This window comes from Deltaproteobacteria bacterium (genome assembly GCA_016931625.1).
In the GTDB taxonomy this organism is placed as follows: domain Bacteria; phylum Myxococcota; class XYA12-FULL-58-9; order XYA12-FULL-58-9; family JAFGEK01; genus JAFGEK01.
This window is the reverse complement of the sequence record JAFGEK010000051.1, coordinates 1-49,100: the sequence shown is the minus strand read 5'-3', so window position 1 is coordinate 49,100 and position 49,100 is coordinate 1. Positions and strand designations below refer to the sequence as shown.

39 protein-coding genes are annotated in these 49,100 nt (G+C 40.5%); 19 read left to right on the top strand and 20 right to left on the bottom strand.

What is annotated here, in order from left to right:
• Positions 1-44: 44 nt before the first annotated feature.
• Positions 45-3,302, bottom strand: coding sequence for a hypothetical protein (locus JW841_04350; protein MBN1960154.1), 3,258 nt, complete (start codon positions 3,300-3,302; stop codon positions 45-47).
• A gap of 327 nt (positions 3,303-3,629) precedes the next feature.
• Between JW841_04350 and JW841_04345 the strand changes: the two genes are divergently transcribed.
• Positions 3,630-4,565 carry a hypothetical protein gene (locus tag JW841_04345; protein MBN1960153.1) on the top strand — a complete coding sequence of 312 codons (936 nt, stop codon included), beginning with the start codon at positions 3,630-3,632 and terminating at the stop codon, positions 4,563-4,565.
• Between the two features lie 6 nt (positions 4,566-4,571).
• The gene (locus JW841_04340) at positions 4,572-5,540 is read left to right on the top strand and encodes a glycosyltransferase family 2 protein (GenBank protein ID MBN1960152.1); all 969 of its coding nucleotides are present in this window, start codon (positions 4,572-4,574) and stop codon (positions 5,538-5,540) included.
• A gap of 23 nt (positions 5,541-5,563) precedes the next feature.
• On the opposite strand, the gene JW841_04335 is transcribed toward JW841_04340, so the two are convergent.
• Both JW841_04335 and JW841_04330 read right to left on the bottom strand, forming a co-directional pair.
• Positions 5,564-7,255 carry a glycoside hydrolase family 43 protein gene (locus tag JW841_04335; protein ID MBN1960151.1) on the bottom strand — a complete coding sequence of 564 codons (1,692 nt, stop codon included), beginning with the start codon at positions 7,253-7,255 and terminating at the stop codon, positions 5,564-5,566.
• A gap of 163 nt (positions 7,256-7,418) precedes the next feature.
• On the bottom strand, positions 7,419-9,815 hold the full coding sequence (locus JW841_04330) for a glycosyl transferase family 36 (GenBank protein MBN1960150.1): 2,397 nt from the start codon (positions 9,813-9,815) through the stop codon (positions 7,419-7,421).
• 231 nt (positions 9,816-10,046) lie between these two features.
• On the opposite strand from JW841_04330, the gene JW841_04325 reads away from it, so the two are divergent.
• Positions 10,047-10,655, top strand: a complete 609-nt coding sequence (locus tag JW841_04325) for a hypothetical protein (protein ID MBN1960149.1) — start codon at positions 10,047-10,049, stop codon at positions 10,653-10,655.
• Positions 10,652-11,233, top strand: coding sequence for a DUF2378 family protein (locus tag JW841_04320; GenBank protein MBN1960148.1), 582 nt, complete (start codon positions 10,652-10,654; stop codon positions 11,231-11,233). Before JW841_04325 ends, JW841_04320 begins: the two co-directional genes overlap by 4 nt.
• A gap of 220 nt (positions 11,234-11,453) precedes the next feature.
• Here JW841_04320 and JW841_04315 read toward each other — a convergent pair whose 3' ends face one another.
• Together JW841_04315 and JW841_04310 are read right to left on the bottom strand one after the other, a co-directional pair.
• Positions 11,454-11,927, bottom strand: a complete 474-nt coding sequence (locus JW841_04315; protein ID MBN1960147.1) for a hypothetical protein — start codon at positions 11,925-11,927, stop codon at positions 11,454-11,456.
• A gap of 51 nt (positions 11,928-11,978) precedes the next feature.
• Positions 11,979-13,094: a UTP--glucose-1-phosphate uridylyltransferase gene (locus JW841_04310; GenBank protein MBN1960146.1), complete on the bottom strand. Its 1,116-nt coding sequence runs from the start codon at positions 13,092-13,094 to the stop codon at positions 11,979-11,981.
• A gap of 208 nt (positions 13,095-13,302) precedes the next feature.
• Here JW841_04310 and JW841_04305 point away from each other — a divergent pair, with 208 nt between their 5' ends.
• The 8 genes from JW841_04305 (at position 13,303) to JW841_04270 (ending at position 24,451) form a co-directional block, all read left to right on the top strand.
• Entirely contained in the window at positions 13,303-15,591 is a 2,289-nt protein-coding gene (locus JW841_04305) for an FHA domain-containing protein (protein ID MBN1960145.1), read from the top strand.
• 25 nt (positions 15,592-15,616) lie between these two features.
• Positions 15,617-16,975, top strand: coding sequence for an exodeoxyribonuclease VII large subunit (gene xseA / locus JW841_04300; protein ID MBN1960144.1), 1,359 nt, complete (start codon positions 15,617-15,619; stop codon positions 16,973-16,975).
• Positions 16,976-17,023: 48 nt separating this feature from the next.
• The gene (gene xseB / locus JW841_04295; protein ID MBN1960143.1) at positions 17,024-17,275 is read left to right on the top strand and encodes an exodeoxyribonuclease VII small subunit; all 252 of its coding nucleotides are present in this window, start codon (positions 17,024-17,026) and stop codon (positions 17,273-17,275) included.
• Entirely contained in the window at positions 17,256-17,993 is a 738-nt protein-coding gene (locus tag JW841_04290; protein MBN1960142.1) for a TlyA family RNA methyltransferase, read from the top strand. The genes xseB and JW841_04290 overlap by 20 nt, the downstream gene beginning before the upstream one ends.
• Positions 17,994-18,092: 99 nt before the next feature.
• Positions 18,093-20,009 (top strand): zinc-ribbon domain-containing protein, encoded by a 1,917-nt coding sequence (locus JW841_04285; GenBank protein MBN1960141.1) that lies wholly within the window; start codon positions 18,093-18,095, stop codon positions 20,007-20,009.
• A 54-nt stretch (positions 20,010-20,063) separates the two neighbouring features.
• Entirely contained in the window at positions 20,064-21,887 is a 1,824-nt protein-coding gene (locus JW841_04280; GenBank protein ID MBN1960140.1) for a tetratricopeptide repeat protein, read from the top strand.
• A 12-nt stretch (positions 21,888-21,899) separates the two neighbouring features.
• Positions 21,900-22,679, top strand: coding sequence for a DUF4292 domain-containing protein (locus JW841_04275; protein ID MBN1960139.1), 780 nt, complete (start codon positions 21,900-21,902; stop codon positions 22,677-22,679).
• An 86-nt stretch (positions 22,680-22,765) separates the two neighbouring features.
• Positions 22,766-24,451 (top strand): hypothetical protein, encoded by a 1,686-nt coding sequence (locus JW841_04270; GenBank protein ID MBN1960138.1) that lies wholly within the window; start codon positions 22,766-22,768, stop codon positions 24,449-24,451.
• A gap of 172 nt (positions 24,452-24,623) precedes the next feature.
• Here JW841_04270 and JW841_04265 read toward each other — a convergent pair whose 3' ends face one another.
• The 10 genes from JW841_04265 to JW841_04220 form a co-directional block, all read right to left on the bottom strand.
• Positions 24,624-25,742, bottom strand: coding sequence for a response regulator (locus tag JW841_04265; GenBank protein MBN1960137.1), 1,119 nt, complete (start codon positions 25,740-25,742; stop codon positions 24,624-24,626).
• A 21-nt stretch (positions 25,743-25,763) separates the two neighbouring features.
• Complete coding sequence (locus JW841_04260) at positions 25,764-26,165, bottom strand: response regulator (protein MBN1960136.1); 402 nt, start codon at positions 26,163-26,165, stop codon at positions 25,764-25,766.
• 7 nt (positions 26,166-26,172) lie between these two features.
• Positions 26,173-28,239 carry a 4Fe-4S binding protein gene (locus JW841_04255; protein MBN1960135.1) on the bottom strand — a complete coding sequence of 689 codons (2,067 nt, stop codon included), beginning with the start codon at positions 28,237-28,239 and terminating at the stop codon, positions 26,173-26,175.
• Entirely contained in the window at positions 28,240-29,961 is a 1,722-nt protein-coding gene (locus JW841_04250; GenBank protein ID MBN1960134.1) for an iron hydrogenase small subunit, read from the bottom strand.
• 15 nt (positions 29,962-29,976) lie between these two features.
• Positions 29,977-32,001, bottom strand: a complete 2,025-nt coding sequence (locus tag JW841_04245) for a 4Fe-4S binding protein (protein ID MBN1960133.1) — start codon at positions 31,999-32,001, stop codon at positions 29,977-29,979.
• Between the two features lie 3 nt (positions 32,002-32,004).
• Positions 32,005-32,517 carry an NADH-quinone oxidoreductase subunit NuoE gene (nuoE, locus tag JW841_04240; protein MBN1960132.1) on the bottom strand — a complete coding sequence of 171 codons (513 nt, stop codon included), beginning with the start codon at positions 32,515-32,517 and terminating at the stop codon, positions 32,005-32,007.
• Positions 32,518-32,557: 40 nt separating this feature from the next.
• Entirely contained in the window at positions 32,558-33,220 is a 663-nt protein-coding gene (locus tag JW841_04235; GenBank protein MBN1960131.1) for a redox-sensing transcriptional repressor Rex, read from the bottom strand.
• Between the two features lie 108 nt (positions 33,221-33,328).
• On the bottom strand, positions 33,329-34,126 hold the full coding sequence (locus tag JW841_04230) for a response regulator (GenBank protein MBN1960130.1): 798 nt from the start codon (positions 34,124-34,126) through the stop codon (positions 33,329-33,331).
• Positions 34,127-34,196: 70 nt separating this feature from the next.
• Positions 34,197-35,321, bottom strand: a complete 1,125-nt coding sequence (locus JW841_04225) for a hypothetical protein (GenBank protein ID MBN1960129.1) — start codon at positions 35,319-35,321, stop codon at positions 34,197-34,199.
• A 47-nt stretch (positions 35,322-35,368) separates the two neighbouring features.
• Positions 35,369-35,995 (bottom strand): tetratricopeptide repeat protein, encoded by a 627-nt coding sequence (locus JW841_04220; protein ID MBN1960128.1) that lies wholly within the window; start codon positions 35,993-35,995, stop codon positions 35,369-35,371.
• A gap of 685 nt (positions 35,996-36,680) precedes the next feature.
• Here JW841_04220 and JW841_04215 point away from each other — a divergent pair.
• Both JW841_04215 and JW841_04210 read left to right on the top strand, forming a co-directional pair.
• Positions 36,681-37,247: a PilZ domain-containing protein gene (locus JW841_04215; GenBank protein ID MBN1960127.1), complete on the top strand. Its 567-nt coding sequence runs from the start codon at positions 36,681-36,683 to the stop codon at positions 37,245-37,247.
• A gap of 34 nt (positions 37,248-37,281) precedes the next feature.
• Positions 37,282-39,516, top strand: coding sequence for a cyclic nucleotide-binding domain-containing protein (locus JW841_04210; protein MBN1960126.1), 2,235 nt, complete (start codon positions 37,282-37,284; stop codon positions 39,514-39,516).
• A gap of 11 nt (positions 39,517-39,527) precedes the next feature.
• Here the strand turns inward: JW841_04210 and JW841_04205 are convergent, their stop codons facing one another.
• Positions 39,528-41,801 (bottom strand): transglycosylase SLT domain-containing protein, encoded by a 2,274-nt coding sequence (locus JW841_04205; protein ID MBN1960125.1) that lies wholly within the window; start codon positions 41,799-41,801, stop codon positions 39,528-39,530.
• A 144-nt stretch (positions 41,802-41,945) separates the two neighbouring features.
• On the opposite strand from JW841_04205, the gene JW841_04200 reads away from it, so the two are divergent.
• Genes JW841_04200 through JW841_04185 form a run of 4 tightly spaced genes read left to right on the top strand, consistent with a single transcriptional unit; the run spans position 41,946 to position 45,243 of the window.
• On the top strand, positions 41,946-43,334 hold the full coding sequence (locus JW841_04200; protein ID MBN1960124.1) for a sulfatase: 1,389 nt from the start codon (positions 41,946-41,948) through the stop codon (positions 43,332-43,334).
• 20 nt (positions 43,335-43,354) lie between these two features.
• Positions 43,355-44,437 (top strand): thioredoxin domain-containing protein, encoded by a 1,083-nt coding sequence (locus JW841_04195; protein ID MBN1960123.1) that lies wholly within the window; start codon positions 43,355-43,357, stop codon positions 44,435-44,437.
• 30 nt (positions 44,438-44,467) lie between these two features.
• On the top strand, positions 44,468-44,656 hold the full coding sequence (locus tag JW841_04190) for a hypothetical protein (protein ID MBN1960122.1): 189 nt from the start codon (positions 44,468-44,470) through the stop codon (positions 44,654-44,656).
• A gap of 20 nt (positions 44,657-44,676) precedes the next feature.
• A complete protein-coding gene (locus tag JW841_04185) occupies positions 44,677-45,243 on the top strand; it encodes a hypothetical protein (GenBank protein MBN1960121.1) in 567 nt (188 codons plus the stop codon).
• 26 nt (positions 45,244-45,269) lie between these two features.
• On the opposite strand, the gene cas2 is transcribed toward JW841_04185, so the two are convergent.
• From cas2 to JW841_04170, 3 genes are read right to left on the bottom strand one after another with little or no spacing between them, the layout of a single operon-like run.
• Positions 45,270-45,575, bottom strand: a complete 306-nt coding sequence (gene cas2, locus JW841_04180) for a CRISPR-associated endonuclease Cas2 (protein MBN1960120.1) — start codon at positions 45,573-45,575, stop codon at positions 45,270-45,272.
• Between the two features lie 29 nt (positions 45,576-45,604).
• A complete protein-coding gene (gene cas1 / locus JW841_04175) occupies positions 45,605-46,522 on the bottom strand; it encodes a type II CRISPR-associated endonuclease Cas1 (protein MBN1960119.1) in 918 nt (305 codons plus the stop codon).
• Between the two features lie 37 nt (positions 46,523-46,559).
• Positions 46,560-47,897: a hypothetical protein gene (locus JW841_04170; GenBank protein MBN1960118.1), complete on the bottom strand. Its 1,338-nt coding sequence runs from the start codon at positions 47,895-47,897 to the stop codon at positions 46,560-46,562.
• A gap of 34 nt (positions 47,898-47,931) precedes the next feature.
• Between JW841_04170 and JW841_04165 the strand changes: the two genes are divergently transcribed.
• Entirely contained in the window at positions 47,932-48,321 is a 390-nt protein-coding gene (locus tag JW841_04165) for an iron hydrogenase small subunit (protein MBN1960117.1), read from the top strand.
• Between the two features lie 32 nt (positions 48,322-48,353).
• Here JW841_04165 and JW841_04160 read toward each other — a convergent pair whose 3' ends face one another.
• Positions 48,354-48,896 carry a hypothetical protein gene (locus JW841_04160; GenBank protein ID MBN1960116.1) on the bottom strand — a complete coding sequence of 181 codons (543 nt, stop codon included), beginning with the start codon at positions 48,894-48,896 and terminating at the stop codon, positions 48,354-48,356.
• Positions 48,897-49,100 lie beyond the last annotated feature (204 nt).

The window sequence follows — 49,100 nt, the reverse complement described above, 5'->3', positions numbered from 1 at the left end:
TTTTATTATTATATAAATAATACATCGGGAAGGTAACTTAAGAGCTAATGTGGATTATCAGTCGTGCTATTAATTTGGTAAGAAAAACTAGCCATCAGCAATTTTGAAAGTAAAGCGTCGATTGCATCAAGAAGATTGATAAAATCATCTTTGGTTAAGGTTTCGGCGTTTCCAGTGAGACGTGGGTCAGTCAATAATTGCTTGAGGTCTTTTAATGCTTTAGCAAAAAGGCTTTTATCAGCAAGCAAATCGCTTGTTTCTTTTAGCTTGATTTGAGCCTTTTCTATGTCGATTAAATAATTCGAAATCGTTTTAATAAATTGTTTGGTAGCATCTAAATAGTTACGCTCAGCTATATAGGTATTATCGTAACTTACTTTTACTTTATAACGGAAGTGATCGAATTTATTGCGGCGTTTATTGATATCTTTATATTTTTTGGCGAAAATAAAATCGCGATCTTTAACTGCCGTTTCTAATGATTGCCCGGCTTCTAATTTACCGCTTGCATTTTTTACTTTGGTAAATAGTTTAGCAATGGTAGCCAAAATTTGATTTTCGCTTAAAGAAATTTTCTTAAAGGTATGCCGGCCGTGAGCCGTAGATAAAATTACGTTTTGTAATTCTTCGGCTTGTTTGAAATAATTAGTAATCGAAGTGCGAACATCGATTAAGCCATCGTAAATTGCTTGTAGATTTTGCACAGATTGATATCCAGGATTTCGAGAAGTTATCTTAGCGAGTTCTTCTTTGCGCAGACTATTTACCAGCGACCCACCATAGCATGCTGAAACAACTATCGCTAAGCGTACGCCACGACTTTCAGCAAGCTGATATAATTTTTTTAAGTGCTCGATTGATAATGATTTCTCATCGCATGTAGAAAGTTGATTGGGACGAGCATGGGTAGAGATTGCTAATACTACCGCTTCACCAGCGGCAGTATTATTGATGATACGATAGCTATTTGCATAGGCTTTGGTTAAGGTTAAATCGTTAAAACGAATAACTTTATTATCAACGCCATGTTCTTTTTGTGCCACTTCGATGCAGGTTAGAGTTTTATCGAGCTCACCTGATGGAATTGGAATATTGGCACAAATATAAAAATTAGTATTCATTATACCTATTATAGTAGTTTTATCGATACCAACCTCATCCAAAAGCGAAGTACTACCAGAATAGGTCACCGGTGCAAAAGCGTTCTTATTTTTTTCAATCGAAGCGCGCTCGCCGGTTTCACGTATAGCCGCACCTAGTTGTTTATGCTTAGCAAAAGCCTCATTTAGGTAATAAAAAATACCACCATCACCGCTAGCTAATTCTGTCGGAATGCTAGTTGCTAGACATATGCGATTTTGCAGGGCCGAGTTTACAGTATGCGCATTTGATAGAGTCGATGGATTAGTATTAATAGCTATAAGGACTTCATCGACATTTAGTAGTTCTTTAGCGCTGGTGAAATCGTTGTTTTGCAAAGCTGCCTTGATTGCCAAAGAAGGCTGTATTTTGCTGATAGTATCCGCAAAGTGATTGGTTTTTGCTAATACCGCGATTTCGTCAAAAATGCATCGCCTTTCATCCGAGGAAAACAACAGAAAATAATCGCTGGTGATGAAATTTAAAAATAAAAATCGATCTGACTCAGCAAGTGAATCGGCTAAGTTTACATAGTTAAAAAGTTCATCTCTAGATGCGAATACTAGCTGAGGGTATTCTAGCAATTCTATCAGTATGGATAGCTTTTCTGGTTTGTCGGCAAAAGTGTGCAGATAGCTTAAAGCGGCAGCTTTGAGTTCAGTTGGTAGTGCGCAGAACTCATTATTATGAAATAGTCGCTCGAGCCCAAGATTCGTCATAAAATTTGCTGTTAAGTCACTATTTCGGAGTGTGCAGGAAAATTGAGTAGCATCCTCAACAACATCGTTTATAGCTTGCCAATATTGCGGGCTGGTGCATTTATCTTTTGCGGTTTCGAGAGCTTGGAAAATCCATTTGAGAGCTAATTTATAACCGACAGGTATTTGGTTGTTGGTGGACATGAAATATTTGCTCTCAGTTTGCCGTGCACTGAGGAGCGAAATAATATTTTGCTTCGAGATATTAGGTATATATTGATATAACGGATGTAAAAGTATATCTTTCAGATCACAAGCGCAGGGGCCATCAGGAAATGTTAAATGCCGCCAATAGAGCAACTGCTCTTCTTGGGTTAGCTTAGTTATCGCTTTGGCTGACTTAGGCGCAATCATTTGCTTATTTCGATCTATTGTTTTTACTATATTGATTATTTCACTACGGTTATTTGGTCGGGCAGTAACCATAAATTTTGCTGTTAGCTCAAGTATCGAGGGGTTGTCATGAATATATGGCTTTAACTCAATGATCGTTCGCTGCTCGTCAACCGTCAACGTATTGAATCCATCGATGTTTTTAAGTATCTTTAAATAGCCAACCATCCCATTGTTGGCGCTAACCATGAGCTTGATTGGTTCTTGTAGTTTTTTAGGGAAAGTCTTTATCAATTGATTTGTAGATATACTAGTGGCATTGACTTTATCTTTTATACCTTTCCAAATAATTGCTGCAGCATTTTTCCAACCTGGGTATTCAGGAAAAAGCGCGCAAATGGCGGTAAAAACTTGTTTGCTTTCTTTTTCAGAAGCAAAAAGCAAAGCGTATCCCGAAGGGTTATTTTCGGCAATTACCTGCGTTGCCCATCCAGAAAACAATTTTATATCTTGTGATTCAAGTTGGATATTTGAGTTTTTAAGAGTTGCCATCCTGGTAGAGTATTGAGCAAGCATAGAAGCTAGCTCAACATGCAGATTTGTCCATAAGGGAGAAAACCATCGGGGAATATCTCGCCTGGCGGTTTTATCAACTAGAAGCGCAGCATAGGGAGACTTATTAACAAAATCGTTGAGCTTTGATTCAGATTTTTTATAATTATCATCACACCCATCATTGATATTGGTTATTTGCTGTAAATCGAGGTTATCGAGAGAAATTGATTTATTATAATTATCAATATTAGCAATATCATCTAAAAGTTGTAATGTATCATTAATATCAAATCCATATTTTTTTATTGTTGCTAAAAAGCTTTTCGCATCAACTTTACCTTTTTTGATATATTCATATTTATAATTCGTATATTTTGCGGAAATTTCGATATTATATTTTTCTAATTTATTTATAATTTCTTGGGCAACTTTTTCAATATTATCGCCATCGGTTTTTAATGATTTATAGCCAGGTTGAAACCAAATAACGGTGTTATCGACGAGATATTTTTTCATAAGTTACTTCTTTTTTCTCTTTATTATTGCAGCTTTCAATTATTTGATGCTAGGGGTATGCATCTGCTGACATTAATCTCCTGTCATTATTTATTACCATTATTTTTTTCGTGTTGTTAGGACGGAAAGTTGCTCGATTTTTGTGATTTTTTTGCTTAGCGGTGCGTGACGAATTTATGCTGTTACGAAAAAACAGATAGTTAGCACAATTGGTGATCGGTTTTTTTTTAAAATTTGACGCATCATCGACTTGACGAATACCACCCTAGCGCAGGAAATAGGGCTTTGGCGCTGTAGGAATAATGGATCAGTAGCGCCGAGGACGAGATGAAGCCCTTTAATGCATTTACCACAGAAGCATTTGCTACCTACAGCCCCGAAAAGTGGTCGAGCAATGTCTATAATCTGCCTCGCATGCGCGTTAAAGACAATATGCTGGGCTTATGTGAACGCCTGCAGCAGCAGCTAGCAAATGAACTTGCTAATCTTGAGCATGGCGCATCAGACGACATGCCAAATTTGTCAAACCAGAAAAAAGTCGATGCCCAGTGGATTTTTTGGTTTCGTGATGCGGCATCGCGAGGAGCATTAGCTAGTTTTGTTGAGCGAGTGAAGTTAGATCAAACGGCCTTACTTAACATTGCCCCCCAAGATAAACATGCATCAATTGCTGTAGTTTTAAGACAAAACGAGCTTTGGATTGGTTTGCATGTAGCTGCTGGTGCTAAAGTAGATCGGCGCAATATTGCTGCTAAACTACAAAAAGGTTGGGAGCGCGAGCGTTTGCTTGATTTATTTAAAGACCTGCCAGAAGGCGCGAGCGTGGGATTGGGGGATGAAAAGCAGATGGTAACAGATGCCAACCTCGGTCATCTTGAAGAACAAGCTGCTGACCTCGCGCAAAATTCGGCGGCATGGCAATTAGGCTATTCGATTGCTGCTGAAGAAGTAATAGCGGCAGAATTAGCAATAGTTGATCAAGTTGCCGAAGCAATCAAAGCACTATTGCCAGTTTATCGCTTTGTCACATGGACACGTGATAACGACCACATTGAAGCTCAAAAACAACTGCAAGAAGAAAAACAACAAAAGCGTCGTCAGGCTACTTCTTTTAGTGCCGGTGATAAAGTGCGTATTATGTCAGGATTATTTACTGGTAAAATCGGTATTGTACAGGATGCCGATACCAAAGCGCAGGTTAAAGTAAGAGTGGGTAAGATGTCGGTAGTAGTAGCTGGTAGTGAATTGACTTTAGCACGTTAAGTACCAATGGATATCTCGATCGTAGTTCCAACTTATAACGAAGCTAATAATATCTCTGCGTTATATGAGCGCATAAATAATGTCCTAAGCAGTGAGTCGTATACTTGGGAAATTATTTTTGTAGATGATGGGAGTACTGACAATACCTATAAAGTAATTTGTGATTTACATCAGCGTTTTAGTGAGGTGCAGGGTTTACGTCTATCACGTAATTTTGGTCATCAGCTTGCACTTATTGCTGGTATGCAATTTGCGAGTGGAGATGCAGTTATTACCATAGATGCAGATCTTGAATATCCACCTGAGCTTATTCCTGAGCTTATTGCACAATGGCGTAAAGGTTATGCTATTGTGCATACTATCCGTATTGATAAGCAAAATATACATTCATTGTTTAAACGGTTAACCTCTCGGCTTTTTTATAAATTATTTAAAAAACTCTCTGGTATTGAATTAATGCCAGGCATGGCTGATTATCGATTATTTGATAAACGTGCGGTTCAAGTGCTTGCTTCTAGTAAAGAGCATCGACCATTTTTACGTGGTTTAAGCACCTGGATGGGGTTTACTCAAACATCAGTGTCTTTTCAACCAGGTAAGCGCGCGTACGGAAAATCTCGTTATACTTTAAGAAAAATGCTACGCTTAGCTATTAGTGGCATTGCTGGTTTTAGCGATGTGCCTCTTTATTTGTCGTTAGCGCTTGGCGCCATATGTATGTTTTTTTCATTAGGCTTTGGTGTATATTCGTTAATTGTATATTTTGTATTAGAGTCGACTATTCAAGGTTTTCCGAGTACGGTTTTATTATTGACTACTTTAATGGGAGTCCAATTTATTATACTGGGTATACTAGGTATATATATCGGTGAAATTTTACATGCAGTACGTGGACGACCGAATTTACTTGTTGAACAGTCAACTATGAAGCGGCAAGTTTGTGAAAATTGTGGCGTGTTTAATAATATAAAATGATATTATTACTTGCTAAGAGGGCATTACTTTTTTTTAGTTTTTAACTTTTTTTTTAACGCAATCGTTGTTGGAAAAGAGCGATAACTAAAATAATCAAAATCAGCATGCATACCCCCACCAGTAAAATCCTGGCATGCTAAGCCGATATAAGTCCCTGTAAATCCGAATGAAAACGCCTTAGTATTACTAGTAAAATTTGTTGCGTTTTCATCAGAGATGAATGCCATGGAGTATTCTTGACCAATTTGATGCCAAGCATCTTTTGTTAGTGCGTAGAAAAATCGAAAGACGGTTTGATCAAATACTACTTTTAGCCATACCCGTTTAGCTTTGTCTAAACTTACAGGTTTTTTAATTTCACTATAAACGTTGCGGTCGGTTTTGCTGATAGTGAGTATACGCCCCAATTCTTTGTCATGGGTTATGTATAAATATGCATGATTATGTGAGTTATAATAAACAACGAGTCCTGCCATCTGTTGAAAAGATTTTGGTGAAAATTCAATTGCGGTACTAGCTTCTGCTTTAAATGAATCTAAACGTCGTGCAATTAAACTTTGATTGTGAACAGAGCTAAACGATTCATGGCCATATAATCTCAAAAAACCTTTGCGAGCTTTAAGTGAAAGCCAATTTGAATTTACGGGTCTTCGTAAACTGTTAAAATGAGGCGAAAGTTTCAGGCTATCAAAGTCATCAATTTCAGACTCAGATTTTGGTGTAGCATATACCCGTTTTAATTTGGGTGCTGCGACAGTCCATTCTGGAGTGTTAGTACCATGGCTTAACCGCAACCAATCATCATCGGTCCATTGTACAGCTTGAATTGCGGTTTCACGACCAAGCGGACAATGTAGCGTATCATAACCACCAGCTTTATTACGGTCTTCACCTCGCCATTCAAGCGGTCGGCCACATAAGTGTGCTAGATACCATTGGCCATTTTGGGTTTCAACTAAGCTTGCGTGACCCGCACGTTGTAATAAATGTCGCGGTTTTTTATATGAAGTTAATAATGGATGATAGGGGCTAATTTGATATGGTCCAGTAATTTTACGTGAGCGTGTTAGTGTTGCTGCGTGGGAATAAAAAGTACCACCTTCGGCAACTAGTAAATAATACCAGCCATTGCGTTTATAAATATGCGGCCCTTCAGTGACCATTAGTTTAGAGCCTTTAAATATCAGTTTTGATTTGCCGATTAGGCGTTTTTCGCTGTGTGAATATTCTTGTAAAAAGATACCAGGAAAAGGGTTATGCTTTTGGCGATGGTCCCATTTCATACTTACATACCAAGTGCGCCCATCATCATCGTGGAAAAATGATGGATCAAAACCAATGCTGGTTAGATAGGTAGGTTCGGACCAGGGCCCAGTAATTTTTTTAGCGGTGACAAAATAATTATGCGTATCTTTATAAGCACCTAAACAAGTACGTACATTGGTATAGACTACATAAAATAGACCATCACGATAGGATAAACAAGGCGCCCAAATACCCGCAGAGTCAGGATTTCCTATCATATCAAGTTGGCTTGTACGTGTAAGAGCGTAAGCAGCATGATGCCAGTTAACCAAATCTTTTGAGTGATGAATACGGACACCTGGCCACCATTCAAAGGTTGATGTGGCGATATAGTAATCAGAGCCTATGCGTAAAATTGAAGGATCGGGATGAAAACCGGGAAGGATTGGATTCAAAATGGTATCAGACACAGTTAACCTCTAGTTTTGTAAGAGGTAACCATTATTTTTAACGGTATTCAACTGTGAAAAAGATAAAAAGTACTGTAGCAATGGGAAAATTATCGCTGCAGTACTTTTGTGATTATTTTTAATAGGCATACACTATATAAAAATCACCAGCGCACTATCGAGATTATGAAAGTTTGGCGATTACTTCAACAGTACCGCCTTTTTGGGCGGGCAGAGGTGCGATATTACCTTTGACTGGTTGTCCATCAACAATCAATGAAACATTGTGGCCTGGTCCTTCTCTTTGTACTTTGATGTTGTAAGTGGTGCCACGAAACACGCGTTTAGCTGTAAAGCCTGGCCAGTTAGTGGGTATCGCTGGAGCAATCTGTAAGCCGTCGTAGGTTGGACGTAAGCCTAGTACATATTGTGTTCCTGCAACAAATGTCCAAGCTGCTGTACCTGTAAGCCAAGCGTTACGTCCCATACCAAATTTAGGGTGTTCTGGGCCGCAAATATTTTGACAATAAACATAAGGCTCAACTAAAAAGTGATCACAGTCTTTACGAGCAAGCGGTAATACTTGACGGTAGTAATTATAAGCACGGTCGTTTTGACCAAGCAGTGCAGCCGCAACAATTACCCAAGAGTTAGCGTGACAGAAGATACCACCGTTTTCTTTAGCCCCTGGTACGTAAGTAGTAGTACCACGAACACGTTTGCTGCCACCATTATAAGCTGGCCACATAAGGCTCACACCAAATTTTGTATTAAGCCGTTCATGTAAGCTGCTCATCGCTTTCTCTGCTCGTTCTATAGGAGCAACTTCTCCAATAACAGACCATGCTTGGGGGATGAGGTTAATTTTGTGATGGGTTTCACTGGCCACGCCGATTGGTTGACCCTCGTTATCATAAGCACGGGCATACCATTCACCATCCCAAGCTACTTTATTAATAACTTCTGCCATTTCAGCTTTAAAATTACGAAAACGTATAGCGTCTTCTTGTTTTCCGATATGATCACTGAGTTCAGCTAAATCAAGTAATGCTCGGCAGAATTGCATGCCTACCCACACGCTTTCGGCTTTACCGCTACCAAAATCGATATTGAGGGTATCATCCCAATCAGAAAAGCCAATGCGAGGAAGTCCTGAAGGCCCGCGGTGCTCTAGGGTAAACTTAATACCACGTAACATGTGTTCCCAAATAGTTTCTTCTTCACCGTCCCAATAGGAAACACGTTGTTGAAGGTAATCAAAGTCTCCGGTTTCACGTAAATATGCGCATACAGAAATAATCAACCATAAATGGTCATCACTAAACCATTGTGGAAAATCAGGATACTCAGCAGCTAACCCTGGACCACCTTCACCCGTGAGAGGATAAAATTGATGCCAAGTATGGCCATCTTGAAACTGCAAGCGCCAGATACGGGTTAACATATCGCGTGCATGCTCTGGTACTGTGTGCATAGTTCCAAGAGTGTCTTGACCAGTATCACGAGTACCCATGCCACGGCCAAGGCCGGTTTCGTACGCTGAAATAAAACGTGACCAATACAAAGTGGTACGACATTGCACCTGATTCCAAAAGTTAAGCATTGCATTAGTTTCAGGATCAGGTGTGTCAACCGAAAATTTGCTTAAATATTCTGCCCAGTCAGCCTTAAGAGTTTCAAAGGCTTTTTTTACAGCAGCAGAATTTTTATACTTTGCTACAACTTCAGGAACATGTTCGGCTTCTTTAGTAATACCAAGCATGAAGATAATTTCAGTTTCAGCGCCGGGCTCAAGTACTAATTCATGGCAGAAAGAGCCGATATTATTACCTCGGGGAGCAACGGTGTTTAGAGGTTCACCACTTTCGACGACAACTGGGTTTGCTAAATCACGATAACGTCCAATGAACTCTTCACGATCTGAATCATGCCCAATAGATGTAACATTACATGCCATAAATGAGGTGGTTGGATTAAATTTAGTGCCAACGTATTGAATACTATCTTGATAGCGACTGAATTGAATATGAGCAGCCCAGTCAAGATTGTTCATATCTGACATAGCATCGCGGAAGCTGAATTCGGCATAGCTAAAGCTGCGCAATATGCGTTTTTTATCACTATTATTTTTGACTTTTAGCACCCATAATTCACATGGGCAGGTTTCATCTTTTGAGGTTAGTGGCACGAAATAAAGAACGCTTGCATTAATGCCCTTATATTGACTTTGAATACGAGTATATGTTGTACCATGACGACACTCGTAGTCTTCAAGCTGACGTTGTGGAATTGGTTGCCAAGTTGGGCTCCAAAACTCACCAGTTTCTTGATCGCGTAAATAAATGTAGCGACCAGGTTGGTCTACTGGGATGCCATTATATCTATAACGAGTAACACGACGGTTACGAGGATCACGATCAAAAGAATACCCCCCAGCAGTGTTTGAAATGATACCGCCATATTGCCCTTCACCAAGATAATTAATCCAAGGTGTTGGGGTATCTGGACGGGTGATTACAAACTCCCGGTTGGGTGCATCATAGTAACCATAAGCATTTTCAATGCGCGAAGATCCATTCATAGTAATTAACTCACTACCTGTGTTAAGAATTTTTGATAAAAAGGGAGCTGCAACCTACAGCAATGATACTGTTACCGCCAAGTCCCTAAATAACCGAATTCGCACTCGCAATACATATATTTTCTAAAAATAATCAACTGTGAAATAATATTTGATCATCAAATTGACCTCGCTATCATTACAAAAATAAATTAAATTCCTCGTATGATATAAAAACTAGCTTGGTCAAACATGACTACAAAAACCAGTAAATCATGGGCACAGCGTTTTCGTCGAGCAACCTTTCGTTTCTTTATTTACGGCTCTATGCTTGTTGCTGGCGAAGTATCTTTTTATAGTATGGTAAAAATCGGTAGGGAACTACCGTCTTTTATAGCTTGGCTGTTTCAGTTTCAATGGGCGGTTGACGATCGTTTGCATCTTGAACAAATTTGGTATGCACCAATTGGCACTTTTTATGGGCAAGCAAGTCTTTGGATGTTTTTTGTGTATGGCAGCATAGCCTTATTTGGCCTTGAACCAGCCTATCATCGAGTAAATAAGTGGCCCTGGTATGTCCGCGGCAGTCTTTATATGTTAATCATTCTTACGATGGAATGCTCAACTGGCTGGATACTAAAAGCAATTACCGGCTACGATATTTGGTATTACCAAGACGGAGTCTTAAATATTTTACGTTATACAAGTTTAGCTATAGCACCAATGTGGTTTGCATTGGGTTTAATTTCTGAAAATTTTATTCATTTAGTTGATAAATTAACACGTACAACTCGCGAACTTGCTAATCACAAACTTGTGAATGTTCCTAATTCGTCATATGAAAACAAGGTGTCATCATGAACGATGATTTTGTAAAGCCAGATTTTATTTCGCCACTAAATTTAAATACTTTACTACCGCAAATACCTGAAACCGCTATGGTAAAAGGCATGTTTATTCATGCAACTGTTGCAAAAGTTCAAAAACAAGGGGGTACTCCAGAGGGAATAAAAAAATATCAGCCATTTCTTGATTACACGGTACGTGAGCACGTTAAAGTCATGTTTGAATGCGCCAAAACAGCCTATCCAAATCTCACTATACGCCAAGCAATTTATCAACTTGGTCGTGATGCTTATAATGTTTTTACTACCAGTTTGCTTGGTAAAGTTTTATTTGGTATTGCTGCTCGTAATTTTGAAGCAGCATTACGTCTTACTAGTAGAGCCTATTCGTTGGTGGGCAATTTGAGTTCTGCAGTGGTGAAAGAACAAACGCCCACTAGCGCCATAATTCATTTGCGCGGCGTTTGGAATTTACCAGAGTGTTATCATGTTGGGGTTTTTGAACAAGCTCTAACTGATTATCGACGTCAGGGTGAGGTTACCATAAAACAGCATTCACTTGATGAAGTTGAGTACAAACTTATATGGAGTTAATATTATGGACACGCCCCATTTATTTTAATAGACACTCTTTTCGAATAAACTCACTTAAAATTCCTAATTCCTAATTCTCTGTTCTTTAAATCTTCATTTTTATATAATGACCGACTGTTTATCTTGAACCAGGTGATTTTAAACTTACGTATTTAAAGAGCAGAGAATAAGGGACGGGGAATGAAAGGCGATGATATAAATGTGAATGCCACCAGGTCATTTAATGAGCAATTATCGTCGATGTTATTTGCGCGATAGTGCGTTTGCATATTTCATGTGAACATAAAAAGAAGATGATTTTTGCCTTAAGCGTATGTTTTCCGGTGGTATTAGCGGTACATGCGGTATGTACTGATTTATTCGTGGCTTTTGGGTCAAGAAAATCTTTAGCGGTAAGCTTTGTTTTTTCAAGCTGCAGTTGTTCACTGGCCTCTAATTGTGCAGAAAACGGTGTTTCATATTTTACTTGCCATGGCGCTAAGGGAGTAATGGTATAAGCGCAATCACCGGCCACACCTGAAATAAGCTCTTTGGGTTTGGTTAGTTCAACTTTATATTCTTTTGGTGCATCAGGTTTCGTATTAGCCTTATCTGTTTCTGGTTCAGTAGTAGTATTTTCGTTTGATTCTTGCGCATTGCTAATAGTGCTAAAAGCGATGGTAATACAACATATCGCTAATACCCAGGCTCGCATTAAAGTCCTCCAAAAAATAGAGACACCCCCAAATTATAACTCAAAATATGCTTATTTTTTAGTCTTTCTAAGTAATTTTTCTTTTAAGTTTACGAGATCTTCTTGAGTTTTAACCGGCTGAAAGCGACTATCATCATCATGGCGTGGTACAATTAAATATAAAGCAGAGCAAAAAGAAGTAATTTGCCCCATTAAACGTTCAAATTGCACGGCTTGGGCTCCGTCAACTTTTTTGTCCGCACGAAACCAAGTAAATGGATAATCTGGTCTTATAGTATCAACATCTACTAACATTGTATTGGTGTTGAAAGCAGGTAAAGTAGCTACGGGGAAGTCTTTAGGAAAGCGAAATCCCTCTAATATTTCAAGTCCGCCACGAATACGAACCGGAGCGCCGCCAGTATCGGTACCATCATTTTTAACAACTTCGACGGTCACTGCTTTACCACCATAAAGATGCGCTCCTAAAATTATAGGTGATAATGCTGCCCCAATATTATCGACGTTTGAAATAAATACATGTTTGCCGCCACTAGCTACAAAAGCTTGAAAATTAGGATCTGCATGCAAACATTCGAAAATATCACCATGCCCAGGAGCATATAGAGAAATACGATTTTGTTGATCTCGAAGTAGCTCACCCTCTAGAGTTAATCTAATGCTAATTCGTTGCGAAAATAAATGTACGTTTTGCTTTGGAAAACCAAAATAATTTTTAGCATCAAGATGTTCTAACGTGTCATGTTCGGTAGCAAAAGAACACATTAAAAAAACTGGTATAGTGCTGTTATTTTTAAGGATATCGCGAAGTTTAAGTCCAATGAAACTTAAATTGGGCAATACTTCGACAACCCCTTTTACTATTCCACCAAAGCGAGTAGCCATTCCGCCATTTAGAATAACCACAGCGACATCACCACTATTAATTGCCTCTTGGCCAGCAAGGGAAAAAGTATGCCTTGTTGCGTCATCGATCGGCCACGGCATTAAATCGTTATTTTGAGGAGGAGATATTGGAGCTAGCTCTATGTTACTTTCAGGCGAAAATTCCCCTTGTTTTAATTTTGTGCGCAGCTTTGTAAAGGTGGTGACATCGAAACCATAGCGAGAGAGAATGGATTTTTCATCGCTATCAATATTTAAAGATGATAGGCTGTGATTTTCCATCCCATTGTCCTATACGGCATCAGTGGTTATGTAAATGTATTGGTATTGATATCTTAAGTACAAAGGAAATATAAAAAGACAGATAGCCAAACAGATCATTTTTTGAATAAGTATATAACGACTGAGTCAAATTGAGAGACTCGTAAGGCTGTGATAGCTTGTTATTTGGGTGATACAGTCTTATTGATGAAATTTTTGGAGAGCCACCGTGGCCGATAGCTCACCATTCAAACTGATTATTGAAGACGACGAGGGGCGTCGTAGCATTATCCCTGTTGATTTAGGTACAGTGGATATTGGTCGTCTCGAGTCAAACACTATCAAACTTGATGAACGAAACGTATCTAGACAGCATGCGCGTTTGTTTCGTCAAGATTCGGCAGTTTTTGCCGAAGACCTTGATTCATATAATGGTGTTTGGATAAATGGTGATCGTATTCATGGTCGTCAAGAACTTCGTGAAGGCGATTTATTACGTATCGGCGATTTTCACATTGAGCTTCGTGGTGAAGGTTTACAACGTCGCAAAGAAGAGACTACCCAACGAACAAATCTACCTGAAGTACAGGCTGAAGCACAGGCAACTTTAAGCCAAGCTAATTTAGAACAAAATACTGTTAGCAGCGCAGATGCAGCAGAGGCATCATCCTCAGAAGTCACTTTATCAGAAAATACAGAAGAAAATGTTGAAGCTACAGCTTTAAGTGACGCTGCAAGTTCATCTGATGAGACTCCAAGAGTAATACCGGCATCTGATTCAGGTCCACGTGCTGCCGTAGCAACGCTGCCCCCCACTAAAAATGGCCCACCTCCACCAGCGCCGCTGGCACCTGAGGAAGATGAACCAGATATTCATGAAGCCACTGCTATTATCCGTATGGATGATAAAGAATTACTGGCGTTACGTGCTCCAACAACGCCTTTGGTTGGACAAAAAGCAAAATTAATTTGTGTAAGCACTAATTTTGCTGGACGTGAATTTGAACTTAATAAAGGCGATATTGTTATTGGTCGTACATCCGATAATGATATTACCATCGATCATCGCTCCGTTTCTCGGCATCATGCTAAGATTATCATTTCGAATAAACGTTATCTTCTGCATGATTTGAAAAGCGCTAATGGCACCTTAATAAATGGTGAGACCTATGCCCAAACTGAATTAAAAAGAGGTGATTTGATAGAGCTTGGTCATGTCAAATTGCGTTTTGTACCTCCAGGAGAAAGTTATACTCTTAGTGCTGATGAGTTAGCTGCAATTCACGGTGCCGAAACTGCAAAAGAAGAGTCGGTATCGATAAATGAAACATCGCGTATGCGGGCGCCTTCACGGATAATTTCGCTGCCTACTTCAATTATTATTGGCAGTAGTGTTTTAACCCTAGTGTTAGTTGCTGTGATTACTGCACTGGTTCTGAAACAAAGAAGTGAGCATGAGCCTGTAGGTAATGCTGCAAAAAATGCTGCAACAAGCGAGAATCCGGTAGATCAAAACAAACAAATTCAAACATTATTGGGTAGAGGCCATGGGTTTCTTGCGCAAAGACGTTGGGAGCAAGCTGCTAGTATTGGTGGTCAAATACTTGGTATAGATGCCAATAGTAGTGCTGGACGTGAATTGATTACTAAAGCTCAGAATGAACGCCAAGCACAAACGATATATGAAGAAGCGCAAAAGTCAGTTGCAGCCGGTGATTGGCGTACTACCTGGAAGTTATTGCAGAACCTACCATCAACAAGTGTTTATGCAGAACAGTCGCGAGCACTTTCAGAACGTGTGCGTAATGCACTTATATCAGATTTGATTATTAAGGCGCGTAGTGCACTTGCAGCAAAAGAATTTGATACTGCTAGTACTCATGTTCAAGAGATAGTGGCCATCGATAATAGTAGAGGTGAAATCGTTCAAATTCGAGGTGAGATTGAGCGAGCACGGATAGCGCAGCGTCGTTTAAACGCTGCTGATCGAACTAGCTCCAATAGGCCATCTGGACGACATTCGACATCAGCAATGGCTTATGCTAATCGTACGTCTACAAAAACAACACCAGTGGCTGCTAATGCTAAGCTAAATCCAAAAACAACAGCCAAAACTAATGTTAAGCCACCAAAAACAGATAATGTGAATACATCGACGCAAACAACTGCGGCTACTTCAACAACAACTGTGGATTTTACAACACAGCCAGCTACAACTACGGCACCGGCTAAAACAAAAGTTAATGAAAAGCGAGCTGAAGCAAAGATTATTTATGGTAATGCAGTAGCCATGCTGAAAGCTGGAGATATTAAAGGTGCAATTGATGCCTTAAATCGCTGTATTAGCTTAGATGAAAATTACGCAGCGTGCTATCGCGCTCTAGGTATTGCATATGCACGCGGTGGCAATGGGCCTAAGGCTGCTAAATATTACAAGCAGTACCTTAAGGCTAATCCTAACGCACCGGATGCCGATAAAGTACGGCAATTATTAGAGCAATACGAAACGGCGCCATAAATATTATCAGCTACTTAAAGACAAAATGGCGGATGAACTTTTTAATTTAAGCGGACAACCACTTACTATTAGCCAAATAAATTCTCGTGCACGGGTTTTACTTGAACGTAATTTCTCTTCAGTATTAGTTGTTGGTGAAATTTCTGGCCATAAAGTAGTGTCAGGTCATCATTATTTTTCGCTTAAAGATAAAGACTCACAGCTTAATGCCGTACTTTTTCGTAAAGAAGCATCAACCCAGAAGTTAACCATTGTTGATGGTATTGAAATTATTGCTCGTGGTCGTCTAACAATTTACGGGCCATATGGCCGTTATCAACTAGTTATCGATGAGTTGCAAAGCAAAGGCGAAGGTGCTTTGCAGGCCGCATTTGCAGAACTTAAGGCACGCCTATTTGCAGAGGGTCTATTTGCAGCAGAACATAAACGTCCTTTACCGTTACTACCTAAAAATGTAGCTGTAGTTACTAGTGCCACAGGTGCAGTTATTCGCGATATTGTGCAGGTAGCAGAGCGTCGTTGGCCTAATGCGCGAATTTTAGTAATTCCTACGCGAGTTCAAGGTAGTGAAGCGGCAGTATTAGTTACTGCCGCCATTTACAAAGCCAGTGAACTTGCTAAACAATATAATCTTGAGGTGATGATTGTTGCTCGTGGTGGTGGTTCTCTTGAAGATCTTTGGTGCTTTAATGATGAACGTGTAGCTCGTGCGATTTATGAATCCAGCATTCCCGTCGTAAGTGCAATTGGCCATGAAACAGATTTTACTATAGCTGATTTTGTTGCCGATTTACGGGCACCCACGCCATCGGCTGCGGCTGAGTTAGTATTTCCTAATCGCCATGAATTATTGCTGCAACTAAGACAACAATTATTTAGGTCGCACACTGCATTTGCTCGTATTTTTGAGCAAAAACGTATGTATTTAAGGGCACTACGTGCTGAATTAGGTGATGCTCGACGTTTGCTAAGTCAACCACAACAGCAGTTAAGCCAAGCATATATGACTCAGAGTGATGCTATAAAACGTATGTTATTAGATAAGCGTTTAACTTTGCAACAACTTGAAACTCGTCTTGTTGGCTTACATCCACGTATGCACTTGGTGAACGTACGCAGTAGGTTATCAGATCAATACAATCGTATGCGGTATGCAACTTACCAATACATATTATCAAGAAAACAACGTCTGGATTCATTTTCTGTACAATTACGGGCTTTATCCCCCCTAGGTGTTCTCGATCGCGGTTATGCGATTATTCAAAATGCTTCAGGTAAGTTGGTACAAAGCTATGAGCAAGTGCAAGAAGGTGAGGCAATAAAGGTAAGTTTAGCTAAAGGCGGCATAAGTGCTACGGTTAATAAAATTTTTTCATCGAATTAATCCATACAATCGACAGAGAGCACCATGACATGTCATAAAGAAGGCATTATGAGTGATTCTCGCGAGTCTCAAGGACCACGTTTTGAAGATATTATTAAACGTCTTGAAGAAATCACACGTTCACTCGAAAGTGGGCAAGTGCAACTTGAAGAAGCGTTGCTATTATTTGAAGAAGGAGTACGATTATCACAACAGGGTAGTAAACAGCTTGATTTAGCTGAAAAGCGTCTCGAAATACTTCTTGATGGTGATAAAATTAGCCACTTGGATCTTACTGAGAATGGCACGGGTACGAGCTGATCATCTTGTAGTTGACCAAGGTTTGGCGCCGACACGAACTCGTGCTCAGGCATTAATTATTGCCGGGGTAGTTTTTAGTGGCCCTGATCGTAAAGTAAACAAATCTTCCGATATGTTTGACGCCACAACGGAGTTATTTCTCCAAAATAACCCCCTCCCTTATGTTTCTCGTGGTGGTTTAAAACTTGCCGCAGCATTAGACGCTTTTCTTGTTGAAGTTCACGATAAAGTTTGCCTGGATGTTGGCGCTTCTACAGGCGGGTTTACTGACTGCTTATTACAAAAAGGAGCTCGTCGTGTTTATGCCGTTGACGTAGGCTGGGGACAGCTTGATTGGAAGTTACGCCAAGATCCTCGTGTTGTTTTGCTTGAACGCTCAAATATTAGAACCCTGGCCAATGATGCAATTACTGAAAAATGTTCTCTTATTGTGATTGATACTTCTTTTATATCACTGAAAATAGTTATTCCCGCCGCAATGCGTTTTGCTGCTGCTAACGCTAATTTAGTTGCATTGGTTAAACCGCAATTTGAAGTAGGCCCAAAAGCGGTAAGCAAGGGCGGAATTGTACGTGATGAAATGGTGCGTAAATTGGCACTAGAAGAAATTAAAGTATTTTGCCAAAATCAAAATTTAAATGATATTCGCAGTATTGACTCACCGATCTTAGGTGCTAAGGGCAATCATGAGTTCTTATTATACGCTTGTTTGTTGTAATCTGAAGATTGTTACTGTAACGAATTATTAAGTTGGTGCTAATATTCAGTAGTATACCTTTTATTAGCCAAGTACTGGCTTGGAGTAGTGGATTATAAAATGCAAGTGGCTTGTGATAACTGTGGTGCGACCTACGAATTTGACCCAAAGGCAATTCCAAGCGAAGGTTATGACGCTCAATGTACCCATTGTAAGCATATCTTTTTTGTATCGCCGCAACCAAAGAGTAAAGATCAAATTACGGTTACATGTAATAAATGTAATACGATATATCGTTTTGCTGCTTCAGATATACCTGCAGGTGGTTATGACGCTCAATGTACTCAATGTCAGTCGATATTTTTTGTCTCTGCTAATCCTGAACAGACAGCCACAAAAGTTAATTTAGAAGCAACAAGTGATAAAGAAAGTGCTAGCGGTGTAAGTGAAGTTACTCAAGTTACCGGACCAGGAATTTACAGTGATATTGCAAGTGCTGGTATTGAAAATAATGGTAGAAATACTCTAATGCCATCTCTTGTAAAAGAACCGCAAGCTGAAGCTACAGTAGTAACACCACCTATTAGTCCACCTTCGCCACCACCGCTAAAATCACATAAAGCGCAAGTAAGCGAACCTCCAGAAATAACAAAAATTGAGGACCCTGTTGGTCTTAGCGAATTAAGCGAACCCGACGAAACTGATTTTGCTATTTTATCTTCAAATGAACTTGAGATGCCTGATGATAATCTTGATATCTCAGAAGTTACACTTGAACCTGAGATCGAACCAGAAGTTGATGCCAATACATTTAATAGTGAGTCAATTACACCGGCGACTGGGCAAGATTTCACTATAGATAGCAGCAATGCTGCAATAGATCCATTATCAACAAGTAGTTCCGCGGTCAGTTCATCATCTGTTCAAGCAAATCAACAGCTGATAATTAGTAACGGTGCAATTGCGCCTGCTATAAAAAAATCAAAGAGTAAAGTTTGGTTAATCTTGCTGTTAATCATTCTTATCTTAGGTGGTGGAGCAACTTTTGCGGTAATGTATATTCCTCAGGTGCGAAAGTTAACCATTGATCGGTTTTTAGCATATCATCATACAGTTGCCCCTTACGCAGTTTCTGCGACAAAACAAGCATGGCAGCTTATAATGCTTGATACTGAATCTGCTTATACTAAAGCTCAGGATGAACTTGAAAAAGCATATGCGATTGAACCAGATTATCCGTTAGCTAATGCCTATGCTGGATTAATTCATGTTTTTCGTGGGCTAAACAAACGTTTTACTATTGAACAACTGCAGGTTCAGTTCAAACGAACCGAGACCAACATTTCTTCTGCTAGTGATCTTGATAGTGATATTGATACAGCTGAAATGCAGCAAGTTAAACGTGAAGAAATTCGTCACTTGTTCAGTAAATTAGAAGAGCAAATAAAACAATTAAACAATGAAGCCGATGAAGAATTAGATGCTGCTTTAACATTATTAACTGATTCGGTTAAGAACTACCCAAATTCTCCTGAGTTATTATTAGCGGCGGGTTTTTGTTATTCGAGTGATTTTGCTTTAATGCCTAAGGCCGAAGAAATGTTAAAACGTAGTGTTGAGCTACGTCTTGGTTCAGGAGCGCAGTTTGATATTAGCAACCCTCCAGATGCAATGACTGCGTATATACGTGGGGTAATATGGTCGCGTCAGGATGAAGATAGGGCTCGAGTACTAAATGCTTATAAGGCCGCCTTAAAGCTTGAACCTAATTTTCAGCGTGTTCGTTTTGATCTTGCGCGCGAATTATTTCACGCAGGTGATACTGAGCAAGCGGCAAAATTATTTAAAGAAATTATTTCATCGGTGCCTGAACATGATCGGGCAATTTCAGCATTAGCTGAGTTAGAACAAGCGTTAGCTCCTGAGCCAGTACCTGAAACATTAGCTCCAAAAGTCGAGAAAGATACAGCAAATTCGCCAGTAATGAAGAAAGGTAAAAATCGCCAGAAACGAAAAGGTAAAAAGCGTAATCGTTAAAAAAATATAAACATGAACAATCAAAGCAAATATTAATACCGTGGCGGAAAGGTATTGAATATATTACTTAATTACCCAAGAGCACTTTTTTTAAACAGCACCATTTTATGGGTAATTGCTAGCTCATGTGCAAGTTCTTCGTTATCACCGGCTACTTCTTCAAAAAATACGCAATTTATTGGTGATTTATCAACATCAAAATCTGATTTTGCTGTTTTAAATCGAGTAGTGCGAGGTCTTTATTTAATCACGATTGGCAAGCACACCGATGCTGTAAAAGAATTACAACTAGCTTTAGAAATAGATTCTAATTCACCGACTATTTATAAATATCTTTTTACTGCTTTGAATTATAGTGGCAATTATAATCAAGCTAAATATATTTTAGCTGAGGGCCTACAGAAATACCCCGCATCACCCATTTTAAATTTTATTGCAGGAGAACAGGCTTTATCACAGAGTAATTATGTTGTTGCACAACAGGCATTAACTAAAGCACTTGCAGATGATGACTTAATTGAACGAGCTACTCCGCCTTTAGTTGAAACACTTTTATCAATGCAGCAATTTACTACAGCTTTGCAAAAAGCAAAGATATTGATAAAGCGTCTGCCTGCTAATGCAACTTTAACTAATGATTTAGCCGCAATTTTTGAGGATTATGGCCATTTAGACGCTGCAATAGCGATGTATCAACATGCACGTGTTCAACGTCCAAGTTATATTGAAGCGGTTTTAGGTGAAGTTAGATTACGAAATTTACAAGGTGATTTTGCCGCAGCGGCTCAAGCGCTGATACCATTGTTTCAATATTATCCTGATCAATTAGAATATTACTTAGAATTAATATATTTACTTAGAAAAGCCAATGATACAGCAAGTGAGACTTATCACGATGCAGTGCTGCGAATTGCAAAAGGAGATCTTATCAGCCATTTAAGAATAGTGGCTTTCGATATCGGTAGCCAGAAAACTCAAACCGCTACTACAATATTAAGAGAAGCTGTGCATGATTGGCCTACAAATGTTGAACCGCGCTTAATGCTGGCAACGATAGCGTTAAAAAATAATGATGCTGCTAGTTGCATAAAATTATTAAACGAAATTAATTCACCAAACTTAAAAGTTTATCATCTACGTGGCGAATGCTTTGCTGCTTTAGGTAATTTCGCTGCAATGCTTAATGAATTCGCTACTGCTTTGCCAATGAGCAATATAGATGAGGAGTTAATTAGTGATTTAAATATTATTATGCGATACGCACCAAATATTGCTAAAGCCAATCTATGGCGACAGAAATTACTTCGTCTTTTTGGTGCAAAAATATCATCACTAAATAGTTTATTAGTTGATGCACTACTTTTTGATTATTTTAATTACCCTGTTGAAGCTTTTGCCTTCATTGCCCGTCATATAGCAAAGGCAAAACCTGATAGAAAAACCTTATTGTTATATGCCCATATGGCTTCTCGTGATAATAAAAATGCTCTTGCAATTTCCGTGTTAGAAAAAATGCTGCAACAGAATCCACAAGATCCCGCATTACTTAATGCTCTAGGGTTTATTATGACAGATGCTAATATCAATCTTAGACGGGCTGAAATTATGTTGAGGCGTGCATATCGTTTAGCTTCATCACATAGCTACATCGTAGATAGTTTAGGTTGGCTATTATATCGTCAAGGCAAGAATAAAGCCGCGGTTAGAATACTTGAAGATGCAGCGGTATATGACCCGAATGATCCAGAAATATTATTTCACTTAGGTGAGGTTTACTTATCATTAGGGCGATCAAATGATGCTAAACAGTGTTTTATTAAGGCACTAAAAATGCGGCCAGCAATTAATATACGAAAAAAATTACAAGACAAATTATAAGAGATCAACGATATGAATAGGGCTCAGCACCGTAGCATTTATGTTAACTTAGTATTTGTTTTGTTTGTTGAAGCTTGTGCGCATCAAGTGGCACTTTCTGAACAATTTACGGTAAAAAGTACTACTGAGTTTTTAGCTCAGATAGATTCTCATAAAGTTAAATGGTCAAGTTATGTTGCTGAAATTCGTATTACCTATTTTGGTCCTGAAGGACGAGTACGTACGACTGGTACTATTGCAATAAAGCGCCCCGCCAGTATGCGCTGTGAAATGATGGGACCACATGGTGGAGTAATTTCAGCATTTGCTACCAATGGTATTGAATTACAGGCGTTAGATGTTAAGAACTCAAAGTTTATTTATGGGCCTGCAAATGTGAAAAATCTTGATCGTTTATTACCTTTTGCTCCTCTACAATTAAATGCAGAAAGTTGGAACAAATTACTTTTTGGCGAGATAGACATACCTGAAACCGCCAAATTGCTTTATCAAGAAAAAAAAGGGGTGTTTATTTTACGTTGGCAAGAAAATTCTCACGATCGTGAAGTAGAAATAGATCCCCAAACAAAGCAGCTAAAACAAGCAAAGGATTTTTTTGCAGGGCAACTTATTTCACAGGTGAATTTTAAAAATTATGATAAAAATGGATTACCACAGATTTTGCAGGTTAAGGTTCCCAGCGCAAAGATCGAGTTTATCGCAGTTTTTCGTGATATTGAGGTAAATTTTGCCATAGAAGCTGAAGCTTTTGTGCTTAATCCGCCTGCGGGCATTGCTCTTGAGCATCTATAACAATATAAATTGAGTAAGTTGACAGAGATTGGTAGCTTGATAGACTTGATACGAACTTAAACATACACACAAATATCGGAGTGACGATGGGCGGGGCCCTCGATCTCAATGACCTTGATGCTGCTCTTGATGGGTTGGGAAAACCAGAACAACCAGAAGCTTCGGCTACTGGTGCGGCATTAGAAACAACACAGTCAGATTCAGATTCTGATGCCGACACGCAGGTTTTTTCAAGTGGTAGCGATACCTCAAATGAAGCAGAGCAATCACGCTCAGCTGAGCAAACAGATGGTTCGCCTATCCCACCTCGTGCCGGCCCACCGCCTTTAGTACCACCCCCAGTGCGCGCTCGTCGGGCTGCTGGCGCTACCGCAGGGGCGCCGGTATTTACTGGTCAATGGACTGGTCGTACCCAATTTGAAGATTTATTTGTTTCTGAAGCTGTACCCAGCTTATCTGCTCGTGCTGGTCTTGAAGAAAAAGTTGAGTATTTTCGTGAAAAACTCAAACGTTTAGAAACTCAAGCCGCCAAATTTCGCGACGCATGGCAAGTACGCGAGCGCGAGATGGATATTGTTGAAGGCTTGATCGATAAAGAAAAAAATCGCGCTGATGAAACTGCCCAAAAAAGTACCGAATTAACGCAAAAACTACAGATGCTTGAGCATTTTATTGAACAGAAAAAGCAAGAATTTGATGCGTATGGTCAAAAAGTTACTGCCGCTTTTGCGCAAAAAGATGAACAAGAAAAAGAACTTAAACTAAAACTTGCCGAGCATGATGATGAAGTTAATGGTTATAAAAATCAGATAAATGATTTGAATCAAGAACTCGAGCAAGAACGCCAAGGGCGCCAAGAAGATAATTCTGAACTTAGTAAGCAACTGCAAGAAAAAGAAGAGCGGGTTAATGAACTTGAGCGTCGAGTAGGTGAAATAGCCTCTGAACTCGAAATAGCCCGTGAAGAAGCTTTAGAAACCAAAGACGCACTCGAGCGAGATTTAGGTGTGCGTAATGAAGCAATTGAGAAATTGCGCGCTAGTATAGAAAAACAACGAGAAGCTATTATCGATCGTGAACAACAAATTGAGTCTCTTTCTGGTCAATTGTCACAACTAAATGATGAACTGGCTACCGAGAAGACCGATCTCGAGTCACGCGTAGCTGAATTAACTCACGAACTTGAAACGCATCAAGAAAACGCAACTAATGATATTGGTGTACGCGATGAAGCAATAGATAAATTAAAAGAAGCAGTTGAGCGCCAGCGTGAAGCAATTAGCGAACGTGATCAACAAATCGGAGAACTTAAAGGTTCACTTGGTGAAAAAGAACAAGAGTTTACAGATTCAACAAATGAATTAAATACCTTAAAAGAGCAAAGCAATCACGATATTGAAGTACGCGATCAAGCAATTGAAAAATTAAAAGGTGCCATTGAATCACAGCGTCAAGCTTTAAGTGAGCGTGACGAAAAGATAGCAAAATTTGAAGAAGATGTTGCACACCTCAATGAACAAATAGCTGATATTGAAAGACACACCCAAACAACAACCGATGAACTAAATTACAGCATTAAAGTGCGTGATGAAGCGATTGAAAAATTAAAAGCTTCGATTGAACAATCACGTAGCAGAATCCAAAGCCTAGAAGAAGAACTTAATGCTTCAGGTGAACAAGTTACCGCATTGCATAACAATCATGACCGCTATCATGATTTAATGGAACGTACGAAAAAAGCACTTGAAGTTGCACAAAAACTATTATCTTAACGACTTTTTAAAACTAACCCCACCAATTTGTTGATCAGTTAGCTGAATACCATCAAATACCGCACAAGTAGTGTCGCTAAGTGGGTTGCATTATATTTTAAATATATCAAATCGTTTATTACAAAAAACCTTAATTGTGAACAGGCTAATAGAAAATAGTTAAGAAAGTTTGTTATTTACTATTTAAAATTACTTCTACTGTCGTACCTTTATCAGGTTCACTTTTCACAGTAGCATTGCCGCCATAGAGCATGGCAACTTTACGAACAGTAGCCAATCCTAAACCACTACCTGGGATTAAGCGTGTTTTATTATTGCGAATACGTACGAACTCTTTAAAGATACGCGCGACTTCTTCAGTATTCATACCAATGCCGGTATCAGTAATTTTAATTATGATTTTTTGATTTTTAGTTTCTACAAATATTTCGACTTTACCGTTTTTACGATTATATTTAATAGCGTTAGTTAATAGATTAAGCAGTACTAATTCAATTTCATAACGGTCGGCAGTAATATACACGGGAGTTTGGGATTGTAAGGTTATACTAACAAGACGACTTTGGGCTTCACTACTTACCGTTTCGATAGCAGCTTTTGCAACTTCAACAATATCAAGTTTTTCAAGTTCGCGTTTTCGCTGCCCGGATTCAAGTCTAGTCATATCGAGTAAATCAGTAACCAATTTACGCATACCGTGAAGCCTAACTAGGCTAGCATCAAGCATGGGCAAATAGCTTGGTAATTCATCACCAAGTGAACGGTCTTGCATTGCCATGATATAGCCTTCGACCGCAGCTAAGGGCGCTTTGAGTTCATGAGCAAGCACCGAGATAAATTCAAAACGCAAGCGTCGTTTTTCATCGGCATGTTGGCGGGCGTGGCGATTAAGCACTACATGTTTTGCCGCTTTTAAAACGGTGGTACGTAATTCGTCAGGGGTAAATGGCTTAGCTAAAAAGTCAAAAGCCCCGCGTTGGGTAGCGACTATTGCGGTATCAAGAGTAGCATAAGCAGTAATCATAATAGTTAAGACATCATATGAACGGGAGGAAATTTCAGCTAAGACATCAAGGCCGGATATTCCTGGCAATTTATAATCTAACAGCAAAATATCAGGAGATGATTGCGCCATAATATTTAAGGCTTGTTCACCACTTTCAGCCTGTGTTGCCACAAAGCTAGTTTCATGTTGATCTAGCTCAGGTAGATGCAGGCGCAAACGTTCAAGTACTCGGGCTGCGCCTACACGCATGCCCAGTTCATCATCCACCACTAATACACGCAACACATCCATTAGTAACAACTTTTCTTAAAGCAATCGTTCGATCTCGCGCTTGAGTTGTTCAGCTCGCATGGGTTTAGTGAGAACTGCGTCAGCTTTTATCCAACCATTGCTTTTATCGAGACTTGATTCAAAAGCCATACCGGTTTGGCTTGTAAGCGCAGAGACTAATATTACTGGGGTATTGGGGTCTTTCTTCTTAACCCGATGACATAAGACGAGGCCAGCATCCATGTACTCCATCATTAAATCGGCAACCACTAAGTCTGGGCGATTATCGACCATGATTTCTTCAGCCTCTTTAAGGCTATGAGCACTTAGAATGTTGTATCCTGCGGCTTCAAGCTGCATACGTGTTTGCAGTAAAAAATCGGGATCATCGTCAACAATTAAAATTGTTTTTGAGTTGTTTGTTTTGCTAGTTTCCATTTTTTTCTCAAAGCTGCTGAGTGTAACGCGGAAGAGTTACAGTAAAAGTAGTTCCAGTACTTCCCCTTGATGGGTCGCAATTAGATTCTACTTTCATTTCTCCGCGGTGCATTTTAACAATGCCATAAGCAATTGATAGACCTAAACCGGTACCTTGGCCCATAGGTTTTGTCGTAAAAAAAGGTTGAAATAATTTACTCATATCAGCGGCACTAATACCACTACCAGTATCAGTTACCGTAAACCCAACGTGTTCATCATCTCCCCCTGTACGTATGGTAAGTTCTCCTCCATTTGGCATAGCATCGTAAGCATTTTTTATCAGGTTCATTAATACTTGAGTGATTTGATCGCGATCGATTTCAGCTTCACCTGCAATATCGTGAATAAATTCGAAGGTAATATTATCAGGGGCCGAAAGTACGCGGGCGCTGCGATCTACTAAATCACGTAGCAGCGTAGGCTGTAATAATACTTTATTATGTCGTGAAAAATTCAATAGCCCAGAAACAATGCGTTGGCATCGTGAAGCTTGTTCAACAACCATTAATAAATCTGGGCGCATGGGATACTCTACCGGACAATCATCGAGCAATAGATGGGTATACATAAGTATTACTGCTAAGGGATTGTTAACTTCATGAGCAATCCCAGCAGCAAGTTGTCCCATACTTGCAAGTTTTTCAGCACGTAATAATTCTTCTTGGGCGTTGGCTAGTTGTTTATGAGAGATATCAAGCTCACCTAAGGCGTGGCGTAATTGTTCGATAGTGTCAGGCAAACACATTTCAGGCTCGGCCAGACCTGCATGCACAGCACGCGCATGAGCACGACAACTATCATAACCACAAGCACCACAGTTAAGTTCATCCTCGATCTTGTTTTTGCCCATACGTTTGAGAATTTTATTTAGCTCATCATTAGTAGGGTCAACTAAACGTTGGTCAAAATTTTCAAACGAACGATTTAAATCAAGCTGATTAAATTCATTAATCGCACGACGCCAGGCATCCGAATCAAATGTGGTTAAACGTTCACGAGCATAACGCCCCACCGCAGCTTGCTTAGAAAATAACGAGTCAGATGCAATAATACCAGGTCCAGAAATGCAGCCTTTGCAAGCGAGGGTTTCTAGGAGTTTGGCTTCTATTGAACCTTTGGCAAATTCATCAATAGCGTCAAAGGCGGTGCTACGCCCTTCGGCAGCCATGACATCATCCCAAATTAGGCCGCGATCAAGTTCGGCAGCTTCTAAAAACCCACCTGAGAAAGGTAATAAAGTACCTTTACCAGCGCGGGGTTCATCAAATTCATACGGGGTAATGTTTTCTGAAGTAATATTATAGCGATCAAGTAGTTCCCGCAGTTCGATAAATGTAAGTACGTAATCGACATCCCCTGCAACAGTATGACTTAAGGCTTCGCGTTTTTTAGCAATACAGGGTCCAATAAAAACAACTTTAACATCTGAGCCGTGCATTTTTTTGATACAGCGAGCCATGGCAATCATTGGTGAGACTAAAGGAGCAAGCGCGGGCAGCAGATCTGGGTAATAACGCTCTACATAACCAAATATCGCAGGGCAGAGTGTACCAATCCATTGTGGTGGTGGATTGGCAAGGGTACCGGTAGAACTAGTTGGTGAGGTAGATGTATTAGGACGATTAAGTGCTGAGGTTTTATTTTGTAATAATTGACGGTAGCGTACGGCTAATAAATCAGCGCCAAAACCAACTTCAAATACTTTAGTAAAACCTAATGCGCGTATCATGCCTACAATGCTGGTTGCTGGTAAACCTGAAAATTCGGCGGGAAAGCTTGGCGCTAAAGCAGCAACCAATTTACCACTGGCAAGTTTAGCATTTACTGCATCAGTACTGCGTTGAAATTGTTTTGCACGTTGACTGCATACTTTTATGCAGCTACCACAACCAATACAGCGTGCTTCGATAACTTCAGCCTGACCATTTTTAATGCGTATTGCATTTGCAGGGCATTCGCGTACACACATGTAGCATAACCGACAGAGCTCCTTGATCGTTGAGACCAAAGGAGTATCGGTAAGCGCCTCCATTTATTTTACCACCTCGCGCGGAGTATAATGAGTATGTAAGAGATGGTGGCTTTTTTCACTTAGTGGTTTACCTAGGTACTCATCATATAAACGCTGCACTGAAGCATTTTGATGTGAGGTGCGTAATTTTGCCTCACGGTCAATTTTATAGAGAGCTTGCATGCGTGCACGTATAGCATCGACGTTGGCACCAATTGGCTGACCACCACCAGCGATACAACCACCAGGGCAGGTCATAACTTCGACAAAATGGTAAGGAGAATTACCCTTACGTATTTCATCAAGAATAATTCTGGCATTACTAAGGCCGCTAACCACCGCCACTTTTAATTTGGTGTCAGCGATAGCAACTTCAGCTTGTTTAATGCCATTGAGCCCACGAATAGGGGTAATTTTTGGAGTTTCAATCTCTTTGCCGGTTATCAAATAATGGACACTACGTAGTGCAGCTTCCATTACTCCACCGGTTGCGCCAAATAATTTACCGGCACTACTGCGCTCACCAAAAGGTGTGTCAGCGGGTTCGGGTTCAAGTGAATTAAGATCAATACCCCGCATGCGAATAATTCGCGCCAGCTCACGAGTGGTAAGCACAAGATCAACGTCCGCTAATTCGTCATTTAGCATTTCCGGGCGACCAGCTTCAAATTTTTTCGCCGTACAAGGCATAATCGATACGCTAAAAATTTGCTCAGGAGCAATATTTTCTCGTTGTGCATAGAAACTTTTCAACACCGCACCGAGCATTTGTTGCGGGCTTTTGCAAGTAGATAAATGCGGTAGGAGTTCTGGATAAAAACTCTCCATGAATTTGATCCAACCTGGAGAGCAACTGGTGAGCATTGGCAAAGTGCCACCAAGAGTTAGACGCTGCACTAACTCAGAGCCTTCTTCCATGATAGTAAGATCAGCAGAAAAGGCAGTATCAAATACGCGATCAACACCAAGCCGACGCAGGGCTGCATTAAGTACACCTGCTATATCAACACCAGGCTTTACCCCAAATAATTCACCAAGAGTAACAGAAACCGCGGGTGCTATTTGTACAAGCACGCGTTTGTCGGGTTTGCCAATTGCATCAAGCAAGGCGCGAAAATTACTTTGTTCAGTTAAAGCACCAGTTGGGCACACCATTATGCATTGCCCACAAGCAATACAGCTTGAGACATTAAGACCTTGATTAAATACAGTGCTAACTTCAGTTTTTGAACCACGACCAACAAAATCTAAAGCAGACACACCTTGTACTTCTTCGCAAACGCGCACACATTTACCGCATAAGATGCATTTTGCCGGGTCGCGTACAATTGAAGGGCTTGAAGCGTCGATTTTACGCTCTTTTTTATTACCTATATAACGACGTTGGCGTACCCCTAAATTTTCAGCAAGAGATTGTAACTCACAGTTATTATTGCGTGCACAATAAAGGCAGTCATCAGGGTGATTGGCTAGTAATAATTCAACAATAGTTTTACGCGCCCTTACCGCACGCAGCGAATGAGTTTTAACTTTCATGCCTTCGCGTACCGGGAAAGCACAACTTGGCACTAAATTTGGTGCACCTTCAACTTCAACGACACACAGACGACAAGCGCCGGTAGGTAACATGTCGGCCATGTTGCACAAGGTTGGTACATGGATACCAGCACGTTTAAGAGTTGCTAAGAGCATCTCGCCATCTTTGGCGTCGACGTTTTTGTCATTTACTTGTATTTGAAACACGTTTTATCCCTCTTTTTAGGCAGCGATTACTGCGTTAAGTCGGCAGACTTCTAAGCATGAGCCGCAAGCAACGCATTTGTCTTGATTAATTTCATGCACTTGTTTTGGTGCACCTATAATCGCATCAGCCGGGCAAGCTTTAATGCAAACGCCACAACCTACGCAGGCTTCACTATCAATAGTATAGTTAAGTAATTCAGGACAAACATGTGCTGGGCAGCGACGTTCAAAGATGTGCGCTTCATACTCATCACGAAAATATCGTAAAGTAGAAAGCACAGGATTAGGCGCGGTTTGCCCAAGAGCACATAAGCTAGTGTCCTTGATAACCGAAGCAAGACGTTCAAGGAGCACCACACCCTGAAAACGCAGGAGGGCATCAGCATTTTTTTCTGTACGACGGCCTTGCGTGATTTGCGTTAGAATTTCAAGTAAACGTCGGGTTCCTTCACGACAGGGAATACATTTGCCGCAAGACTCACGTCCAATAAAGTCCATGAAGAATTTGGCGACATCGATCATACAGGTATTTTCATCCATGACCACCAGGCCACCAGAACCCATCATAGCGCCGACGGTTTTCATCGAGTCATAGTCGATTGTAAGGTCAAGATGCTGTGAGGGAATACAAGCACCAGAGGGACCACCAACTTGAACCGCTTTAAAATTTTTGTTGTTTAGGACACCACCACCAATAGTGAAAATGACATCGCGCATTGAAATGCCAAAAGCAACTTCAGCAAGACCAGTACGAGTAATTTTACCAGAAAGCGCAAATACTTTAGTGCCGGTGCTATTGCCCGTACCAATTGCTTTAAACCAAGCCGCGCCTCGTTCTATAATGGTTGGGATATTATAAAAAGTTTCGACGTTATTGATAATTGTTGGTTTGCCAAACAAACCTTTTACAGCCGGATATGGTGGTCGGGGACGTGGCATACCGCGACGACCTTCAATACTATGAATGAGTGCAGTTTCTTCGCCACAAACAAAAGCTCCGGCGCCTTTTTTTATAACAATATCAAGACTAAATCCTGAATCAAGTATGTTATGACCTAATAGACCATTAGCTTTTGCGGTGGCGATTGCTTTTATAAGTCGTTTAACTGCTAGAGGATATTCAGCGCGAATATAAATATAAGCTTTGCTAGCGCCGATAGCATAAGCTGCAATAGCCATACCTTCAAGCAAACGGTATGGGTCACCTTCGATTTCAGCGCGATTCATAAAAGCACCAGGGTCACCTTCATCGGCATTACATACAAGATATTTTTGATCGCTATTTTCTTGGGCGGCAAGTTTCCATTTTTGACCCGTAGGAAAACCACCACCACCACGGCCTCGTAAACCACTATCAAATACAGTATTGCGAATATCTTCGGGGGTTTGTTTACGTAGCGCCATGGCGAGCGCGCAAAAACCACCACGAGCAATATATTCATCAATATTGTTAGGATCGATAATACCGCAATTAACTAATACGCAGCGGGTTTGTTGCGCAAAAAAGGGATGTTGGTCTTGAAAAATAACTCCTTCGTACGGAGTTAGTTTTTCATCACGAAATTGCGCTACTAAATCTTCGAACACAATTTTATTAGCTAATACCGTATCGATTAAAGCAGGAACTTTATCGCTAGTAATTTTAGCAAAGCTAACGCGGGTGCGACCAGGTAATTGAATATCTACCATTGGTTCGGCAGTGCATAAACCGATACAGCCGACCTCAACGATATCAACATCGAGGTTTTGCTTTTGCACATGCTCACGAATGGCTGCTAAAGTTTTTCCTGCTCCTGCTCCTAAACCGCAGGTGCCGGTACCAATAAAAATTACTGGACGATCAAGTTTTTCACGTCGTGCAGTTTTTGTTCGAGATTGAGCGCGCTCATTACATGCAGGGTCGTTGTGACAGGTAGGTCCAGATGTTAGGCAATTGATCAAATCTGGGCAGGGACGCTCGGGACTATGCCAGCAGCGTTCGCAACACTTAGCTAAAATTTTTATATCATCTGTATTAAAACTACTAACGGCTTCACTCATTTTTCAAGCAATCTTTCTGCGATAGCTTTGCACGATGCTAGCTACTTTGTCGGGGGCTACGCCAGCGTGAAACTCGCCGTTAACGCTTATTACTGGCGCTAAACCACAAGCGCCAATACAGGCTACTACTTCGAGGCTGAATAGACCGTCTCTAGAGGTTTGGCCTGGTGTTATTTTTAGAACACGACAGAGGGCAGCCAATACTGATGCTGAACCTTTTACGTGACAAGCAGTGCCACGGCACACTTGAATATGAAAGCGACCATGTGCTTGAAAACGAAACTGATTATAAAATGTGGCAACCCCAAAGACTTTGCTGGCGGGCAGTTTTAAATGTTTGGCGATTGCAACAATAGCATCTTGTGAAAGATAACCTTCGGCTTCTTGCACGTCTTGCAAAATCGGAATCAAATGTTCACGCCTTGCATTGGCATGACGCTGCAAAATTACAGCCAATTCTGGCCGCAACGCCGCTACTGATTTAGTGTTTATGAATTTGGTCGTTGTTTCTGACATTTATTCTCCTTTTACACTTAAGCTATTTTAGTTTTTATGATTAAGTGGTTGCAGTATTTTCATCATTTCGGGTGAAGTACACCGCCTTGGCTAGCGCAACTGTCCAATCGAGATTTTCAATATAAATATGATTTGGTATGCGCAATATGATTGGTGCGAAATTCAGAATGCCACGTACACCAGCATCGATTAGTTTTTGTGCAACATTTTGAGCATTGCTAGCTGGTACTGCGACGATACCAACTGGCAAATATTGTTCACGCATCACTTGGGGTAAATCTTGCAAGTGATAGGTGCGACAGCCATGAATAACTCGCCCTATTTTATCGCGATCGGTATCAAAAGCTGCTGCGATATAGAGATATGGGCGTTGACGTTCAACATAAGCAATAATGGCACGACCGAGGTTACCCACACCAACCAAGGCAACACCTTGAGATTTATGAGCGTCGAGTAGGTCGTTAATACTTTTTAGCAGTTCAGCAATGTCATAACCGCGATTGGGGCTACCAGAATAGCCAATTGCCATAAGGTCACGACGTACTTGTACTGCGCTAACTGAAGCCTCAGCAGCCAATTCATGTGAATACACAAAAGGTCGGCTGTTTAAGAGACTATGCAAACTGCGACGATACTGACAAAGGCGCCCAATGGATTTGTTTGATGCTTTAACTAGTTGATTTCGATTTGTTACAATTATCACGTTGTTACATCTTTCACATCATATTTGCCTATGAATCTATAAAAAGTCAAGATTCAGATTAGGGTTATTTTTTTGGATTGGTAGTTGAAAGATCTGTTGAAAAAAGCTCTATTTATTTTGAAGCTTCATCAACGTTTGTAATTTAGCATTTGCCGAAGTAGCAGCTTTGCGAACTTGAATGATGAGGGTTTCTATCGCCGGGGGTTTTACCATAAAATCAAAAGCCCCATCATCCATACCGGTTATTGCCTGTTGTACTGAGGGATGGCCGGTTAACATTATTACCTCAATGTGTTGATATTGTTGTTTTATTTGTTTTAACAATTCAAGGCCGCCAATTTCAGGCATAACCAAATCAAGAATGGCGACATCGAAATGTTGTTCTGCAAGTAACTCTAATGCCGCAGTAGCATTTGTAGAGGAAGACACCTTAAAGCCACGATGTGATAAAACTCTGTCTAATGAGGAAACGAATTCTTGATTATCATCAACTAAAAGTACTTTGATGTTTTCAATTGCTATTTCATTTTTACTATCAGAGCAGGCTCTATGGATTACTTTAACTAACTTATTGATATCACATGGTTTAGTAAGATATTCAAAGACGCCCATACGCGATATTTCAAAAGCCTGTTTTATTGTACCATGACCTGTAAGTATAATAACAGGTATATCGGGATTTTGTTGTTTAATTAATTGAAATACTTCAGAACCGTTTAAACCTGGCATTCGTTCATCTAAAATTATGGTATCAAAATTATTATGCCTAACGAGTTCGAGTGCACGAGCTCCATCTGCAGCAGTTTTTACATCTAGACCATGTCGATGAAGAGCGCGAGCAGTAATTTCTAAGTATTCAAGCTCATCATCTACAAGCAGAATGTGTAGCTTTTCGCTAGCCGGCATATTTTGTGCCCTGTAACGTTCAAGGGATTTAATTATAATTCTATTATACCCAAAGATTGCCTTTAATGCTCTACTCTCTAACACGTTGACGATACCATGTATTCCACAATGTTACATTAGCATTTACCATGCGTGCATCTCCGAGTATGCCTCTTTGGACTATGCCTAAATACTCAAAAAGATCAGCTACTTCACGTAGTGGTTTAAGCCCTAACTCGCGTTCTGCGTTGCGTAGCTCAATTGGTGAATTGGTTTCAATAAGTAGCTGCATGAGTAAATGCTCAGGCGCAGCGTAAGTACCACTATAATTAAGATCGCGACCGAAATCGATTTCATCCCAAACAGATTGCCATAAATTTGTAAGATCATTTTCTGCCTGGGTTACGGCAAGTTCAATATTATAAGGTGGATATTGCATTTCAAGTACTGCAAGTAGGCGTTGTAAGGCATAAGGATGTCCACCTGTTAAAGCAAAAAGTTGTTCAATAATCTGTGGTTCAAGTTGTGGAATTCCAGCACGGCATAAATTGCGGCACTCTTGCTCATTAAATAATCCTAAATTGTATTGTCTGGCAGCTTTAAATGGCGAATCAATATCAGTAAATGATTCTTTTAACATCCGCCCACCCGCTAATACTACTGAGGTATGATCATGAGAGATTTCGTTAGTCATTAGCTCACGAATAAATACAGCTTCTTCTTCGTGGACGGGCTCAAATAACAAATCGGCATTATCGATCAGCCAGACATAATGACTCCAAGCACTGGTGCCGACCGTAAGTTTTTCAAGTTGATTAATTTGCTCGCGCAAGGTTTTCCAGGGTTCTGGACATCTTTTCTGCAGAAGAGGATTTTCAGGCATTGGCGGTAATCCACCACTATCTACCGTAGCGCTACGAGCTCCTCGTATTAGTGCCTCCCAGTAATACTTTACAGTGACAAGTGCGATTTTATGCGGAACATTTACCATATCTATGTAGATTGGTGTTTGTCTGGTTTGCTTTTTGTTGGTTATGAGCTGTTCACGTAATAATTGATGTAACTGAGCCAGTATTGAAGTACGACCGATTTTAGAACCACCGCCAATAGCATAACTACGCCCCATACTAAAACCATCATTTATGGTGCGTAAAGCGGCAGAACGTCCGAAAAAACGACCTCCAACTACAGGCTTGTTGAAATTATAAAAGCCCATAAAAGCTTCCTAAGTGGGCAATAATTATTACGAACTAAGGTCACCTTTTATTGCAGCGCCTCAGTAATTGAGCGGTAGAGTTCATCCCCAAGTGCTTCTTGGCCGATCGCTTTAGCTTCTTGAAGTGTCTGTATTGCTATCTCGTCACTGCCTTGGTCACGATAAGCTAGACCGAGCATGTATAAATAATATCCGCGTTCTGCTGCCTGTGTATTTTCAGTTTGGTAAGCCAATTTTTCTAATTGGGTGATACGGTCTTTACGGGTGCGTTTGGCTTCGTCGGTTTTGCCATCAGATTCGTGAATAACTTCAATAAATGAAAGAGCCGTTACTGTATGTGATGAAGGATTTTCTTGATAAGCCACTTTGCGAAGTTCGAGCAGTGCTTTTTGAGGGCGACGTTGATGAAATAAGCATAACCCAAAACTTGTGCGAGCTGCATCTGACCAAAAGGCTACCTTGCGTTTTGCAGCTTCTTCAAAATTTTCCATAGCTTCGCTTAAATTTCGTTCGCGAAACAACAAATCAAGTCCGATTTTATAAAGAGCCTCAGCAGCTTCAACTGATTGCGGATGTTCAGCGACAATCTGCTCGCGAATGCGACGAAGACCTTCAAGGTCATTTTGAGCATCAAAATTGGCGAGCTCGCTTAGAAGCACGTCAAGTTGGGCCATAGGTAAAACTCCAATTTGTGCCAAGCATATCGCATAAATTATTTATAAAATCTACTTTGTATACAATCGGGGTTAGCGATTTTATTTTGGCAAGCCAAGTTCTTTTTTCAGTTTGGCAATAATTGCAAAATACTCCTTACGTGAATATTTAAAGTTAAGAATATGAAAGTCTTTTTTAGATAAGCCAACACATCCAAAACAGTAATTACATTCAGAGCAAGAAATACAGCGAGTAAGATAAGCACTTTGGGTACAGTATTGCGAATCAATTAAATATGCACAACTGTGGCATGATATACATGAATCACAATGGGAGAGATTGCTGCAATTAATACAATTTTGACAATGGGTGCAGCGATAGCAATTCTCCAGCCCGTCAGAAAACATGCATAAAGTCGAGGCTTGGATGTTAGTTGAATTGATACACCCATTATTTGGCCGTTCGTTTTGAAACCAACGTTCAAGACGGGAAAACTCATTTTGAAATTCGCCTCGATCCATATGCTATGGGATAGCCTAGGCTGAGGTGTATGGTCAAATATCTCATGCATTTTTATGAGCATCATAGTGAAATGATCGCGGTATATTCCGTCTAACTAGTGTTTTTTATTGGTATAATGTTGAAAATGATAAATAGTAAAAATGTTGTCTCGACTATTACTCAGTACAGATATAAAGAAATTACATGGACAATATTTTACCTTATGAGCATGAGCGCATTGAAATTGAACTTCCAACTCGTTTATGGCTTGACGAGGTGCGCTTTGGTAGAGAGGTTCGTTTTGAGGGATACGCTAAAACACGCGATCTCTCAATCGGCGGTACATTTATTCAATCTGAATATTTGCTGCCAGTAGGTTGCCCTATTAATCTTGAAATGTCGCTTGATGATGGCGACATTCTCAGTGCTCGTGGTGAAGTGGTGCATCGTCTTAACGAAGATGAAGGCGATGAACCAGGTATGGGCATTGTTTTTACTGCTGTTGATGCTGAGAACCGTGAAAGATTATTAAGGTTTTTTGTTAGTGATAGAGTTCGTGAATTCTATGAGAAACGTTTTTTAATAGAATTCCCACATCTTGGTGGAGTAATGTCTTTGCAAGATGTAGCCATTATTATTAACCTTTGGGAGGACAAAGACGGTCGTTTAACATCGTTGCGTTCTCCTGCTGCAGATAAAGTTGATCAAGAGTATAGAAACCAGGAAGTAAGGGCTACTAAACGTCGCACCCGTAGCAAGGCTAAAGCTTGATATAGGTGTATAACTTTATTTGCTTGAATATATTATGCAACATTTTGGGCGTTATGAGCTAATTAGACGCATTAGTGTCGGAGGAATGGCTGAGATATTTCTGGCCCGTTCATCGAGTCTTGATGGTTTTGAAAAAGAATTAGTAATTAAAAGAGTACGTTCTGATTTATCTATTGATGACACGTTTGCTTCAATGTTTATTGAAGAAGGTCGTGTTTCAATTTCGTTGTCGCATCCAAATATCGTACAGGTTTTTGATTTTGGTGAGTATCAAGGCGCTTATTACTTAGCAATGGAATATATTGAAGGCTGTAATTTAGAGCAACTATGTCATTTAGATGGAATCGCAAAAGTTGGTCTTGATCCTCCGCTAGCGCTGCTAATTATCGCTGAAGTTTTAAAAGCACTTGATTATGCTCATAATAAACGCGGTCGAGATAATGAACGACTAAATTTAGTTCATCGTGATGTAAGCCCGCACAATGTTTTTATTTCTAATGATGGTACAGTAAAACTTGGCGACTTTGGGGTTGCAAAAATGCGGGGCCGAGTTACCCAGACAAGCCCAGGCATGGTTATGGGTAAAGCGGCATATATGGCACCCGAGCATTTACGTGGAAAAGCAATTGATTGTCGCAGTGATATTTTTTCAGCTGGGGTTGTGCTGTGGGAAGCTTTAGTTGGTGGGGCATTATATGCAGCTGATGTTAATGCGGGTATATTCGATCGTATCTTAGCTGCAAAAATTGACCCTCCATCAAAACGTAACTCTAAATTGCCGGCAAGCATTGACGCTCTAGTAATGGGAGCATTAGCAAAAGAGCCAGGGCAACGATATTCTAGCGCCCGAGAATTTGGTCAGCAGATCCATGCTTATTTAGTTAAACAGTATCCGCAAGCAAGTCTTTATGATTTGCAAAATTTTATGTCATCGCATCCAGATGTTTTAAGTAAGGATGGTGAAAAAATAACAAGAGATACGATTGTTAATATCAGGCAAGACTCATCTAATCAGCCATCGGGCGATGAGTCCAAGTTAAAAAATATTTCATTGAAAGAATCATTGCAGGCACCACATGAGTGGAGCAAAGATATTCAAATACTAAGTGAAAGATTTAAACAACGACCAAGTCTATGGGTACTGCTTAATTTAGCTAAACAGTGTGCTAATGAAGGCGATGTTGCTTCTGCCATGCTTTGCTATCGCATAACAGCTATTAAATTTGCTGAACGAGGTTTATTAGCACAATCATTATTATGTTGTCGTTATATGTTAGCGTTAGCAACCCAGGTTGAAGCGGCCGCCATGGCGCCAATTATTGCAGCGATTCCTAATAATGCAGGTCAACAAAAAAGCCACACTATGGCAAATGCCTTAGCGGTTGGCGGGCCTATGGCAGATTTGCTTTCTGAATTATTAATCTATGCGCCGACTCCAGCAAATGATTCCGGGCAATCAACACCATTATTAGCTGAACTTGATGGAACCAGCTTTGCCGAACTTGCAGGTACGGCGCCGTTGCTTACGTTTTCTGAAGGTGAAGCCATTGTTAAGCAAGGTGATGGTGGCCGTACAATGTTTCTTATCGCACGTGGGCGCGTGTTAGTTTATGCTACTACCCCAGATAAGCAGCGAGTTTATTTGTCTTCACTTATGGCAGGTGATTTTTTTGGTGAGAATGCATTTTTTACTGGATCAGCACGTAGCGCTACCGTTGAAGCTATTGCGCCCACAGAAGTTTTCGAGATTGATCGACAACTATATAACAACATCACTGCTGGACATGCGAAGGCTAGTGGAATTTTATTAGATTTTTATAAAGAAAGAATAGTTGAAACTGTGTTAGCAAAATCGCCAGTTTTTGGATTACTTGATAATGAACAACGGCGTTCAATAGTCGAGCATTTTGTCCCGCGAGTTTTTCATGATGGCGAATTGGTAGTTAAAGAAGGAGCGCATAGCGATCAAATTTATTTAATAAAAGATGGTGAAGGAGAGGTATTTACCGGTAGCGGTGAACAAAAAGTTGTATTGTCATCACTTGGGCCAGGCACGTTGTTTGGTGAAATAGCAGCATTACGAGGTATTGCCCGTACTGCTTCGGTAATAGCTAAAGGTAAACTCGAAGTACTCGAACTTTCGCGTAATGCTTTTGAAACTATATTAAGTATAACACCAGAACTAAAACAACGTATTTTAGCAGTTGTTAGTGAACGCACCCGTAGCAATATGGATAAATTGTTAGGGGGTTTGCGTTTAATGACATAGTGACTTAATAACTAGGGGCTACTTATTTTCAATTTAATATTAGGCATTTGGTTTTTATATAACCAAAGATAGACGCCATAAGAACGAAGCACTCGTTTAACATAGCCGCGAGTCTCTTGAATAGATATTTCTTCAACCAGCACATCAAGGCCTTCGGTGCCAAAACGTTTCCACCAACTTTTAGCGGCGCGATTGCCAGCATTGTAGGCACAAAGCGCTAAAGCTAAACATCCATGATAATGTTTAATCAATGAAGCTAAAAAGGCGCCGCCAAGTTTGGTGTTCAAATTAGCGTCTAGCAATTCTTCAACATGTTGAATTTTAAGCGGTGGTTTTAGCAATCTACCCGCATCACGCGCGGTTGATAATAATAATTGGGTAAGGCCATAGGCACCAGCCCAACTGACAACCTGTTCATCAAAAGCACTTTCTTCACGTGCTAAAGCTTGTAACAACATAGTTGGTATATTATTCAAGGATTCAGCAGCAGCGATTTCTTCATGCCAAGCTAAGGGATATGCGGCTCGCCAAATCGCGATGGTTTCAGAGTTTGGCCACCGGCTTAAATCATCGGCAAACTCGGTGCGTAGCCGCCAATGTGCTTCTTGATAAGCACCAGCATGATCAAATAGTAGTGCTAAATACAAACGTAAATCGCGTTCACAAGTTGGTGTTGAAGTTTGGCGGTTATCTTCATGATAGGTTCCTTGCTTTGAGGAAACCCCTAACGCAGCAGCATGCGTAGATGAAACAATTTTCATTTCGGGCAAGTTTATTGTGCGTAATATAATTTGAGCATCATTGGTAAGACCAAGTGCCAATAAGGGCTCAATACGAGTAAATTTAGATTGATGGTCGATGTATAATGCACAAGCAGGGTCAACTAGATTATTGTTAGTAGAAGATGGTTGTGGTAGTGAGATGTGTGTCAGTTTGATTGCCATTTTGTCATCTAAAGCGATGATGCGGTTCAGAGCAATTTGAGCATAATAACCCATAGCCTCAGCATTAAAAGCACTTTGATAAGCGTTGAGAGCTTGCGATAAATTATTTTGTTTTTCAGCAATACGCCCAAGCCAATAATATCCACGCGCAGTATCTTGAGGAGTCATACTGCAATCACTGGCTAGCATATTGTTTAGGGCATTTTTTGCTTTGTCTAAGTAATTTTGGCGATAATTCATCCATGCCAAACGCCATCGCGCTTCAAGACAATAATCATCTTTAAATTTTAAATTATTAATACGTTTATAATAAGTAGTTGCTTTTTCTAGATGACCTTTACGCGAAAGAATATCTCCAGCCCAAAATAGCACATCATCAGTCATAGAATGATTAGGGTAAAGTTTTGCAAAATCATCAATGATAGACAGGGAACGCAAGCCATCGCGAATCGAAACTACTTTAGCAAGGAGATAACGCGAACGTCTAAGGAACTCAGCATCGTTATGACATGATTTAACTGCTAGTTTAAAGGCTGATTCACTACGAGAGTATTTGCGAAGTTTGCGCAGAGATAATCCGAGAGCAAAATTTTTAATGCATAGTTGTTTTTCATTAAGAGCGCTATCATTAAGAGTACTAATTTCGCTGACTACACGCTTATTACGATTTGCCGCCAGCAGTATATCTATTCTCGTTAATAATTCGTCGGTACTTAATTTGATATTTTCAGAAAGTAGTTTTGGTGTTAGTTGTGATACAGGCTCTTGAATATAGCGTAGTTTTTCAGTGGCTAATGCTTCATTAACGTTACCAAGTTTTTGTAAGGCAGTAATTTTTAATCCTAAAAGGCGACTACGAAAATCGGGGTCATCATGACTGCGCAAGCTATCGAATTTTTCAAAATATTTTAAAAATTCGGAGGGCATTTTTATCGCCAGTGCTTTTGCTACGGGAAAGATGGCACTTAAAACTAACGGGTCGTTTTTTTGCATTAGCGGCGCCAGAGTATTTATTGCTTCTTGCACATCGTCTCGCAATAATGCCAAGAGACTTTTTTCAATAGCTACTAGAGGTTCAAGTTCTGGAATAATTGCAGCTTTGGGTAATTCTTGCTCCGCTTTGAGCACGTCACCAAGAGTGCGCCAAGCACGAGCACGTAGTAATGCGGCAGCGGGTGTATCGATTTGATCAATTAAAGTTAGGGCTTCAACAAATTGGTTTTTAATTATCAAGTTATTAGCTTGCTTAATTATTTTTAAATTCTGTGAAGCATCCGCTAAGAGTTCTTGTTTTTGAGGTTCTTTATAAGATACTGGTGTTGGATTTGAGGTTGCTAACACAAGGTGCATGGCAAATATTATACAATTCATAACGATAATTGATAGCATTGGTATTTATGGAGGTCTACTTTGCCGCCGAGAGTTTTAAAAATTATTGTCGTTTTTTTTGACGGATTAGGTTTTTTAATGTGTGGTGTTAAGATTATGAATTCTTACGTTTTAAAACTACTTTTATATACCACAACAATTTCAATTATAACCGCCACTACGGCAGTAAATTTAGTTAAAGCCAACAATCAGCGTGAATTGATAATTTTGTTATTAATTGATGCCACACGGCCAGATCATCTAAGTGCATATGGATATAAACGACCAACTAGTCCTAATATTGATACGTTAGCTAAGCAAGGTAAGTTATATACGCAAGTTTATGCCAATGCTCCGTGGACACGCCCATCGACAACAAGTTTTTTAACCGGCATAAATGCTTCACGACATCAAACTGAAACTAGTTCAAGTACATTACCTAAAGGCATTGAGACGCTAGCGCAAAGGTTACGAAAAGTGGGTTTTGCCACTAGCGGTTTTAGCGCTAATAGCAATGGTGGTTCTCCGGCGCAATTACAACGTGGTTTTGATATTTTTGAGGATCCTACTAATACATATACTAAAAAGTTACGTGGTAAAACTTATAATGGTCTGCCTAGAGGTATGTTTATTGTCGATAGAGCAATTGAACATTTGCAAAAATCAAAAGCGCAGCGTGAATTCGTTTTCATCTTTTTAGTCGATCCCCACGATCCCTATAATGCACCGCCAAATTTAGAAAAATTATTTTTAGGTAATTTTAGTGGCAAAATTAGACGTACTGCTTTTTGGGAGGTGAATAATAATTATCCCGAAGATGAACGTTTCTCAATGCAAGCTATTTATGATGCTGGTATTAAATTTGCTGATAATGCAATTGGAAAATTAATAACAAACCTTAAAAAGATGGGAGTATATGATAATACAACATTATTTATTAGTGCAGATCATGGTGAAGGTTTTGGTGAGCATGGTTTTTATTTACATGCACATCATTTTTGGGATGAAGTCATTCGCATTCCACTTATAATACACGGACCAAGATTCACCAAAGGTACAGACGATCGACTCACTCAATCTTTGGATGTGACCGCTACTATTGTAGATCTGGCGCAAGCATCTGCAAAAGGCTTAACTGGTCATTCTTTACTTCAAGAACCTGTAATACAAAAAACCATCATATCTGAATATAACGAGTTTGGTATTCATCGTCAGGCGATTACTGATGGACATTATAAAGTAATTTGGCAAATACCAGCTGATGCAAAATGGTTTGATCGTGAAATTTCGAAACGTTCAAATTTGCCCTCAGTAAATTTTGTTCATGAGACAGTGCATGTTTTTGATTTGCTTAAAGATCCTAAAGAAAAAGATAATCTTGCGGATAATATGCCAAAAATAGCACAGAATCTATTAGAGCAATTGCGTGAGTTCGTCGGCAAAGGTAATTTTCGCAAATCTCAATTAGGGACACCCCCTAAGAAGTTATGGCGTATATTGCATTGACGCGCTAAGGTGCCTTTTTAATGCGAAAACCTATTATATTCTTTCTCTACTTTTTAAGTTTATTTGGATGCGGCAACGCGGCGACCACGTCAAACGTTCCGCCGGTAGTGATAGCACCTGTTGCTCCTCATTCTAAAACAAGTATTAAGGAACAAAAACTTCAGCAGCTTGGCAGCATTAATAATACTGTTGTTTATGAAAAAGATTTAGACCCTCAAATTATTGCCAAGCTAAGTGAGCTACATAACGAAAGCGAACAAAGACGTTTACATTTGCTTTGGCTAGGTTTTGAAGATGCGATTAGTAAGAAATTACTGGCACAAGAAGCACAAAGGCGCAAAATCAGTGTTGAAGCGCTACGCGAGCAAGAAATTTTTGCCAACATTGAAAAACCTAGCGATGAAGAGATACAAGAATTCTACGATCAAAACGCTGATCAAATCGGTATAGATTTTGAAACGGCGGGTTCACAAATTCGTGCTGAATTAACTGCACAAAGAGCGCGAGAAGCCGAAAGAGCATTTATTGATCAGTTACGTGAATCTGTTGAAATTAAATACAATTTACCGATTAACGAATTACCTCGCATAAAATTTAATGCAGGTGAAGGACCATCGTGGGGGTCAAGAAATGCCAAGGTGGTCATTGTTGAATTTAGTGACTTTCAATGTCCGTATTGCGCTCGTGCCTCAGTAATTTTAAAAAAACTTAGTGAATTATATCCAAACGACCTACGTATAGAATTTCGCAATTTTCCACTAAAACAACATCATGCAGCATACGAAGCTGCCAAAGCCGCGTTGTGTGCAAATGAACAGGGTAAATTTTGGCAATACCACGATCTGCTTTTTGCAAACTCACGTGCTTTGGGCGCAGATGATCTGCAACGCTACGCAAATGAAGTCGCCATTGATACGGACAAATTTAGCAAATGTCTAGCTTCAGATCGCCCTGGTCATTTATTAGAAAAAATGGCAGCACTAGGGCAACAGATTGATATTCAGGGTACACCGGCAATTTATCTAAATGGTATACAGCTTATCGGTTTACTACCGCTGCCAATTATGCAAGCTTTAATAGATAATGAGATAAGTAACCTTTAAAAATCGAAATAAACCAAGACGAGGCACATAATGTTCGATGGAGTTAAAGTTTTTACCGCCACCAAACAAAAAGAGCGTGATGAATTAGGTGAAACGGTTACTCGTTGGCTAACAGAAAAACAACAACAGCTAGAAATTGTTGATAAAGCGGTCAAGCAGAGTTCAGATAATGAATACCATTGTTTAAGTATTGTATTGTTTTATCGAAATAAAAAATAATCGGGGGTATGTGAATTATCATGATTGTTTTCGGCCAACGGGTCATGATCAGCAACTTACTGGTCTTATGTGTCATTATTTCGGTAACGCTCATTGCTTGCAGCACGCCAAATAGAAATTACAATCCGGCTCGTGGTTGGGTGCGTTTTTCGATACCACCAAAAAACGCGGTGGCGGTGTTAAACCCACAGCGTTCACTTGCTTTGAAAGTATGGTCGGCAAGCGGTGATCAAGAAGTGTCTTTACTTTGTAAAGCTTTGCATGAAAAGCTGCAGGCAGCCCAACTTTTCTCCACTGTTACAAAAGGATGTGATGGTACTGCTAAAGCTGACTATCTTCTCGATGTGCAACTAACCGAGATCATTCGTCTCGATAAGAAGGATATGTTTTGGCGGTTGCCGTCTACCCCTGATCCGTTGTTGGAGACCTTAGTAATTTTGAAGGATAAAGCTAATGGCAAACTGCTCTTTGAAGCTACAATAGTTACCCTGGCCATGTACAGTGGTCACGCTGGAGAATGCACTGGTTGTGAATTGCCTTCAGGCTCTGATCTGTTACACTGCCTATTGCGGAAACATCTGAAATAATTGATGTTTCCGCACCTTTTATTATCTCAAAAAAGCTCGATCTGCTCTGGTATCCGTTCATGATCTTTCGGTTTTCGCGAGAAAAAGCACTCCATGCGAGCGTATTGTTTGTCTGTAAATCGCAAAATTCGTACCTGACCATCAGTAGGCATCTCTGCTTTCACTCGGTTGCAGTGTACAATAGCATTTTCTTCGCTCGGACTTGGCCGAGAATATACAGAAAATTGCAACATATTAAAACCATCCTGTTTCAAGTACTGACGAAATTTAGTTGCGCGTTTCCGCTGCTGTTTGCTCTTTACCGGCAGGTCAAACATCACTAAAACCCACATAGCTCTGTACCCACTCAATGACATTTTAGTCATCCACGAGGCAACAGCAAATGGCTAGCTGCCTGTTTGGCGCTGATTTTGTCTTTGTATTTCTGGGCGATGCAATCAGCAAACGAGCTCGCTGTCTTCTCAATCATATAGCTCAGCAAAAAGTGCTCTTTGCCACAAAACACATCCTTTGAAAGCACATGCAGCAGTCGCTGTTTGGCCTCTTTATCCATCTCACTCTTGTTGTCTGCCAATAATCCGAGAACGATACGATCTACATAGGGTCGAAAGGGCTCCATCAAATCATCAGCCAAACAAAATCTCGCATACTTGTTTCGATGATGAATGCCCAGTGAAGGCTGCATACCAGCAATACAGATGGCGCGTGCCATCGCTGCCCGCAGTATCGCATATCCATAGTTCAGTAATCCATTGGGCGGCGCGCCATCGGGTTTACGACGAAACGGCTCTTTTATATGTTTGGCAAAGGCTCTCGGCCAATAATATTGGGCAGCTTGTGATTCAAGATTGGTCGCATCACCAGTTTTTACTTCCCCACTCAGTCTGCGCAAAAAACGTTGCTCGGCTTCACCAGATAACACGAGAGATTGATTCAGTATTTTCTGCGCCACAATCTTGGCCCACAGTTGTTTGGCAACAGGCTCTGGCGTAGCCGCCAGCATGCGGTAGCGCTCAGCATGTGTAGAGTTACTCCAAAATGGTAAAAAGAGACCGTTGGGTTGCGACTTGTCGTCTACCGACAACATGCCGACGCCCGCCGTAGCCAAGGCATTGAGCGCGCCGGCAGAGACAGAGACACCATTAGAGCCTAAAACAACAAGGTTGAGGTCTTCTGGGTGAACACGACAACACAGATCGTTGTTGAAGCGAACTTCAATGCACTTGTCATGCACTCGTAGTGACATTCCTTTCGTCGAAACTTCGATGGTTCTTTTCATGATCGTCCCTAGAGTCTTTTCACTAGAAAACGATCTCTCAGTCGTTGGCTTTTGAGACACGGCCGAGGGGATCTACTTGCACTTTCCTTACATCGAGTTGTTCCCATGACTTTATGGATGACACTCGTTTAAACGGTGTTTTTGCGGCCAAAGTCGCTTCTCTGGAATCACGCGCATCGCGGATGCAAACATCGAAATCTTGTGCAAACTTTTGCACCACACACAAAGTCTCTTCGCCAGTGACAGGATTAGTCGCAAGTAGCGATTCTTTGCGACAAAGCGACATCAGGAACGTGCCATTCTCATCCTGTCTATTAACCGGTGCATACCGATTATCACCTTTGTGAATTCTAGCAATCGCTTCAATCATCGGCACCGTGACAACCTTTGTTTGCAGCGTACCTTTCGCGCTATCGCCCTGTGCCACAAATACCATGTGGTGATTATTGCCGAGCTTGGCGTATCGATGTTTTAGCTTGTGGGGGTTGTTCATAGAAACTTGCACGCGAGCCTTTTTCACCGAAACACCGGACTTTTGTAATAATGGTTTATCAATGTCAAAGGCACCTTTGGGTAGAGGGCTTTTGGGATCACCGTCCCAACCGCATGCTTTGGCACGTTCTTTAGCAAGCTCGCGAATGCCCAGGTCAATAATTTCCTCCAGAGGCTCTCCTTTCTCCATTTTTTCTAAAGGTTTGCGAAACGCACATTTACCCACCACCAGCTTCCCTTTGTTATCTTTAACAGGCCCATAGAACGTCTCTTGATGCAGAGCACCGTTAATCTTCTTGCACACACGATGCGATACATTAATTTGTGACGTGACCATCTTCACGTCATCGGCGAACTTCGGCCATGGTTCCATAAACGTCGGCTTTGTGTTTTTAGTGTCGCGCGTTTTCCAATAGTCTTGGTATCGCTTTAAAAATGCGCGCGACGAAAGGGCAATCACCACCGCATCAATGGCATGGTGCCGGTGATCGTCACGAGATTTTAGGGGATTGCCATCGTCGTCTTGCTTTCCAGATACAATTATTTTGCCATCAGCGTTGATCAAAGGCGGCAGGATATCGTTAAGAGCTAGCTGACGGCGAAGCTCTGCCGTCAATCCTCCCCGGCAACTCATCACCGCCTTTTCGCCATCCTTCAGCTCTGGTGGCAGGGCTTTAGAAAGTAGCGCTGGCAGAACATTAAAACGATCACTTACGCCTCGATTTGGATATGCGCACAAGATAGCTTCATATTCATTCTTTCCCTCGTACAGATAGGGCAGTAATTTCTGAATCGCTTTTAGTGAGTAACCGAGATACCCATCCCCAGACTCCCATTGTAGTAGACCATCAAGTTTAGTTTCTTCTAAGTCATAGGGCGACAACAACTCACGCAGTTTGTTTGGATCTTCTTCTTTGATGAGCCCCTTGCGGATCTTTGCCTTCTCAGTCTCAGAAATCGTCTTCCACTTCTTTTGGCCAAACGCCGCGCGCAACTTTGCCTCGAATTCGTCACCTTTCAGCGAAGTACGATGTCCTCTTTCTAGATTGAAGGTCACTTCTTTTTCGCCGCCGAGTTTCTTTTCAAAATCTTTGCGCAGACTGTCGAATTTAACTTCTCCTGAAATTCGGGCAGCACGCGCTAAAGCTATATATAGTGAAGACGAAGGCTTGAGCATTGGTAAATCGCACGAAAATCCCTACATTGCACAAATCTATCGTGAGTTTTTAGTCGATGGGCCGTGCAGCAAGAAGAGTTATGAGTTATTACATACTCATTATACTAACCGTGGTAATGCTATCGTTTAGCTAGCCACCCTTTGTCTGTATGTTTCTGCAGCTCAACTCCAATTTACCATCCAACGCCATTCTGAAGGAGTGTTTTCGCGCTTAACGTATGGATCTTTCTCGCCGCTGAGCTCACATAGCGCACAGATATATCCTGATATTACCTCTGCCAATGTATCATTGAGATCCGGATAATCACGCACAATAAATACCGCTGTTTTCGCACTAAGACGTTGCGCCACTACCTGACCTTTATTGTAATGATTACTCCAGATCCGTGCTGCCTGCTCCAACAGAAATGGAATAGTGCTAATTCTTATTAATAATCGATAGATACCAGTATAGCTGACGCGACACGACTCGAAGCCGAGTTGACGTAAACAATCGTTATGATTGCCGGGATAGAGTGTCTTGGCTCCTTGCTTATATATTATTGCCGCGATATCCGTGGGGATCCATGATAAGGGTAGCACGGTTTTATAGATTTCAGCCGCTTTCACCGGAAGCGTTTTAATGAAAGCACTTTCAGCATCGCCTCCCAAATCGCGTAGCTTTTGTTTGATAAAGCAAACCGCTGTAGCTTTGATTTCGGCCATAAGCTGCCAACAATAATTTAGGTTTAGCAATAAAAACAAAAGCTATATGCCATGTAATTACCTTATCAAAAAGAATATTATCGCAAATATTGCTAAGGCACAAGAAACAGATTTGCAATGTTACTGATACGGTATATGTCCGCAGTATAAGCACGGGTAAATGTCCGCGATCAACATGGGCAAGGTGTAGTAGTTTGTCATGGA

Excerpts from the sequence above, each read along its gene's own strand:
- JW841_04245 (MBN1960133.1), bottom strand. The coding sequence starts at position 32,001 with ATGAGTGAAGCCGTTAGTAGTTTTAATACAGATGATATAAAAATTTTA.
- JW841_04285 (MBN1960141.1), top strand. The coding sequence starts at position 18,093 with ATGCAAGTGGCTTGTGATAACTGTGGTGCGACCTACGAATTTGACCCA.
- xseA (MBN1960144.1), top strand. The coding sequence starts at position 15,617 with ATGGCGGATGAACTTTTTAATTTAAGCGGACAACCACTTACTATTAGC.
- JW841_04270 (MBN1960138.1), top strand. The coding sequence starts at position 22,766 with ATGGGCGGGGCCCTCGATCTCAATGACCTTGATGCTGCTCTTGATGGG.
- JW841_04225 (MBN1960129.1), bottom strand. The coding sequence starts at position 35,321 with ATGGGCTTTTATAATTTCAACAAGCCTGTAGTTGGAGGTCGTTTTTTC.
- JW841_04215 (MBN1960127.1), top strand. The coding sequence starts at position 36,681 with ATGGACAATATTTTACCTTATGAGCATGAGCGCATTGAAATTGAACTT.
- JW841_04255 (MBN1960135.1), bottom strand. The coding sequence starts at position 28,239 with ATGGAGGCGCTTACCGATACTCCTTTGGTCTCAACGATCAAGGAGCTC.
- JW841_04210 (MBN1960126.1), top strand. The coding sequence starts at position 37,282 with ATGCAACATTTTGGGCGTTATGAGCTAATTAGACGCATTAGTGTCGGA.
- JW841_04160 (MBN1960116.1), bottom strand. The coding sequence starts at position 48,896 with ATGGCCGAAATCAAAGCTACAGCGGTTTGCTTTATCAAACAAAAGCTA.
- JW841_04190 (MBN1960122.1), top strand. The coding sequence starts at position 44,468 with ATGTTCGATGGAGTTAAAGTTTTTACCGCCACCAAACAAAAAGAGCGT.
- xseB (MBN1960143.1), top strand. The coding sequence starts at position 17,024 with ATGAGTGATTCTCGCGAGTCTCAAGGACCACGTTTTGAAGATATTATT.
- JW841_04315 (MBN1960147.1), bottom strand. The coding sequence starts at position 11,927 with ATGCGAGCCTGGGTATTAGCGATATGTTGTATTACCATCGCTTTTAGC.
- JW841_04275 (MBN1960139.1), top strand. The coding sequence starts at position 21,900 with ATGAATAGGGCTCAGCACCGTAGCATTTATGTTAACTTAGTATTTGTT.
- cas1 (MBN1960119.1), bottom strand. The coding sequence starts at position 46,522 with ATGAAAAGAACCATCGAAGTTTCGACGAAAGGAATGTCACTACGAGTG.
- JW841_04230 (MBN1960130.1), bottom strand. The coding sequence starts at position 34,126 with ATGCCGGCTAGCGAAAAGCTACACATTCTGCTTGTAGATGATGAGCTT.
- JW841_04350 (MBN1960154.1), bottom strand. The coding sequence starts at position 3,302 with ATGAAAAAATATCTCGTCGATAACACCGTTATTTGGTTTCAACCTGGC.
- JW841_04195 (MBN1960123.1), top strand. The coding sequence starts at position 43,355 with ATGCGAAAACCTATTATATTCTTTCTCTACTTTTTAAGTTTATTTGGA.
- JW841_04290 (MBN1960142.1), top strand. The coding sequence starts at position 17,256 with ATGGCACGGGTACGAGCTGATCATCTTGTAGTTGACCAAGGTTTGGCG.
- JW841_04260 (MBN1960136.1), bottom strand. The coding sequence starts at position 26,165 with ATGGAAACTAGCAAAACAAACAACTCAAAAACAATTTTAATTGTTGAC.
- cas2 (MBN1960120.1), bottom strand. The coding sequence starts at position 45,575 with ATGTGGGTTTTAGTGATGTTTGACCTGCCGGTAAAGAGCAAACAGCAG.
- JW841_04310 (MBN1960146.1), bottom strand. The coding sequence starts at position 13,094 with ATGGAAAATCACAGCCTATCATCTTTAAATATTGATAGCGATGAAAAA.
- JW841_04165 (MBN1960117.1), top strand. The coding sequence starts at position 47,932 with ATGAGCCCCTTGCGGATCTTTGCCTTCTCAGTCTCAGAAATCGTCTTC.
- JW841_04320 (MBN1960148.1), top strand. The coding sequence starts at position 10,652 with ATGAACGATGATTTTGTAAAGCCAGATTTTATTTCGCCACTAAATTTA.
- JW841_04330 (MBN1960150.1), bottom strand. The coding sequence starts at position 9,815 with ATGAATGGATCTTCGCGCATTGAAAATGCTTATGGTTACTATGATGCA.
- JW841_04345 (MBN1960153.1), top strand. The coding sequence starts at position 3,630 with ATGAAGCCCTTTAATGCATTTACCACAGAAGCATTTGCTACCTACAGC.
- JW841_04185 (MBN1960121.1), top strand. The coding sequence starts at position 44,677 with ATGATTGTTTTCGGCCAACGGGTCATGATCAGCAACTTACTGGTCTTA.
- JW841_04325 (MBN1960149.1), top strand. The coding sequence starts at position 10,047 with ATGACTACAAAAACCAGTAAATCATGGGCACAGCGTTTTCGTCGAGCA.
- JW841_04220 (MBN1960128.1), bottom strand. The coding sequence starts at position 35,995 with ATGGCCCAACTTGACGTGCTTCTAAGCGAGCTCGCCAATTTTGATGCT.
- nuoE (MBN1960132.1), bottom strand. The coding sequence starts at position 32,517 with ATGTCAGAAACAACGACCAAATTCATAAACACTAAATCAGTAGCGGCG.
- JW841_04200 (MBN1960124.1), top strand. The coding sequence starts at position 41,946 with ATGAATTCTTACGTTTTAAAACTACTTTTATATACCACAACAATTTCA.
- JW841_04340 (MBN1960152.1), top strand. The coding sequence starts at position 4,572 with ATGGATATCTCGATCGTAGTTCCAACTTATAACGAAGCTAATAATATC.